The sequence below is a fragment of the Pedobacter sp. Bi27 genome (assembly GCF_918698255.1).
GTDB lineage: Bacteria > Bacteroidota > Bacteroidia > Sphingobacteriales > Sphingobacteriaceae > Pedobacter.
In genome coordinates this window covers 115,344-173,014 of the sequence record NZ_CAKKMW010000009.1, presented here as the reverse complement: position 1 = coordinate 173,014, position 57,671 = coordinate 115,344, and the positions used below count along the sequence as shown (strand labels likewise).

Sequence of the window (57,671 nt, the reverse complement as noted above, 5' to 3'; positions counted from 1 at the left end):
TTTAAAATCATATATTCTATAGCTATACAAATTGGGAATAAGCTCTTGAGATCCTGGAAATCCTCGTCTTAAATATTTTGCCATTGCCCCCTGAACTGTTTTCATAAAAACAGGACTATTATAAACATTGGTAGTTTTTTTTACCAAACTAAATGTGTTGGCAACATATTTATAATCTTCTTGCTCTAGTAATAGTCCTCTTTGCCAATCCCGGCTATCAGCGGGTGGATAGGGGAAATTATTTACAGGCCCAGCACTTCCTCCATAATAATCCGGATAATTTTCTGGTGATGTGTATCTAAATACACTTTTACCATTAACAGCAGCATTTTCAGGGTCTATACTTTTAACCGTTACCTCAGCATAACCAACATTACTACCTTGGGTTGTGCTTAAGGGATAATTTGTATCACTATTGATTACTTTGTAAATCAGCTCTTGTGGAAAAGAAGTAAGCTCTCCTTGAATAAGATATACCTCACCATAACTATAGACGTGTTTAACATCTGAAAGTAATGAGCCTGAACTAGCATCATCAGCAAATTTATATTCGTAATTTTTTTGTAGGTTTTTACCAGAAACGGGATCAAAATCCTTCATGGATTTTATTCTTAACCCACCTACATTTCTTACCGCCGGCCCGGGTTGAGCTGGAAAAATATTTGACCAGCCATATACCTTTGCATAGGGTAGTTCGTGAAAGGCATTAAAATAGCTGTTGTTATCAATAAAGCTAGCAACTGGTTTAAACACCAATCTATAATTTCCGGGCGCCAGGGGAAAAGTATAATTATATTCGACTGTGCCATTGGTCTGATTAATTGTTTTTTGGGCATTAGCGTCAATGTCAAACATAGAAACCACTACAGTTCCCGATGTGTTAAGAATTTCAAAACTCATTGATCCGGATCGAATAGGCTGAAAGGGATAGCCTTTGATCTGCATATTTATACTAGTGGTTGCAGCGGTTGTTATAACACTAAAATCCTTATAATATTTTTTTAGCCCACCTTCAACGTAGGAATTATAACCCAATGAGCTATATTGTAAATAATTTATGTTGAGATCGTGGGACTGCGGTTCTGAAGTAGGCGGTAATAAGGCTGTCGATTTAACCTGATGCAATTCATAATCGAATTGGGTATTTCCGCCTGTAGGGTAAGTTATTCTTTTTAGCGTGCCACTTTTACAATAGGCTAAATTTGGATCTTTCCCCAAAAGCACATAACTTTCATTAGCCAGGTAATTTCCCGCCAATTGGTATGGAAGATAATTATTAGCTTGGAAAGTATATCCATTATAGTATCCCCAGTGATCTCTCGATTTAGAGTCTCTTGGAGGTAATCCTGTTTCATATTCCATAACATAAGACTTTCCCATTAAATTGGAACTACTTAGTTCCCTAACATTTTCTAATACTAATCGTCTATATTTAGTTTGGTATTGATCATACTTTAAAAAATTATCTTCAACGCCCGTTCCGGTTCCATCAACATCTACCATTGAAGTCCCAATCATATATTTGTAGTCAAATCTGTATTCTTTTTTAACATGCCCATCCAGTTCTTTTATATTAATTGAGGTAAGCATCTTATCACCAATTAAATCCCGTCTATCTTTATCGTAGTTGAATTCAATATTACCGTTTGAAAACGATATCATTTTTAATCTTTTACTTTCGCTTGTCGTTCTATTTACATTTGAAACCAGTGGCTCTTTAACAAATTCAATTCCAGCTAGTATATCCGTATTTAATAATACATACCGCTGATCGGAGCTCGGCATGTCATAACTCAAAGGATAATTCTCATATGTAAAATTGATTTCATTTCCTACCACAGGAATTATTTTTGACATGTACCAACTATTTATTGAAGCTGGAAGAGTGCCTACGCCATGCGGATCAGGTTCAGAATTTGGATTACTCTGTTCATATCCCATATTCTTTGTTATCTCGTAATCGTTAAACTCATAAATAGTTCCGTCTTCAGTTGTAACCCTCCAGCCTCTCAAATCAGAACTCCCGTTTGCTCTTATTGGTACAATGCCAATTTTTTGGTAAGGAATGATGGTGACTTCATCATTGACCCCTAAAAAAAACTTACCTGATTTTCCAGAAAAATTAAAATAAAATACATCAGGCTGATAGTCTTTTTGACCTGAAGCTATTTCTTCGAGCTCCTGTGTAGTTGGGTTAGTAGGTATAGAGAAATTGAAATTTCTTAATTCGTCAGGGGTACCATACATACTGCGGTTAATGACTCCTCCAGCATTTAAATTCCAGCCCAACCCTACAAATGATGCATATTCGGTAACCTTAATACCGCCCGCATTATAATTAAGTTCAATCGGAAGCGTCACACCTGTTTCTTTAATCTCATAAAGCGGTATGTTAATTTTAGGTACTCCAGTATATAATCCAATATCTGCGTTCCCATACTGCCCAAGTGAAGAAGCATTTGGAGAGGCGGTGACCACTTTTTTTAAATCGTTATTCCCAGATGTGGTTTGTGCATCGCAAAAGGAGGCATAGAAACTCATCAAGAATAGTAATAAAATATTAATTTGTTTCATGGTTAATTCAAATTGTTTCTAAATAAATGATTGCTATAGTTTTTTTGTTTATTGTGATCGGTCTTAATTTAATCAATTTGGAAAAGCTCGCTACTTTGATGGATTTGATTGGATGTTCTTCTTTAACCGATAAAGACATTTTTTTTTATTTCTTTTGTTTTATCAGAAGTTCCTTTAACTCAAGGTACCCTTTTCTCAATTCCTCTATCTGCACTTGCTGCTTTCTAGTCATTGAGGCTTCATTTTGCAGCTGTTTATCCTTTTCGATCAGATGCAAGGTGAGTTCTTCCACCTTTTGCAACAGTTTAATGTTCAGCTCACCCAGATTTACACCATTTTCTACCATTTGCTTGGCGGTCGGGATCTCGGGCAGGTGTTTATTGGTTTTTACAAATTTTTCGAGTTCTGCCAACTCTGGGAGCTTATAAGCAGGCTCAAACACAAAATCGGCACCTGCATTGATGAAAACTTTAATTTCACGGGCACCGATGTTTCCCGCTACGGTAAGCTTTTCTTGCGGGTTAGTGGTGCCAATGCCTACATTACCTAGGGCAGACCCATCAGTTTTAGTGGCCAGTACGGTATTTCCGTTTAGTGATTTAATCACATCCAGATCCCCACCATCGGCATTGTTACCCACGCCAAAACCATGCTGATATACACCCCGAAGTGCCCAGTTTTGTGCCCCTGTAATTCCTGAAAAACCTAATGAGACAATACCAGCCACATTTTTATTGGGGAAATTAGCTTGATCCAGAATAGCCCTAATGTTTCCATTTACCACAAGCCTATCATTTGCGGCGGCTGTGCCAATACCCACATTGCCCATCAAAAAGCTGGCTCCGCCGAAATCTGCCGCAAGAGAAACATTAGGCGTTTGTGGAGTAGCCCATGCCGAAAAATTAAGGGAGGTACCGCTACCACTGATGCGGGTAGCACTATAGCTAGACCACCACATCATACTACCATCATGCCTCGTGCCCCCATCACCGTCGCTTCCGATTACTACATCAGCTGCATAAGGATTAGCTGCATCAATAAGATTGTTTCCTGTAGTTAGTACTTTAGTTTGCGCAGAAGCAACACTGGCTGAACACAGCAAGATTGAGAACATTAAAATTTTCATGTGATTTGATTGGTTTTGGGTTAAAATTTAAAAGGGTATTGGTTTTCAGACCTCTAACAGCTACAGCTAAATTATTTCGTCTTTTTATTCAGGGTTTTGACGTACACATCCTGAGTTTTAACTTTCTTACTTAAGCTAATCAGGCATGGGTTATCCAGCTTTGTGAAAATGCCGATAATAATTGAAAGTATGAGTAACCTGACGAGGGAGCATTGAATAATTCATGTTAGTTTAGATTTGGATGGAACAAGGGCATGTGGTCAATCAGTAAAATTGCACAAAAGCAAATTAATCCGCATTTATTGGACAAACCAAGCCATCTGTACTTTTATTGGCCGAACTGGTTGAGCAATTAATTAAAAAGATTCAGAAATATTACCCTGTTTAGAAGTTGCTGAGAGGAAATAAAACTGGAATGGGCAGAGAAAGTTCTGAGAGACATATCTATTCTTGTTTAATATTTTTAGATGGCACGAAATACCATTTTTGAAAAAACAAAAGCAAAAAAATTACACGAACATATCAGTTTTTGTGACCAAAATTATTATGCTTTATATTGAATGTTATCTAGAAAAAATGTCAGCATATATAACTTACCTAAAACAATGCCTTCACCGCACTATCTATAGTTTGCCTACTTATAAATGGAGATAAAATTTGTTGTCATATAAAAAAATTGATATGAACAGAATATGGTCAATTAATTAGTCCTTCCTTTAAAAGTCACTAAATGCAAAGTAATATAGAATTTTGCTGTGTCGTAAGTGCCATAGTAAGCAGAATCAGCTGTAAAAAGAGTTTATATTAGACACCCAGTAATTGGCTTCCCTTTACGTCAAGCTTGTAATATCGATCACACCCGCATCTTCACTTTATATCTTTAAATTTCCTTCTCCTCATAAATAGTATACTATCTTAACTAATTAAAAACATCCCTCAACCACTCAGCGGCTAAGAGGATACAATGAAAAAATTTCAGTTCCGTAAACTGAAAAAAATTCAGAAAAAATGAAAATTTTTCAGTTTGAGCGTCATAATCACTTTATTTTCACCGTTGGCATAGCGGTTGATTAATCAAAATTGGACCATCAGCGTCCAGAGAAAATTAATTGATTTATAGTCCATTTATTATTAAAAATTTTAAAGGAGAAAACACTATGACATTGGTTAAATTCAATCCAGAAAAAAAGAACAGTTCATTATTGCCAGGCTTTAATGACATCTTTGAATCAGTACTTGGCGACACTTTTTTTACCGACCGTCGTTTAAGCAACGTTCCGGCTGTAAACATCTCGGAGTCAGCCGATCACTATCACATTGAGCTTGCTGCACCCGGACTTAAAAAAGATGATTTCCGCGTTTCGGTAGAAAGGGATATGCTCACGATCTCAACTGAAACAAAAAACGAAAACCTCAGCGAAGGAAGAACTTATAACAGAAAAGAGTATAGTTATTCAGCCTTCACAAGATCTTTCACACTTCCGGAAAGTGCTGACATTGAAAAGATCAGTGCAAGCTATAACGATGGAATTCTGAAACTTGAACTTCCTAAAAAAGAGGAAGCCAAAGTGGTCGCTAAACAGATCGAAATCCAATAAAGAAATGCCGCATATAGCGGCATTTTTTTTACCATAACATCGAATCAATAAGTTTTTAAGAAAGAATACAATGCGCGAGAATGGAAGGTAAATCCACAGGCTTTCGCACTAAAAGCGCTTTGCAGGATTAATTAATGGCAAACTGAAATAAAAAACCGAGCCCTTTGTTAACTGGCTTTCTGCCCATATCTTTCCGCCATGTCTCTGGATAATCTCGGCCGATAGATAAAGTCCTATTCCAAAACCGGCAACAGTACTCATCCGATTGTTTTCTACCCGGTAAAACCGTTCGAATAGTTTTGGGATATCGTTTTCATCTATTCCCATCCCATGATCCATTATGCGGAATACCGCTGTACCGTTCTCCAGATAACTGTCAATAATTATTTCACTATCGGCCGGCGAATATTTCACCGCATTACTGATCAGATTATTGACCACATGCCCGAGTTTGTCCCTGTCTGCGTTCACAAAAAAACCAGGCTGGAATATGTACTTTATATTATGGTTGTTTACCGTTGCAATATATTCCTCTACCACTTCCTTAAGCAGGACAGACATTTCTATGGGCTGAAAATCCATCAGCATTTTTCCCGATTCCAAACGCGAGAGGTTGAGAAAACCATTGATCATACCAGTCATTTTATTGATCTGGCGCTCAGCGCCCTGGAGAGCTTTATCTGCAAAGCCGTTCATCGTACCCCTGGCTTTCAGCTGCATAACCTGAATATAACCTTTCATGGAAGTAAGCGGTGTCTTGAGTTCGTGACTAACCATTGCAATAAAATCGTTCTTCCGCTGTTCATCCCTTTTCTGATCTGTTACGTCCATCAAAACAGCGTAAAAGCTATCAAAATCGCCATAGCTGCCTTTTTTTAACTTGCCTACGATCCTCATCCAACGGTTCTCACCGGAAATAAGATGTCTGATCGGATAGGTATAATCCAGGGGCTTTCCAAGATTGATGCAGTCGTGAAGAACCCCTTGAAGCGCTGATAGGTATTCGGTACCCACACTGCTCAGCACCATTGTCCAGCTCACCTCCCCCTCCAAGGGCAGACCACAGAGTTTCCTGAACCGCTCTGATACTTCAACACGTCCTGTTTTGATATCCAGGTTACAACTGCCCAATTCAGCGGCATCGAAAGCAGACTGTAAGTTATCTTCACTCTCTCTCAGTGCATCGAGTGCATCTTTAAGCTGAGCATTCACTTCTTTCTGAAGATCATTGACTGCTGCAAGTTTTTCATTGATGGTCTCGAGCTCCTGTGTTCGTAGCCTGACTGTATTTTCAAGATTTTCATTGAGTTCATCTGCATTTTTTCTTGCCGCTTCAAGTTCCCTGTTCCTCGTTTCCAAAAGCAACTGGTTTTTCTTCAGCTCGCTCAGATCGGTAATAATGACGCTCAGTGAAGTGCCTTCATCAAGGTTAAGCGCCTTTAAAGAGAGTTGAACTGCCAAGGAAGTGCCTGAGCTGTTGATGATATCGACTTCTGCCCTGGTGTCTACTTCCCAGGCTCCATCGATTGTTTCTCGAACAAAGGCCTGATCTTCTGTTGAAAAAAATGCCAGAAAGTTCAGACCGATAACCTTTTCTAAAGGTAGCCCCAAAAGCCTGGCGAGTTGTGAGTTGCAATACAATACCCTGTATGATTCATCGAGCGTAAGTGCGCTTTCGGTCATCTGCTCGATAAAGATCCTGTAGGTATGATCAGCGCTCTTAAGCGTAAAAAGCTGATGACCATCCTGACCATTTACAATCAGGGCATCAACTTCTCCAGAGCGAATTGCATGGATAATGTCGTTGGCCTCCTCGAGCTGGATACGAAGTTCTTCATAGGCCCGCTCGAGCCTGATATGTTCACTTGACTTCTGCATAACTTAATAACTGATCCCCAAACCTTTCAATACTTTCGCACGGTCAGAGCAGTCCCCGATCAGCTTTCTGATCGGAACTGGCGATTTTTTGATCAACATCGGGATGGCTGTCACATCTTCTTGCTGCACTAACAAGGGCTGCTGATGTGCATCAATGATTTCCAGCTCATACCTGCCGGCAATAAATTCCTCGCATATTGTACGGATGTTGACAACTGCCCTTGCGGAAACTGGTGATGCACCTGCAATGAAAAGCCTAAGCGAAAAAAAATCGTCGCTTTGGGTACTGTCTGGATGATCGGGGTTTCCTATCGGCATAACTAATTATTAATCTTTGTACGTATGTCCAGTCCCACCAGAACCTTTTCCTCATTTGAAAGGTCACCTATAATTTTGCGGACCGGTTCAGGCACTTTTTTTACCAGAGTCGGAATGGCAAATATCTGATCACCTTCAGCCAGCTGTGGTTTTTCCAAAAGATCGATCACCTCAATGCTATATTTTCCTTTCAGGTGCTCCTCGCAGAGTTTTTTCAGGTTTTCCAGTGCAACTACCGATTTATTGGTTTTACCGGCCACATATAGCCGGAGTTCATATGCTTTCCCCACTATTTATTTGTTTTTGTTTACGTTTTTTTCTTTCCGACTATCATCTCCCCTGCGCAGATCGGCAATTTTGCTTATCGTTTCGCCCATGATCTGTTTTTTTAAAGCCTCCTCCACATAAACTTTATTGAGTTCCTCTTCTGCTGATTCATATTCTGATCTTAGACTTTCAATCTTTGATTCTAAAATTTTCCGTTTGCGTTCGAGTTCACGGTCCTTACGGCTGACAGCCTGGGCGTGGATGACCTCGCCGGTCTGCTCCATAAGCATTCTTGCCTCCCGCGCCGAGCCGGTTAGCACGCCATCCTCGGTCAGATATACATCCACCAGATCTAATCCCTTATCTGTAATCACAAATTCGCGTATCTGGTTTGAATGTTTCATTCCCCGGGATTTCATGATATACAATCCACGGTTCCGCTCACCATTACTCTCGATATCACGGATCAAAAGCCAGGCATCAACAAGCGAAGAAACTCCTTCATCGGTTTGTTCGTTAACTATATTATTAAGGGTAAGGGCTGTAAACATGACCGTGATCTGTTCAGCCTGCAGAAAATCGATCAGGCGTACAAGCATGGTTTTCACGTCGCTAACCGATCCTATTGTGATCAGGTTGGTAATCGGGTCGAGTATAACAACAGATGGCCTGGACTTTTTGATCGCCTTATGGATCGCCACCAGATGCATCTCCAGTCCGTACAAGGTAGGCCGTGAGGCGTAAAACTCAAGCGTTCCATCCTTAAGGTGTTTTTGAAGATCTATGCCTATAGAACGCATGTTTCTGATGATCTGTTTTGGGGATTCTTCGAAAGCAAAGAAAAGGCATTTCTCTCCCCTAAGGCAGGCCGCATTGGCGAAGGTTGCTGCTATACTGGTTTTGCCCGTACCGGCCGTCCCTGAAACCAGAATACTGCTCCCTTTATAAAAGCCAGAATTTCCCAGCATTTTATCCAGCGAAGCAATACCTGAGGGCAAGCTTTTTGTGGAAACCTCATGATTCAGCTGCAGAGAGGTAACAGGAAGCACTGAGATGCCCTCATCGTCGATCAGAAAGGGATATTCATTGGTTCCGTGGACCGATCCCCGGTACTTTACAACCCTGAGCCTCCTGGTGGAGATTTGGTTGATAATCCTGTGGTCAAGTAAAATAACACAGTCTGACACGTACTCTTCAAGGCCCTGACGGGTAAGTCCATTTCCTCCACGTTCACCTGTTATGACCGCCGTAACGCCCTTCGATTTTAGAAACTGAAAAAGTCTCCTGATCTCTGCCCGCAGCACTGCCGTATTATTTAGTCCCGAGAAAAGGTTCTCGATGGTATCAAGTGCTACTCTTTTTGCGCCTATACTGTCAATTGCGTATCCCAGTCGGATAAAAAGTCCCTCCAGATCGTACTCTCCGGTCTCCTCAATTTCTGCACGGTCAATGTGCACGTAATCCAACCTTATCTTTTTATCCTTTTCTAATTGTTCCAGATCAAATCCAAGTGATGCTACATTCGCTTTAAGTTCCTCGGCCTTTTCCTCAAAAGCCATAAATACGCCAGGTTCACCGTAATCCATGGCTCCTTTTACAATGAACTCTATGGAAAAAAGTGTTTTTCCAGAACCGGCCTCACCACAAACAAGTGTAGGTCTTCCCGAGGGCAGCCCGCCTAATGTAATCTCATCAAGTCCGGAAATACCGGTAAGTGTTTTAGGAATTGTACCAGCTGAGCGCGTTTCCTGTTGATTTTTTGATTTAGCCATTTATTTTTTAACGCTTAAATCTATTAGATAATAGTAATATTGATCAATTCTTTTCAAACAAACAGGGAATGTTAAAAAATGTTTGCAATAAGGAAATATATCGCCCACCGAAAATACTTTTTTTAACCTGGGCAACAGCCATGCATCCGTTATAAGCCAACAAAAAAACAGAGAAAATCTTACACTTGTCCGTTCATCCGACATCACAGGTTATTCCTCAGCTATACGGCAGAACATATAAAAAGCGGGCATGCCATACCGCTGCCCGCTTTTAAGGTGCTAGGCATTTCCGCCTGCATTCCCGGCAAGATCTCCGCCAACATCATCTTCATCATCAATTTCACCGGTAAGCCCCCGTTGAACCTCGTTATCATCGGCTTCTTTTTCTTCGTTGGGACTTATCCGCGACTGTTCATTGCCGTTTTCATCTTCGTTGTCTTCTTCTTTTGGATCGATGTAATTTTTCATAGTATCTGTTTTTATTGTAAAACAGATACTTTCTAACTATAGTTTCAAAAAAATTAGCAAAAGCGGCACCAAATATGTTTCCTGCTCAATTGCTGGTCGGGATAGGAAGATTCGAACTTCCGACCTCCAGCACCCCATGCTGGCGCGATACCTGGCTACGCTATATCCCGTTTGCTGAATTCCCTTTATGGGACACAAAAATTGATACAAAGATATATCACATTGCGCTTTTGGCAGAAAAATTTTAAAAAAATTTTGAAGGATTATTGATTTTTAAACGGAAAATGAGCAGCGCTTTCCCTTAAACTTTTTAACAATGCAGATGTTATATAAAAATGGAAAACATAGAAGAACTCATTATACCTGCTGCAAGAAAAGGCGATACCGAGGTTTTAAAAGAATTAATACGCAGAGGAGCGAATATAAATTTTCAGGACGATAAAGGTTATACCGCTTTGATTATTGCCTGCTACAACAACCAGCTGGAAGCGGCAGCATACCTGATTGCTTCGGGAGCAGACTTAAATCTTGGAGATCATGGAGGCAACACAGCTTTAATGGGTGCAGCATTTAAAGGCTATACCGATATTGCAAAACTATTGATTGAAAGTGGGGCAGACATTAATCTTCAGCATGGAAACGGCGGGACTGCATTGATGTTTGCCGCAATGTTTGGCCGCAATGAGGTTTTAAAACTACTTTTAGACCATGGCGCTGAAACCAGGCTCAAGGATATCAGGGGACAGCATGCATTAGATCTGGCCATTTTACAGGGGAACGAAGCTGGAGCAGAACTACTTGAATTATACAGTAAAAATGCTAATCTTGCAAAAGCGCCTTGACCAGCCCTTTCCACTGGGGATATGAAAAACCCAGTTTGGCCGCCATACCCACCATAAAATTCCTTCCCTTATCATAAAGGCTGCCATTATCCGTATTTGGAACTTCATTTCTAGCATGTTCTTCGGCACTAACAGATCGTCCGCTCTGTGTAACGATAAAGCTTGATGTAGCCTCACTTTTTAAAAAGTGGGCCGTTTCCTTTTTTCGTGACAAGGGGTGCGCGCAAGGCCTTACCCTCATGGATAATGTCTGCTTTTCACCGTCGCTTTCGGTAATAATCTCCTCGATTTGAACCCAATCATAGCCCATTCCAGCCTGGGTTCCAGGACCAGGAATATCGATTCTAATATAATCATTTAACTGCGCCTGCCTTTCTGCGCGGATGCCCTGAGGATCGATTAATTGGAATGCGGATATGCCTGCATAACGTCCCCATTCGTTTACAGACAATAATCTGGTACACGCCCGTTCAAAAACCTGTACCGCTTCTGCCAGGGTGCTACAGTCCCTGCGCTCTATTACATCCATCTTGCTGCCTGTATATTGGGCAGGTACGGCTTCTAAGTTGTTTTTATTTTCCATAGCGAATAAATTTGGTGAAGGCCAACAGCCTTCACCTGGTTTGTACCTTAAACTATGCTGGTATTTTTCTTTGAATTTCACGGTCCCAAAAGCGGTGCAGGGCAATCATTTCTGCAAAAGTCTTTGTAAGGGCATCAAGATCCTCAGTAATCAAAATACCTTCACTTAATGCCGTACCGTCTGCGTATTCTGCTGGTAGCTTTTTAGCGAAATAAGTAGATTCCAATACCTGGAGCGCCTGTTTGTCGGCAGCAATTGCCTTACAATGTTTGAAAGCCTCATTTAAGAAATGAATGGCATTGGCTTCTCCACTAAGTGCATTAACTGAATTAGCACCCCCAGGCACATATACTGCATCATAAAGAACGGATGCTGCTGTTAAAAGACTTTCATCCACTGCAATATTTTTACCACCTGCAGAAATAATTTCGCCCAACCTTGGCGCTATAATATGCACCACCGCTCCTTGTGCAACAAGGAAATCTTTAACTTTGCTAAGTGCCTGTTCATTTACTCCATCTGCCGCAAGTATTGCAATTTTTCTTGACCTGATGGTATCTTTGATCGTTGTGGCCATACTTAGCGCTACAGACCTTGCAAGGCTTCCTTTAGGGTTTACAGAAGCATAATCTTTCCTTTTGCCATCAGCTGGCAAGCTATTGTTAAGGTCTGCCAAAGGGATTTTTGGAATCTGCAAACCTAATGCCTGCGCAACTGCCCCAGCCAGGCCCTTATCTATCTGAATTAATACAGCCAGCATACGCTCCCTTACAGGAATGGCCTTTACTTTGCCGAGTTCAAAACTAAGGGCATCGATAAGGTGGTTCTTTTCGGCATTGCTCTGTGAATTGAAGAACAAGCGGGCCTGCGAAAAATGATCAAAAAAACTTCTGCTCCTTGCCCGGATCTTTCTGGCATCAATTGCTTCATTATGACTTACAAAGCCACCTTGTGCAGCCGGTACCTGCCTTGGGTCGTTTGCGGCGAGTCCGTTCGGACCATAACTGGTTTTACCCCTGTTGATTGTTTGGCGCATATGGCCATCGCGTTGGTTATTATGCACGGGAATTACAGGTCTGTTAATCGGGATTTCATGAAAATTTGGTCCTCCCAATCGGATTAGCTGGGTATCGGTATAAGAGAACAATCTGCCCTGCAATAGCGGGTCATTAGTAAAATCGATACCCGGTACTACATGGCCAACATGGAAAGCAACTTGCTCCGTTTCCGCGAAAAAGTTATCGGGATTTCTGTTCAGTGTCATCTTACCAATGCGCTGTACGGGAACAAGTTCTTCAGGAATCAATTTGGTAGGATCCAAAAGATCAAATTCAAACTTAAACTCATCAGCTTCAGGAACGATCTGCACGCCAAGTTCCCATTCTGGAAAAGCGCCGGCCTCAATGGCATCCCAAAGGTCCCTTCTATGAAAATCGGGGTCTTTGCCCGAAATATTCTGTGCCTCATCCCAGGCTACCGAATGAACACCCAAAAGTGGCTTCCAGTGGAATTTCACAAAATTGGCTTCACCGTTGGCATTCACAAATCTAAAAGTATGTACGCCAAAACCCTCCATCATGCGGTAGCTCCTTGGTATGGCACGATCACTCATCAGCCACATAATCATATGCGACGACTCTGGCATTTGAGAAATAAAATCCCAGAAAGTATCGTGAGCCGAAGCGGCCTGTGGCATTTCATTATCAGGCTCTGGTTTTACTGCATGGACAAGATCTGGAAATTTAACCGCATCCTGGATGAAAAACACTGGCATGTTATTGCCCACAAGATCAAAATTCCCTTCCTGGGTATAAAATTTTACAGCAAAACCCCTTACATCACGAGCCAGATCTGTCGATCCCCTGGAGCCTGCTACGGTTGAAAACCTAACAAACACCGGAGTTTCTGCTCCCGGATCGCATAAAAATGCAGCCCTGGTTAAGTTAGACATGTCTTCGTATACCTTAAAAACACCATGTGCAGCAGAACCCCTGGCATGCACTACCCTTTCGGGTATGCGTTCATGATCGAAATGTGTAATTTTTTCCCGGAGGATAAAATCCTCTAAAAGTGTTGCGCCTCTTTCTCCGGCTTTGAGCGAATTCTGATCATCGTTAATTTTGACCCCATGGTTAGTTGTTAGAAATTCGCCTGTCGAATCTGCAACAAATGATTCCAGTTTGGCCGTCTTACCATTTTCTGGCTGGGCAGGTTTATTTTTTCCTTTTGGTGTTTTCTTGTCCATAGTTTTTTTAGCTTAAGCCTCTTTTTGGGCTGTTAACATTTAATTTTTTTCTGCGATTAATGCATTACTGGTTGAGGGAAAAACTATCGGCCATGTGCCGTCTGCACGGACAAAGTTTATCTTTGCCAATGTATTTTCGTCAACAATCTCTATAATATGGTTCCGCAGTTGAGGAAAAAAGAAACAATAGCGAGCAAAATGAAGACCTGATTTTTCATAAGATATTTTTTACGGCACCGGATGTATTTTCGATAGCATATAGAGAACCTGCAAAAACAATAAATGGTTTTAACAATTTGCTCTAGCCTCTTCCGTATCAACTCGTTGGCCTCAAATCCCGATAAAGAATATCAAAAAACATTTTTTGGGCAGAATGGGTTGTACAATAATGATGAAGGAAAAAAGAACGGTTGTAATTACAGGCGCTTCGAGCGGTGCCGGCAAAGCAATGGCTACAGTATTTGCTCAGAATGGAGATAAATTGGTGATCTCTTCCCGCAATATGGACGAACTCACATCACTGGCCAAAGAATGTGAATTATTCGGTGTAGAAGTGTTAACAGTTGAAGCAGATGTATCCGATTATAAACAGGTCATTAATCTGGCAGCGGCGGCCGATAATTTTGGACCTGGAATAGATATCTGGATAAATAATGCCGGTGTACTTGCTATCGGCGAATTTGATGTTACACCAATGGAAGTTTCGGAGCAGGTGCTGCGCACTAATCTGCTTGGCTACATGAACGGAGCTCATGCTGTACTCCCATATTTTAAAAAACATGGATCAGGTATCATCATCAACAATATCTCTATTGGTGGCTTTCTTCCTGTACCTTACGGTGTGGCCTATTCTGCAAGCAAATTTGGTTTGAAGGGTTTTAGTGCAGCCCTTAAAACAGAATTATCCAGGTACCCCAATATTTATATCTGTGATGCCTTTCCGGCATTTTTAGATACACCAGGGATCCAGCATGCGGCAAATTATACCAGAAAAAGTTTAAAACCTGCACCTCCGGTATACGATCCGATGCGTGTTGCGCTAAGCATACTTAAACTTTCTAAGCAACCGAAACCACAAACGATGATTGGAAGTACTTCGATACTGCTCCGCCTATCTTATGCCATTTTTCCGGCAATTACAAGGGGTATAGCCGGAGCCGTGATACGTAGTTACTTAAAAAGTGCACCTGACATCGAAAAAACAAATGGCAATATTTTCTCTCCGCTTCCTTTTGGTAATGCCATACATGGCGGTTGGGGAATGCCTGGAAAACCTAAGGCGCACCGTAAATACCTGGCCGGCGGACTACTTCTCTTTGCGGGCGCAGTGCTTTTAACGGCCAAAAGTTTATCACAACTACCTAAGGGATAACCAGGTACTTTACAATTTAGCGGCCGTAAAGTTCGGTTTCTGATTTCAACCAGTTTATCGTTTTTTCGGTAATAAATCCTTCATCTACCCGCCATGCCCAGTTACCCGATGCTTTACCCGGCGTATTCATCTTAGCGGCATCACCCAACTGCATAATATCCTGCATGGGAATTATTGCAATTTCTGCAATTGAAGAATAGCAAAGCCTGATCATGGCCATATTAACATTCGTTTCATCAACCCTGGCACCAACATAGTTCGATAGCCGTTTTCGAAGCGCTTCATCTGTTTCATTTTTAAACCATCCCAAAGTTGTATTGTTGTCGTGCGTTCCGGTATAGACAATAAAATTCACTGAATCAAAATTGTGTGGAATATGGGGAGAAACGGCCAGGTCTTCGCCAAAGGCAAACTGTATTACTTTCATGCCGCGCAAGCCGAACTGTTTTCTTAAATGGACTACATCTTCGGTAATTTCGCCAAGATCTTCGGCAATAAAAGGAAGTTCGCCGAATTTTCCTTTCATAGATTTAAAAAATTTAGCGCCGGGCCCAGGTTGCCAGGTACCATTTACCGCATCATCAAGATCAGCTGCAACCTGCCAATAACTCGCAAAAGCCCTGAAATGATCCAGACGTACAAGGTCGTATATTTTACTGCTTTTTTTGAGCCGGTTCTTCCACCATTTAAATCCCTCATGCTCCATCCGCTCCCAATTGTATATCGGCATTCCCCACAACTGCCCTTTTTCATTAAAATAATCTGGTGGTACCGCCGCAACAACGGTTCTGTTTCCGTTTTTATCAAGGAGAAAATTTTGAGGTTCTGCCCATACTTCAACTGCATCGTAGTCCAGATAAAATGGAAGATCGCCAATCAATCTTATTCCCTTTTTATTTGCATAGGCCTTTAATTTGTACCATTGACGGTAAAAAATAAACTGGCTCCATTTTATTTCCTCAATCTCGGCAAGGTAGTTTTTTTCATATTCAGCAATTGCCTTTTTATTTTTAGACTTAAACTTTTCTGGCCAGTTAAACCATTCACTATTTTTATAAAACTGTTTTAAATGGGTATAAATAGAAAAATCAGTGAGCCAGCGCTCTTCAGCTTTACAAAACGCGTTGTAGCTTGCAATCAGTTTTTTGTTACCTATACCTTTAAAGCGCTGATAGGCCTTACTTAAAACACGCTGTTTCATTTCTGCTGTTTTTTCAAAATCAACTTGTGCTGTTATTGGTAATAGGAAAGCATCAAGGTCGCTTTTATTCAAAAGCCCATCTTCGAACAAAAATTCCGGACTAATGAGCATGGTATTTCCGGCCATAGCAGAACTGCTGGAATAAGGAGAATACCCGTTCTCCTTTTTTACCGGATTGAGCGGCAGAATCTGCCAATAGCTTTGCCGCGAAGCGTAAAGAAAATCTACAAATTTATAGGCATTGGGGCCCAGATCGCCGATACCAAAACTGGATGGTAAGGAACTGATGTGCATCAAAACCCCGGCAGAACGTTCGTTTTTTTTAGGGGTTAACCTGATTACCGCCAATTGAACTTCGTTGAACAGCTGGCTGATGAGTATACCCCTCTGTAACGGATCCTTAGCCCCTTTTTTCCCGGTAAGTAAATTTTCCCATGTTAAGGGTGCCTCTTGCGGTAAAATAATTGCAGTATCTTCCCAATCGAAATCGCTAACTGGTACATGCTGAATTTTACAGCATTTGGCAAAACCCAAGGGAACAACCGTTATTATCCAGTGGTGTTTGTACCTCCTTGCAAAAGCACAGATATGGTTACTATACTTACCTTCGACTGTTAAGGGTATATAGGTACCAAGTTCAAAAACATCAGCTTCGGATTTTCTGATCAATAGTAACGTTTTCGTTAACCACATTTTCAACTTTCCAGAAAACCTGTCTTCCCAAAGTTTTTTATAGTCAGCAGGTGTTTCTAGATCCTCCATCATTTTGGATCTGCTGCTATAATCAACAGGTCTTCTGTTATCAGGATCAACAAGGCTTAAATCCCATAATTCGGTTCCCTGATAAATATCCGGAACACCAGGGCAGGTAAATTTTAAAGTAAGCTGCGCTAAACTATTGATTATTGCAAAATCTGAAATCCGCTTCAAAAAGTCTTTGATCAATTTTCCACTTTCCAGCCTTTCGTTTAAAATAACCCGCGAAAACTTATTCAGTTTATGCTCGTAAACCTCATCCGGATTTGCCCAGTCTGATCGTTTTTTGGATTCCCGCAACGCTTTTACAATAAACTGTGCTAAACGGTTATCAATATCATGCTCATCATCTTTCAGAAAAGGCATGGCGCCGATAATGGTCTGCAGGAGCAGATAAACATCATTGTCGTGTAACTGTTTATAAGCTGGCACCTTATGCTGTAAACTGCTAAAAATACGCTTAAGTTGTTCAACCAGCAGGCTCCACTCCTCAGGAAGATCGCTAAGCACATTCAATCTGGCCCTTACATCCTCCCCTTTTTTGGTATCGTGGGTAGCACTCGCATTTATACTCAGTGGCCATTGCTGATGGCGATTCTGCATTTCATTATGAAACCAATCAACCGATACCCCGAATGCATCCGGAGCATCTCCAACTTCACTGTGACCTACAAAACGGTTGTAGGTAAACATCAGCGTATCTTCAACCCCCTTTGCCATTAACGGACCGGTAAACTGCATACAGCGTTGAAAAAACTGACCAACTTTTTGGCTATACGCAGGATCTGCATTTCGGGACTTTTCTAAAAATATGGTAGATAACAATTCACCTGCTTTACCCAGTTTTTTATCACCGACGAGCGGCATTAGCAGGCTGCTGATTTTCTTTTCATCGACTTCTGAAAGTGGGAAACTATAATTGTAATACCGATATACAGGCATGCGGATGAGGAGCCAGCCAAGCGCCTTTTTTAGTTCTGCGTTTTCTATAGAAAAAAAACCAGGCGGCTTAAGTGGCAAAAGCATTTCAAAAAGGTTATCCAATTCACCCTGCATATGTTTAAACAATATATTATGTTTTTTTTCATAGATCAGCTGAGATGGATCGAGTTTTTTTCCGGTTACCCGCTTATAAAGTCTGGTAAAAGGTTTCTCGGCCTGCCTATTGGTAAAAAGATTGTTTACCATTGCCATAAAATCATAACCGGTATTTCCCTGTACTTTCCAGTCACGCGGCATCTGTTCTCCCTGTTCCAGAATTTTTTCCACTACAATATAAATTTCCTTTCCAACTGACTTCCGGAGGTTTTGTAAATAACCTGCAGGATCATAAAGCCCATCTACATGGTCGATTCTCAATCCTTGAAAAACCCCTTTATCAATGAGTTCGAAAATATAGCGGTGATAAATATCGAATGTTTCCTGATGTTGCATGTTCAGGCAGATCAGACTATTGACTGTAAAAAACCTTCGGTAATTGATTTTATGATCGGTTTCCTGCCAATTACACAAGCGGTAATGTTGATCGTTGACAATCTGTTTTAAAACAGCTGTATTGCTGTTAACTTTCCTAAAATCGAGTAATGCCAGCATTTTATGCGTATCAGCATTAACGGGCCAATTGGTTTCACCATAACTGAGGTAATATTCGCCCTTAACTTTCTTGAGCTGTATTTTCTCCTGCATTATAGCTTCATCAAGCGCCTCACCTAAAAAAGGAACCATTAAGCGTCCATCGTCCTTTTCCAGGTCGATATCAAAAAACCTGGCAAAATCTGAGGTATTGCCTTTTTGAAGTACATCCATTAACCAGGTATTACCGGGATGAAAGGCCATGTGGTTGGGAACAATATCTTGAAGCCATCCAATTCCTGCTGCTTTAAGTTTTTTAGATACATTTAATAACTCTGCCTCAGTACCGATCTCAGGATTTATCTTTAATGGATTTATCACGTCATAACCGTGCATACTGCCCGGAACGGCTTCAAAAATGGGCGATGCGTACAATGTACTTATTCCCAATTCGGTTAGGTATGGGATAATACGATCAAGCGATTTCAGGTTAAAATCTTTGTGGAACTGAATGCGGTAAGTGGCGTTAGGTTTATACATCTTTTTTAGAAAGAATAAGAATTGATTCTGGAAATAGGGTAATTTGTTCACCAGGAGGTAAGCTGTTTATTTCGTCGTGTGGTTCATTCCAAACCAATGAGGAAGAGTTAAGCAACACGGCCCAATCTTGAATGGTTTCGCCAGTCGAAAGGTTTTGCTTTTGATCTGAAAAGTTAAACAGCATCATTATTTTTTGTGTGCCCTTCCACCGGTTTAACATTAAACATCTTTTTTCTGGGTAAGCTACTGCCTTAACGTTCTTTCGATCTAAATCTGCAAGCACCTCATTTTGCTTTCGGAGTGCAATCAATGTTTTGTAATAAGTCAACATTTTAAGGTTTAACGGCACTTGCAGTTTTTGCCAATCCAGTTTTGAATGCTGAAAAGTTGATTCGCTTTGTGGGTCGGGCACCCCATCATCTCCATGAAAAGCCGAAAACTCCGCTTTTCTGCCTTCTCTAACGGCTTCTACCAGATCGTGATCACTGTGACTTACAAAAAACTGGAAAGGATTTGTTTCCGCCCATTCCTCGCCCATAAATATCAGGGGTAAAAAAGGGCTGCAAAAAACGGCAGCAGCCATCACTTTTAACATTTCAAAGCTCAGCAATGTAGCAGTACGTTCGCCCAGCATGCGATTACCGACCTGATCATGATTTTGTGAGAAAACAACAAATTTATCACCTGGTACATCTCCTACGGGTTCGCCAAACTTTTTCTGCCTATGGGGTGAATATTGTCCATCGTACACATAAGCACTGTTAAAAGATTTAGCCAGATCAGCCACGTCGTTAAAATCTGAATAATAACCTTTTTGTTCCTGACCTGCACAAACCCTCAACGCATGATGAAATTCATCTATCCATTGGGCATCCATGCCATAGCCAAACTCCTTTTGCGGCCTGATAAAACGGCCGTCGTTCAGGTCAAGTTCAACAATCAGTTCATAAGTTCTGCCAGTTACCCGAGCAAGTTTTTCGGTATGCGATTTAATTTCTGCCAGAATATGAACAGGGCTAAAATCTTTAATTGCGTGTACCGCATCCAACCGAAGCGCATCGATGTGAAAATCCCTGAACCACATTAGCGCATTTTCGATATAGAAATCCCTTACCGCATCGCAGCCTGCATCATCAAAGTTAATGGCCTGCCCCCAGGGCGTATGGTATTTATCCGTAAAATATGGGCCGAAATCTGCAAAATAATTTCCTTCTGGTCCCACATGATTATAAACCACATCCAAGATTACGGCCAGTCCCTTCTCGTGGCAGGTGTTAACCAGGTGTTGTAATGCCAAAGGGCCACCATAGGTATTTTGTACGGCAAAAGGAAATACGCCATCATAACCCCAATTCCTGCCGCCCGAAAATTGTGCAACGGGCATAATCTCGATGGCGGTAATGCCGAGTTCAACAAGGTAATCGAGTTTTTTTTCGATGGCGGCAAAATCTCCTTCAGGTGTGAAAGTTCCGGTATGGAGTTCGTAAATGATGAAATCTTTCAGTGCAATTCCCTGCCAATTGTTATCCGTCCAAGGGAAACTTTTCAGATCAAAAGCTGTTGATACCCCCTGCGGTCCTTCGGCCTGGAGTAATGAGGCTGGATCTGAACGCACAAGTTCCTTCCCATCTTTACGGCTGCTGATTTTAAAGCTATAAGTTTCCAGTGGCTTGATCTGATCGGTTTGTAAATACCAATATCCATACTCCTCATTAAATAGATCAATAACCGCAGCGCTTTCTGTTATTAACACAGCAACCTGTTCTGCAAGCGGTGCCCAAACCCTTATTTCTGCCTGTCCGCTTTCGTTAAAATTTAATCCAATACTTCTTTTTTGTATATCTATTCCCATTAAAGCCCTTTTTTAGGAGAACAAAAAAAAACAGGCCAAAGTTTTGACGGATATTTATAAAAATATGCTATAATTTGCATAGGTCTTAAGGCAAGCTGTTATGGCGTATTGCGAGGCTTATCATCTACTGGCTCCTGCATTTTACCCATTTGTTCAGCTAATTTGCCATCAGGGGTAATATTGCCCACGGCTACCTGCAGTTTGTTTTTAAATCCTGATACGACCATGTCTTTTCCGTCCATCATCGCTTCATAACCATCTTTAGCTACCGCTGCAGGATCAGCTAATTCGCCTTCCTGTACTATTTTTGAATCCATCATATCAGCTTTTCTAAAAAAGTCGGTATCTGTGGGGCCAGGTAGTAGAGAGGTTATCGTAACTGGCGAATCTTTTATTTCTGCACGCACCGCTTCGTTAAAAGAGTGCACAAATGCTTTTGTACCATGGTAAACGGCCTGATAAGGCCCAGGCAATTTTCCTGCGATCGATGCAACATTCAAGATCTTCCCTGCTCCCCGTTTTACCATCTCCTTTAAATATAATTTGGTTAAGGTTACCAAAGAGGCAATGTTAAGCTGGATAATTTTTAATTCTTTACTTAGGTCGGTATCTATAAATTTGCCATAAACCCCTTGTCCGGCGTCATTTACCAATACATCGATCTGCACATTTTTTGTACGTATGTTTTCATACAGGTCAAAAGCCGCATCCCGTTCAGACAGGTCGGCGATCATGGTGATTACCTCAACTCCTTCCGCTTCAAAAATGGCTGCTGCACGTTTTAACCTTGCCTCTTCCCGGCCAACAATAATGAGGTTAAAACCATCTTTTGCAAAAAGTTTGGCCAGTTCATAGCCAATTCCGCTACTTGCACCGGTAATCAATGCAAAATGTTTTCTATTTTCCATGTTGTCGTATTTACTGTTTTAAAAAAATTAATTTTGATGAGGCGTTCCGCTATCTTCTGCGCGGTCTGTATCCGAATCCGATTTCGCTGCCTGTTTTGATAATTCCTTAGCAGAAGCCTCATCCTGATAAGCACTATCCGCATCACTTGCCTCAATCTGCGAATGTGGTACAATACAAACCCTATTTTCCTGCTGATCTGTTTTTTTGTTTTCCATAGTTTTAAGTTTAAACCTTCGAATTATTTTCTTCAAGAAGCACAACCTTCGTTTTAAAACTTGTGCTTCATTAAATAAACAAGGTAAAACTGCTACAGGTTTGATTTATTTAACAGTTAAGGTATGTGGTTACAATACTGCTTAACATCCGATTAAATGTTTCTAAGCAGGCACAGTATTATCATATTTTTAGCACCTTAAAAAAGGGATGGCCTGGGGATTTATGTCCCAAGGACAGCAAGAGAAAACAAAAAAGAAAACCATCTGAAATTTTCGCCTGTTTATATAAACAAAAACAAAGCCTTAGACTTAGTACTAAAGAATATGACAAACAAGCAAAACTTTTTTGAACGTATATCTGACAAGATTACCTATTGGACCGGAAGTGCAAGCGCCTTTACCATAGCTGTTGGCATTATTCTAATTTGGGGCATTAGCGGCCCTATTTTCGACTATTCGGATACCTGGCAACTGGTCATTAATACCGGAACAACAATTATTACTTTTTTAATGGTATTTCTGATCCAAAAAACCCAGAATAAAGATTCAAAGGCTATACAGTTAAAACTTAATGAGTTATTGGCGGCCAGCAGACATGCCAGTAACCGCATGGTCGATATTGAAGACCTCTCGGAGGCAGAACTTGATGTATTGCATAAATACTATGCGAAACTTTCTGATATGGCAGAAAAAGGAGAAGATATCCACCATTCCCATTCAATTGATTCTGCAAAAAAACTTTCAGAAGAAAAATTAACAGGTACGCCCAGGCTAGCTAAAAATAAAAAAAATGGTAAACCTTAGCCGTTTTTCCATATGTAATGATCTGAATTAACAATCGGGATGGGATTAAAAGCTCAGCTATTCTCAATAATAAGAGGCTAAAAGTTTGGTACTGCGCTTTGCATGCCCAAAAAGGTAAGTTACCTCATATTGGGAAGGGCTTATACTTTAGGTAGCTCAATATAAAACTTTGTTCCCTTGTTTTCTTCACTATCAAACCAGATTTTCCCTTTGTGCCATTCAACAATAGTTTTGATAATTGACATGCCAAGGCCTGTAGACTGTTCGCCGTTTAAACCGTTCCTGCGGGCATTGGTAAATTTCTCAAAAAGTGTAGCGTGATATTCTTTTGGAATTCCGATTCCGTTGTCGGCAACTGTAATTAGAATTTGTTTTTTGCTTTCTGTGAGATAGACGTCTATGTTGCCATTTTTGGGGGTAAATTTAAGTGAATTGGAAATCAGGTTATTGATCACCTGCATAAATTTATCTTCATCAATTTCAGCAAAAATACGCTCTTTACTTGAACGGCAGGAAAAAGTAATCTGCAAACCGTCCTGCATATCGAAATATTCCTGGGCAGCTAAGGAGATCTTGCTCACCAATTCTACCCTTTTTTTAACCAGTTGTACACCCGCCGTCTCAAGAAACTCCTGGTTCAGAAAGTCGCGAATTAATTTGAGGCTTTTTTTAGTGATCCTGTCTATCAACGCGATGTAACGATCAATAGACGGATCTTCAAATCTTCTGGCACCCTTTGCCAGCAGGTCTGAAATATTACCAATTGCACCTATAGGCCCAGCCAAATCATGTGCGAGAATATTAAGTATGGCATTTTTTTTACTATTGTGGTTATTGAGTACTTCGGCAATTTTCTTGTAATTGGTAACATCTTCAGCAATCCCAATCAAAAGATGTTGCCCGTTTTCACTGAGTAAATAAGGCGTTGTGCTCAACCAGCGCTCGTTATCAGAACGCTGTATCCTGCATTCAACATCGGTTACCGTATTCCCATCTGTACATTCTCTTAACTTGAAAAGTACATAACGCCGGTCTTCGGGATGTACCATATGCAATAAAAGCCTCGAACGTATGTCTATAGACGCTAAACCGAAGAAGGTCATGCAAGATGGGTTCATGTAGATAAATCTATCCTCGTTTAAATCGAATATAAAGAAAAGCCGGGGCGAACGCTCAGAAAGATATACAAGAAGATTTGAGATTTCCATTAAATTGATGAAACGTTATAATCCCATGGGGCGCTCCATTTACAATTTAATTATTTTTTTTAAGGTCTAAGTGTTAGGTGTATAATCGCAAATTATAGAAAAACAAAAAATGCCCACTATTGGCCAAATAACGCATAAAATGTGGTTTGCAACATTGTTTTTTCGCGTACTTAGCCCCTAAAAACAGGGATAAAATACAAAATCATAGCATACCTCAATAGGTAGCGAACTACGTAAGATACCGCAAAAACTACCCCTTTTTAGCTAAAAGCTATTAAAATAACCTTAAAAGCCGTAATTTAACCTTAAATCACAGCTATATGGAAAAGCACCCTTAAAATGCATTTAGACAAACCAGCGTTGCTGAACAACAACATTTAATTCCTGCGCTAAAGATCAGGGCCGGCAGTTTTTTTTGGATTTCATATTAAAATAAAACAATCATGTCAAAAATTCTTGTATTAGACGATGATCAGAGTAATGCCGATGTTATCCAAATGATATTGGAAGATCAGGCATTTATAGTTGTGAGTATTAACCATAGTGATGAGCTGCTGAGCACCATCAAAAATTTTCAGCCGGATTTGATCGTGATGGATATCCTGTTAGATAAAGGCGACGGTAGGGAGTTATGTAATGCCATAAAACGTAATATTGAAACCAGAAATATCCCCATTTTGTTAATAACGGCAATGCTTGAAGCGCAGGCCGAAAAGATTCCAAATATGGCTGATGGAATCATCTTTAAGCCATTCGACTATGTTAAACTTCACCGCAAGGTACGCCGGTTAATACATTGATTAATACCAACCATAAAAATCATGTGCAATAGCATAATAAAAGATAAGATAGATAAATCGCTATTGATTTAACGCAGCCGGATCTGTTGCAAGTAATCCAGTTTACCAGAGACAGATTACTAAAAATCGGCGTCATCTCGACTGGAGCAACGCGGAGTGGAGAGATCTTTAACTATGTTTAAAAGATCTCTCCACTGCGGTCGAGATGACGATTTATCTCAACCCCTCATCCGTGTTTACCTGTTTGCATCTGTGGTTAAAAGCGCTTAACTTAACGACATTGACGGAGACATGAACGGGCAGCGGCTCAAGTTATAAAGAGGAAAACCTGATGTAATAATTTCAAAAAAACCAAACCAACTAAAATCTGATCTGGTTATATATGAAGCAATTAAAACTTCATTATGGATAAGAAAAATAAAATCACCCGACGGGAGGCTATTGGCAGCCTCGGTATCGGACTGGCTGGTGTGGCCATATCTCCAAATTTAAATGCTGCGACTTTGATTCAGCAAAATGATGGCCCGAACAATGCTTTGGAAGATCCCACAACAAAATACCCACGCCCTCCTTTTAACCACCAAAACCAGCCCTGGCCGGCACTGGCCAGTAAAATGGTACCAAGGCCCGATCACGGCGAAAGCAGTTACAAAGGTTCAGGCAGGCTAGCTGGCAGAAAGGCTCTCATCACCGGTGGCGATTCGGGCATGGGTAGAGCGGCCGCAATTGCTTATGCCAGAGAAGGTGCCGATGTTGCTATAAACTATCTCCCACAAGAGGAACCTGATGCAAAAGAAGTAATTGAACTGATTAAAAAAGCTGGTCGTAAAGCTGTAGCCATTCCTGGTGATATCAGAAACGAAGCATTTTGTTCTAAACTGGTAGATACCGCTGTAAGCCAGCTTGGCGGCCTTGATATCCTCATTAGCAACGCTGCAAGGCAGCAAAGTACCCCATCACTGGCAGACTTAACCAGCGAACAGTTTGACTGGACGATCAAAACAAATATATACGCGCCATTTTGGATTATCAAAGCAGCATTGCCACATTTAAAACCGGGCTCATCAATCATTGGTACTACCTCTGTTCAGGCAACCGACCCCTCTCCTGATCTTTTTGATTACGCACAGACAAAGGCTGCTACTACAAATTTTGTGAAATCACTTGCCAAACAACTGGGTCCGAAGGGAATAAGGGTAAATGGAGTAGCACCCGGCCCCATTTGGACACCGTTACAGATGGGAGGAGGATCAACGCCCGAAAAACTTAAAGAATTTGGTAAAGATACACCTATGGGCAGGCCAGGCCAGCCAGCCGAACTGGCTTCCATTTATGTCCAGCTTGCCGCAAATGATGCCAGTTTTTCAACCGACCAGATTTATGGTGCTGCAGGCGGAAACGGACAACCTTAAAAAGGCAGGTTTATGAAACCGCTGGAAAAGCTGATCAAAAAGGATGAAAATCTGAATTTTCCAAAAGACGGATCGAGCAAACAGAATGGGTAATCGTTAACTGTGCCAGAAGCAGTATTAATAAGAATTGAAAAAGTAGATCATCGTTTAGCCAACCCCGTATTTCCCGCAAATCAATTACGCAAAATACGGATCTGACAACATCTTTAATACTATAAATCAGGTAGTTACCTCTGTACGATAATATCTAATTTTAATCTCAGTTCTCATATAACTGAGGTTATGCCCAAAAAGATTATCCTTATAGAAGATGACCCATCCAATCTTGATGCCTTAACGCTTGCCCTAACCTGCAACCATTATCAGGTCTTTGGTTTTTTAAATGGCCGGCAGATGATAGAAAACATCAGATCCATCATACCCGATATGATTATCATAGATATCATGCTCGGGTATGAAGACGGAAAAAAGTTATGCAGCATGATCAGGGAAACACCTGATATCAGCCATTTGCCTGTAATCCTTACCTCTGCCAACGGCAATATATCAGTAATAAGGGATTGTCAGGCAGATGCTTTTATTGAGAAACCGTTTGATATAAATGAAATGTATCGGCTAATCGAATCTCATATGCTGATCATGTAAGGGCAGAACAGGTATTCACGCTTCGCATACTTTCCAAAATCATCACATTCAACTGGCTAATAACAGGGTACTTTCCACTACCTGTGGTTTATACCCTCAAATTCAGGGCAGCCTAAAACCGCAGTGCCAAATGGTATATCCTTTGATGGATTTTATACACCTAAAAACATATACCTATGACACAGTACGAATTCTCACAAAACATCAGCCTCTATTCAGGGGCACTGCGCTCACACGCTTTGAAATTTACTAACGATCTTGATGATGCAAATGATCTGTTGCAGGATACTTTGGTAAAGGCTACACGTTTTGCTTCAAAATTTGATCAGGGTACCAATATAAAGGGTTGGCTATTTGTAATTATGCGCAATACCTTTATAAACACTTATCGCAAGCACCAAAGGCACCGCGACCATGTTGTACAGGTTGAAGAAATTTCATCGGTGCAGCTCGGTGGTAGTGCAACTTTAAACCAGGCGGAGAGCAAGTTTGCAATGGAAGACATTAAAAACGCTTTAAAAAGGTTACCCAAGGCCTATTCAGTACCCTTTATCAGATATTTTGAAGGTTATAAATACCAGGAAATCGCACTTGAGCTAGACATACCCGTTGGCACGGTAAAAACCCATATACACCAAGCCAGGCAACTGTTAAAAAAACAGCTCAAACAGTATAAAAAATAATTAACCAACGAGGCTGTATCGCAATGGCAACTTTCACCTCAAATGCTGTCATATTGTCCAAAGGACTCTTACGGAGCTTATCAAGATAATTTACAGGTCTTTCGACAAGCTACCATTTACAGATTCTAAACGAAAGGTCGTCATTGCGAGGAGGAACGACGAAGCAATCTTTCCTGCTAGTGATCTTTGCTATAAAGATTGCTTCGTCGGCTGAAAAAGCCTTCTCGCAATGACGATTTAACACGACCTAAAATGCGCTAAAAACCCTCATACCATTTATGTTGAATTTTATGCGATAAATTAGGCCTCAATATGACAATTATATTTATGATGCAACTGTTCCAAACACTGCACACCGTATTTCTCCGGCTTCCTGCGATTAATACCCAATTTTAAACAAATAATACCCAAAATCCCATCGGGTATAGGAGATAAATGGCAAGCGCTCTACAACAACACGCAACAACTTAAATATCAAATAATTAACACAAAAACAATTCGATTAGCACTAAAAATCCTTAAAAAAACATCTCTATTGATCCCCCAAATTTGAAAACAGAAAAATAGATCCCCTATCTATTCTTTTCATTTTCAGCAAGATCGGCATTTTAGATAATTCTAAGTTTTGTAAATCGTTTTAGGCTAAACTTTACAATTTTAGGCACAAACATGTGCAGGTTTTGACTGGCCCGAAATTTCGCTTATATTTATCCTTTAATCATCCTATGGGAGCTACACATGGACTTTCCAGCGTTTGATCTGACCCATAAACCCGGTGGCAAATAAAAATGCGGCATCAGGGCAGTATAGCAAGTATCAGTGTTCCCCTTATCCATTTCACAATGATAATTGAGATGCGAAAAAAATAAAAGAAATGCAAGAAAACCAAGATGGTGCTCAGTCACATCATCCAGCAGAGCTGAACAGGGAAACGCCTCAGCAGGCTGCTTCCTTCCCAATTATAGGTATGGGTGGAGCCAGCGGATCATTACCTGCCTATCAAAAATTCTTTACCCATATGCCTGTCAATGCCGGCATGGCTTTCGTAATTATTGTCCACCAGGATAAAGCCGAAGAACTGGATTATTCCGTCCTGCTCAAGGAATCGACCAGTATGCCGGTATTGACAGCAAAAGATGGTTTGGAAGTACGCGAAAACCACGTTTACATTATTCCTCCTGGCACTGATATGGGTATTCATAACGGCCATCTTTTACTTTTTAGCGCCTCGCGGCCAAAAGGTGCACACATGCCTATTGATTATTTTTTCCAGAGTTTAGCTGAAGATCAATGGAACAAGGCTGTTGCCATCATCTTTTCTGGTTTAGGAGCCGATGGAGAAACAGGTTTGAGAATGATCAAAGAAAAGCTCGGTATGGGTATGGTACAAGAGCCGGATACAGCCGAATTTTCGAGCATGCCTTATGCTGCGATTAAAACACACATGGCCGATTATGTTCTTCCCCCGGAAGAAATGCCCTTAAAACTGATTCAGTACCTTAATCATCCGGTCCTTGTAGGTGAAGCAAACGAAGAATTAACCTCACCCCTTACCAATAAGGTACACATACAAAAAATACTGATGTTATTGCGTTCGCAAACCGGACATGATTTCACTTTATATAAAAAAAACACCATTTCCCGCCGCATAGAACGCAGGATAGCCTTTCATCAGCTGCCAGATTATGAAAGCTATGTAAATTATTTAAGGGAAAATCCTGCAGAAATCGATACCCTGTTCAACGAACTTTTAATCGGGGTAACAAAATTCTTCAGAGACCGCCATGCCTTTGATAGTCTGAAAGAACATGTTTACCGTTTGCTTGAACAAAAAAGCCCGGAAGAGCCGATCAGGATCTGGATTGCAGGATGCTCAACAGGTGAAGAGGCCTACTCTATTGCCATTATCATTACCGAGTTTTTAGACAACCTTAAGTCGAAGCGGAAGCCCAAAGCGCAGATTTTCGCTACCGACCTCGATCCAAATGCGATAGACCATGCACGCGCAGGCTTTTATTTTTCAAATATCGTTGCAGAATTGTCTGCACAGCAGCTTGAGAGATTCTTTGTTAAAAAGCCGAACGGCTATACTGTAAAAAAGGAAATCAGAGAGATGATTGTTTTTGCACAACACAACCTGATCAAAGATGCCCCTTTTACGAGGCTCGATCTGCTATGTTGCCGTAATGTGATGATTTACCTTACTACAGAGCTGCAGAAAAAGATTATTCCGGTTTTTCATTACTCTTTGCAGCCAAACGGTCTCCTTTTTCTCGGGCCTGCCGAATCTGTGGATGCTTTTAACGATATTTTTAACAGTATAGATTCCAAATGGAAGATTTTTGAACGTAAGGAAGGTGTAAGCGCCATCGGAAAAATATTGGATTTTCCTTTCCACATCGCCAATCAGGATAAACTGGGTAAAATTGACAACACCACAAAAGCATTGGCCAAAAACCCAATTGCCGAAAGCTTTAATAAGGTACTGCTCGAAAATTATACCCCCGCTTCTTTATTATTAAATGAAAAAGGCGAAATCCTATACATCAATGGCAAAACAAACCGGTTTATCCAGCTTAATCCCGGAGAGGCGGTAATGAATATCCATAGAATGGTAAGGGAAGAACTCAAATACGTACTGGGAAATGCCATTCACCTGTGTCTGACCAACCATACAAAGGTTGAGATAAACGATATCCGGATCAAAGAAAACAACCGTACTTACCTGATGGGCTTTTCTGTCGATTACCTTAATGAGCCTGCGCTTCAAGGTCTTTTACTGGTTAATTTTTATGAAAAGGGGCTGGTTAGAAAATCTACGGCACAAAAATCTAAATCTGCATCCAATATCAGTGAAGGAGCGGTAGAAGAACTTGAAAAAGAACTTACCTATACCAAACAGCAGCTGCATACCACCATTGAGCAGATGGAAACCTCGCTGGAAGAACTAAAATCGACCAATGAAGAACTGCAGAGCACCAACGAGGAACTGCAGAGCACAAATGAAGAAGCATTAACCACCAAAGAGGAAATGCAATCGCTCAATGAAGAGCTAATGACGATTAACCTCCAATACCAGAACAAGGCAGAAGAGCTCACCCAGCTGAACAATGATATGAAAAACCTGCTGGACAATACCGAGATCGGCACCATATTTCTCGATAACCAGCTTAACATTTTACGTTTTACCCCTCAGGTAACCAGGCTGTTCAATGTAATTACCTCCGATATTGGCCGTTCCATTACCCATATTGTTTCAAATTTCGAATATCCTTCTATTGAACAGACCATTAATGAAGTAATTACAACCTTATCGGGTAAAGAACTTGAAATCAAAACCAAAAAAGGCGAATGGTATAACCTACGCATTATGCCCTACCGTACAATGGATAATTTCATCAATGGTGCTGTACTTACGTTTACTAAAATTACACCGATAAAATCGATGAACGCGAGGATGCTCGGCTTATTGCAATATGCACAATCAACAGCCGACCTACATCCTCAGGCCACTGTTGTATTGGATGCCGACCGAAAGGTATTGGTGTGCAATGAGAAGTTTCAGAACATGTTCCGTATACAAGAATATGAAATAAGAGAACTTTCTTTCACAGAAATTGTTATTAATAAGTGGCAGATGGATCTTCTCTCTGACAAGCTCTCCAATTCATCCCCGGCAAGTGAAGAAATATATGTACAGCACCATTTTAACGGACTGGGCCTAAAACACTTGGAAATTAAAATAGAAAGAATCATGGAAAAAGGAACAGGGAGTACTTTAATCATGATACTGAGTTTTAAGGAAAAATAAAAAAATGTGAGCAAAACATCAAAAGAAGTTATTCTTTCGGTACTCAGGGCTAAGGCAGAAGAACTCCTAGCCGAAAGGGATTTTGCTGGACAAAGAATACCTCCAGATAGCGAAATGGCTGTTTTAATTAACGAATTGGAGATCCACGAAATTGAAGTGGATATGCAAAACGATGAACTCCGTGAATCGTACAGGGCAATCGATATGGAGCGCTCAAGGTTCACCGGTTTTTTCGATGCTGCACCCATTGGTTATTTTATTCTCGATGCGTTGGGCACGGTTAGCGAGGTGAATAATACAGGCATAAACCTGCTCCACACACACAGAGATGCAATTTTAGGCAAACATTTCTCTTTCTGGATTTTACCTGAAGTAAAGGAACATTTTTATGCTTTTATTTTAGGACTGGACAATTTAGATAAAACCAGAAGTTATGAAACACTCATCCGGCTTTCGGATGGAAAGATAATGCAAGCACAGTTGGGAGGAATAGCCATGAAAAACCCGCAAACCGATGCAGCTGAGTATTACATTACCTTAACAGATATTACAGAATCAAAAAATGCTGCACAAGTACTTAAAGAAACTACCGAACGGCTCAACCAGACGTTAAAAGCCTCTTTTACGGGCACATGGAGCATATGGCCCGATAAAAAAAAGGTATATTTTGATGAATTTAGTAAAAACATCCTTGCACTTAATGCCAATGATTTCGATGATACTTTAGATGGTTTACTTAAGTTGGTGATCAGTGAAGACCGTGAAAAAATAAGAGCAGTATGCGAAAAAAGCAACACGCTGAGAGAAATAGACATGGAGTTCCGTTTAAAATCAGACCAAGGGCTGCCAAAAACAATTCTGGCTAAAGGAAGAGAAATTTCAAAACCTGGCGAAGAATGTTATTTTACCGGGATTTTATTCGATATTTCTGAACGTAAACGTGCGCACGAAATTGAAGAGGCGAATAAACGGGCTCAACAGCGTTTGTTAACACAGGCCGTGCTTGATGCACAGGAAAAAGAGCGAAGTAAAATCAGTGCGGCCCTTCACGATAGTATCTGTCAGCTGTTATATGGCATCAGGTTCAACATCAACCACCTTAAAAAAGCAGATGAAGCTCAACTTAAGGCAGAAATGGGAAATGTGACCAAACTGCTCGATCAGGCCATACGCGAAATCAGGGATATCTCTTACGAACTTACCCCTTCTGTACTTAAAGATTTCGGATTTACAGCCGGAATAAAAGAGATGAGCCAACGCCTGAGCAATAGCGTTTTTAAAATCAACAATCAGATACACCGGAATGCCGATAAGTTGCCGGGCGAAGTACAGTTATATGCTTTTCGCATCATCCAGGAACTGATCAACAACAGCATCAAGTATTCGGGTGCAACACAGGCCTCCATATCGGTATGTACAGAAGATGGAAAAGTAAACATCACGGTATGCGATAACGGAAAAGGAATTGATCTGAAAAACGAAAAACACTTACGCACGGGTTCTGGATTAAGGGGAATTAAAAACAGGGTAGCCATGTTAAATGGTACATTTAGTGCCTATAACAACAATGGCGCATGTTTTAGCATCTCTTTCGATCCGGCGGAATTTAAAGAAGAGTGATCATGTCAAAAAATATCAGAAATATTATTACCATAGGTGCATCTGCAGGAGGACTATCAGCGGTGTCTAAGCTGCTTTCTAAACTTCCAGCCGATCTGGATGCTGCTATATTTATTGTAATCCATTTAGGTAAGGCAGCCCTTGTAGATGTTGTACTTAACATGCTTGGCAAAAATTCGCCACTTCCGATCAGCATACCGGAAGATGGTACCCCGATAAGCAACGGACAGGTTTACCTTGCACCAGCTGATGCCCATATGATGCTCCAGAAAGGACATATTTTAATTAAACGGGGCGCTAAAGAAAACCATTGGCGCCCATCTATTGATGTACTGTTCCGCACGGCTGCTGCTGCCTACGATTCGTGTGTAACGGGCATTATACTAACTGGCCTTTTAGATGATGGAACATCAGGGATGGCTGCAATAAAAAAATGCGGCGGCCGCTGTATTGTACAAGAGCCTGATGGTGCCGAATTTCCTGACATGCCCAACAACGTGATCAGCAACATGGAGGTTGATTACCGGGTACAGATTGAAGAAATGGGCTATATCCTTAGCGACCTGTATTCCAGAAATGAATGCGAAGCCGGCGCCGTTCCTGAAGAAGTGAAACTGGAATCGGAAATTACCATCAGAATGTCTACCAGCCTCCCGGCTACCGCCCAACTGGGGCAGCTTACGCCTTTTACCTGCCCGGATTGCGGAGGGATTCTTACCCAGATTGACGATCTGAATGGAGAAAAACACTACCGCTGTTTTACCGGCCATGTTTTCAGCGAAAGTTTTTTGGATAATGAGTATGCCGACAAAACAGAAGAAACCCTTTGGGTGGCCATCCGCATGATGGAAGAACGCAGAAATTTTAACAATACCATGCGCAAAGACAATGGCATAAACGAACCGGAGAGGGAAGCCAAAGACAAGGAGCTCCAGGCACACATAGAAAGGCTCAAACTGGTAATGCAAGGGTTGGCAAAAGAACGTCAAAAAATTAAATAATTAAACAATAGAAGCCTTGAAAGTAATACTCGCAGAAGATCATAACATTGTTCGAAACGGCATTAAAATGCTTTTAGAATCGCAGGGAGAGGTAAGGGTTGTAGCCGAAGCTAACAATGGCCTCGAAGTACTCAGCTATTTTGCTGAAGGTGGGCATGCAGATATTGTAATTGCCGACATTAATATGCCCGAAATGGATGGAATCAGCCTGATCGGGCAGCTCAGAACACTGAGCCCTTCTACTCATGTTGTGATGCTCTCTATGCTTGATAATGAAAAATACGTTGCCCAGGCATTTATTGAAGGTGCCAGAGGGTACCTTCTCAAAAATGTAGGCGAGGACGAACTAAATTTTGCACTACGCTACGTAGCTGGCGGAGGCAAATACCTTTGTGCCGAACTGGCCGAAAAGTTACTCGATAAACTCACCCAAACGACCATACAACACCCCGAAACAAACGGACAGCATATCGATTTTTCACTAAGGGAAATGGAAGTATTACATTTAATCGCCGAAGGATATACGAATACCGAAATGGCCGATAAACTATTTTTAAGTAAACGCACCATTGAGGGGCACCGCCAGGCACTGATCGATAAAACAGGTGCTAAAAATACCGCTGCACTTATCCGCTTTGCGGTAGTCAACGGCTTCATCAGTTAGGCCGAAACCTGCAGTAACCAGTCATAAATAACCTGGCAATCTACCCATAACAAAATCTGTTAAATATCCATTTGCGTATATCCTAGTGATTAAAGCAATGGTAGATAAAAGAGAAAAATTAGCGGTACTTCTTAAAATACGTGCAATTTATTTGAGTGATTTTGGTGGCTTACTTAAAAATGGCAGAATAGTAGACCGGAGAGAATTCCCACAGGCGATGCCTATTGGCGAATATGCCAAGTTTGGCGTTCCTAAGCCAGAAAATTACAGATATCTAACTTAAATGACGGTTGGTATTTAATTAAGCGTTCTATTAAAAACCTGAGTTCGATAATTATTTGCTAAAAATCATATCTTATATATGCCTAATCCCGCTTTATCGTCATGCTGAATTTATTTCAGCATCTTTTTTGTGTGAAAGACCCTGAAATAAATTCAGGGTGACGACCGCCTTAACAGAAAACTTGATTAAAACGTCACAAAATGAGATTTGATAATCGAACTCATGTTAAAAGATTGGAAGGTTAGTTAAATTTTACACGCCAGGGCTTAAAATACATGAGCATAGCGTTACTGTTTAACTTCTTCGGTTTTTTTTTAAGCAATAAACGTTTTACAGGCTTCAATATCTCTTCAATACTAAAAGGTTTCTCAATAAAACAATCAAATGTACTTCCCTCCAACTGGAGTAAAATACTGCTATAGGCAGAAATGATTACCACCGGAATTTTAGATAAATGCTCATTTTCTTTAAGTGCTGTGCAAATCTCTCCACCATTTACCTTCGGCAAATGGTAGTCAATAATGATGAGGTCTGGCCTGAATGCCTCTATTACACCCATTTCAGGCGCGTCTGTCTCTATACGGCAGTAAAATCCCATATCGGTAAAAAGATTTCCGAGCACTTCAGAAAGTGCGGGATCATCCTCAATAATCATTAGCCGCTGCGGCAAATGCACCTGTTTTTCAACTGCAATGAACTTTACCCGTTTTTCCATAATTATTTTGACAATTCTTTTAAGCAATTTACCAAAACACAGTTCCTTATACAATGTGGTTAATACTGTTTTAAAAAAGTAAAATACCTGAAATACAAACACTTAAACACAACATATCAATCAAATAAGCTAAACTCATATTTGAACCACAAAAAGTAAAAACAACCCGAACCAACATCGCTTTTTTATTGTTTATTAATAAATGCAGCTTTAAGCAATCAACTTAAAATAATGATAAAAAAACGATGAGAGACCTACCCTTAAACCATAACCAAGAAGATTTGAATACATTAAAGAAAAAATTTGATGATGGATTAATTGAATCATTATGGAGCGAAAACGGAGAATTGACCTATATTATTAACGATGGGTTGGATTTAAATGAATATGCTAACCTGGCCAAACAAATTTTGGAAAGCGAAGGCGATATTGCCCATGATTTTATTGGCAAGGTTACCAATAAATCGAAAACTTCATCAGCAAGATTCGAATACAGGTCTGGCTGGTTTTTAGATGGCATGGCTGATGGAGAAATTGAATAACAGGTAGCAGCAAAATGCAAACAAACTGATAACGAAATATGAAATTAGGAAAAGCATACATCGGCACATCGGGATGGAAATACCGCCATTGGGAGGGCAATTTTTATCCTGATGACCTTAAAAAGAAAGATCAGTTTAAATATTTTACCGAACATTTCGATACTGTAGAGCTGAATAATTCATTTTACCGCCAACCCAGCATCGATAATTTTAAGCAATGGGAATTGCAAAGTCCGAAAAATTTCATTTATGCTGTTAAAGCCAATAGATATTTTACCCACCTCAAAAAATTGAATGTGGAAAAGGCCGAAATCCTCGATTTTTTAAATGCCAGTGAAGGGCTGGAAAACAAACTGGGACCTATTCTTTTTCAGCTCCCGCCTAAATGGCAATTAAATACAGAAAGGCTGCAGCGGTTTTTAGAAATGCTCCCTAAAAAGCACCGATATACTTTCGAATTCAGAAATCCAAGTTGGTATCATGATGATGTATTTACGCTGCTCGCCAAATATAACTGTGCTTTTTGCATTTATGAGCTGGCCGGGCATCAATCTCCCATTTTGAGCACAGCAGATTTTGTGTATATCAGATTACATGGCCCTGGAGGAAAATATCAGGGAAGTTACAGCGAGCATAGCTTAACAAAGTGGAACAACATGTTGATTTCGTGGATGAAAGAAGGAAAAGATGTGTACCTCTATTTCGATAATGACCAGGCAGGTTATGCTGCTTTTAACGCGCTAGAAATAAAAAAAATGATCGGCCCGGCATAACAAAAATAATTTAGCAAAAAAATAAGCGAAAGTACCCAAGCTTATGTTGGTTAATTTTCGCTTTGCTTAAAACTTTTAATCAGATGGTTCTGTTATTTTAACAAAGTAAATCGCATTATGGCAAATACCAAAAACGACAGAAAAGACCTTGAGAAAGGCAATCAACGGAAAAACCAGGAAGAGCTAAATCAAATCGCTTTGGGTAATACTGACATAAAAAACACGCCCTTAGCCAATAACAACGATCTTTTAAGTTTGCCCAAAACCGATGGCACAGGTGCGAACCCTGCCGCGGCCACCCCCCATTCGCTTATTGTACACGAAGATGAAAAGGATAAAGACAGGTATGAAGAAGGCAACAATAAAGATCAAAAAAATGCCCCTACAGCATAACGTAAAAACGCAAATACCATTTTTAATGAACAAATTTTAGTGTACAAACTATTTCTTTATGAGTAAACTGATCTGTATACTTGAGGATGACGCAGGGATAAGAGATATATTACAGTTCCTGCTTTTGGAAGAAGGCTACCAGGTAGCATGTTATACTACCGTTAATGAGTTTTTGAGCAGAAAGCATATCAATCCCGACCTTTATTTATTGGATGTAATGCTGCCTGATGGCAACGGCATGGCGGTATGTAAACTGCTTAAGGCTGATCCTAAAACCGCTGCGACACCGATAATAATGATGAGTGCCCATGCCGACATACAACAAATGACCAGCGGATGTAATGCCGAAGAATTTGTGGTAAAACCCTTTGATATCTTTGTATTATTAAAAAAGATTGTCGATCTGTTAAATTTAAAAGGTGCTGCAAAGGATACATAATTGGTTAATTAACTTAAACCAATCAGGTTAGCTTAAAACTTTATATCATTATACAGTGAACACCAGAACGATAAAAACGGGGGTGGAAATTTGAGCTTTGCTTATTTTTTTAAGCCTTGGATTTCATTCAAGTCTGCCGTCCAATGGGCAATTTTTGTTTCAGCCCAGGCCCTCAAATCAGGGTTCAGCAATCCTATAGAACCAGTAGCTTTTACATGAAAACCAATCATTTTTTGATCTGAATCGATGAGGAGTGAATGCAACTGTTCAAATTGTACCGGATGATGTTGACGCAATAGCGTTAGTTTTTGCAAGTGTTCTTCTTTGAGCGAAGCTTGTGGAAATTGATCCTGCGTATTTGTATTTGCAGCTAATTGCTGAATATAGGCTTGATTTTCTTCCGCTCTCCTGATACCTACATTCTTAATTTCTGGCGCATCAGCCATCTTCTGCAGTTCAAGGTTCAACTGCTGCTGATATTGCATTTCAGGATACACCGAGTCGGTAAATTCGCGATCGTGCATGGCAAATTCGGTCTGATCATGTTTGCAGCCAAGCAAAAACAGCGAAATAATAAAAAATAGACAAAACTGAGGGTGTTTCATGATTTTAACGCTTTTACAAAATATTAATTTACCAGTCGATAAACCAGCACAAAATTGTTCCGTTTATTTATTTGGTTTTCACCCATAAAACAAAGTAAAAACAGAGATGGTTTTATAAAATTAATTGGTTGATGAAGAAACAGTGCAAAAAAATATACCACTGGCTATGCGTTGAAAAAATTGCACAGACTAAAAAGAAAAATTCGTAAAACTTTCACAAAAGCACAATTGTTTTATTGCTAGTATTTTAACAATAATTCTATTCTTATGAAAAAACTTATGATGATGATGCTGGCCTGCTCAATCTGCCTGGCATCGGTTGCACAAACACGGCAAGACACCACCAAAAAAAAGACAGAAAAAACAAAACCTGCAAAGAAAAGCAAAGAATGGCCGTCTAAAAAAGACACCACCAAACGTGACACGCTCAAACGTGACACCATGCAAAAAACCAATCCAGTGCATTAAGCAAGGGCCCTCACGGGCCTTTTTTAATGCATCAACAATTTTTCCGAAAAATTTAAGCTATTTAGACATCAGGTGACTTACAAGCTCAACCTCATTGGTTAGATCTAACCGCAATGGCGTAATAGAAACATAACCATGATCAACGGCCCAACGGTCGGTGTCTTCTTCGGCTGGCTCAAGCGGAGTTACCGTAATCCAAAAATGTTTCCGCCCCATCGGGTCTTCTCCTGGAACAACATTTCCATCATAAAGGCGCACAGACTGCCGTGTCCACTTAATACCCTTAGGTTCTGGCGGAAAATTAACATTATACAGGGCAAGCTCGTTGTTTATAAATAATTCCTCGAGCGAACTTACCACAAAGGGTTTCAGTTTTTCGAAATCAGGTTCGGTACGGCCAACAGGCGTACTTAAAGCAATGCCTTTTACGCCCAAAAGAACAGCTTGTTTTGCCGCAGCTAATGTACCCGAATGCCACATTGAATTGCCTAAATTAGGGCCCATATTAATCCCCGAAAGCACCACATTGGTATCAGGATAGAGGTGCAGGCCAAGTGCAACACAATCGGCCGGTGTACCGTTTACGCGAAAAGCATCTATACCCTCAAAAGCAATCGGCGATTTCTTGTAGCTTAAAGGCCGTGAATGTGTTATGGCATGGCCCATAGATGACTGTTCTACATCAGGGGCAACAATTCTTACTGTGCCAAAAGCTTTGGCAATGTTGGCAAGTGCTGCTATTCCGGGGCTGTAAATGCCGTCGTCATTGGTGATTAAGATATTCATGTCTATTTTTTTACTGTTTATACCTCTTAATAAAACTAAGTCTGGCCTATATTGTTCAAATAAAGATGAAAAAGCCAGCGCCTTTAGTTCACGTAATCCATAATCCTGGAGCAGGACAACAAAAACTTTCAGAAAAAGAACTTGCGTCTGCCATCGAGCGCCACGGCTTTTCGGTAGATTATGCATCTTCTGAAAAACGTTCATTAAAAGATATCCGCCCCGAAACTTCATTTATTGCCATTGCCGGTGGCGATGGAACCATAAAAAAAACGATTATCAAACTCCTTGATAAAAAACTGCGTTACAAACGGCCCGTAGCCCTTCTTCCTTTTGGTACAGCAAATAATATTGCAACCTCTCTTGGTATTTCTGACGATCTGGACCGTAATATAGCTTCCTGGTCTAATTACAATCTGCGGAAATTTGATATTGGACAGGTTACCGGAACGACAGAACCACTGTTTTTCATCGAATCTTTTGGCTTTGGTATTTTCCCTAAACTGATGCAAAAGCTTGAAGGTATGGATACAACAGCAATCAAAACGGCTGAGGATGAATTCGAAATTGCACTGGATACGCTATTGGCAATCTCCGAAACCTATGCTGCTCACACTTGTAGCATAGAAGTAGAGGATAAAAAAATAAGAAAAAAATGTATCATGGTCGAAATCATGAATATTTCGCGCCTTGGCCCCAATTTGAGGTTAAGTGAACATGCTGATCCCAGCGATGGTTTTTTCGATGTGGTAATTGTAGAAGAAAACCAAAGGGAAATCCTAAAAAACTATATTGCAGAGGTTGCAAAAGGAAAAGATGTGGTGTTTCCAGTACCGCCGATAAGAACAAAACACTTAAAGATAAAATGGGACGGAAAAGATGCGCACGTAGATGACCAGCTGATAAATGACATCAAAAAGAGCCGTTTAAAAGTAAACCTGATGCACAGCCTTGTAGAAATAATGGTTGAAAATGAAAAACTTAAATAAATAAGAGCCTGTTTAAATTTTATTATGAATTATTAGTATGTGAGTCTAAGGGGTTAATTTATTTCATAAAAACCAATATAAGTGACATACATAATTGATTATTTTTTGCCAAAGCTTATCCTTGCCTCGGCTCGCCGCCGCCGAAGGGCTCTTTCTTTTTGGCATCAAAAAGAAACAAAAAATGCCGGCTGAAAATTTTTCTTTTGAAGGCAGGTGTGCGGCTAGAACAGTGCAGCCCGAAAAATTTGTTAGGCCGGATTTAAGTAGAACGAGGATACAGTGCTATGGCCTAGCTGGACGAAAATGCGAAAGTCGTTAAGATATTGATTAATAATGATTTACAAAATAACGTCAATGGTAGCGTAGTCGAAGACCTATTTTTCGATATATTAAAAGCAATCGACTCCCCTCAGTGTGACAAAAATATTAGATAAGTAAAATAATTGTATCAAATTTAGACAGTTTCTTTGTACTTGAAATATAGCTGATTTACACAAGTGGTCGTCACCCTGACCTGTTGCGCAGCGGAAAACTACGCAGTAAACCGAGCCTTAAGCGAGCTCACCGAAGGTAATTTATTTCAGGGTCTTAAACTTTAGATGCTGCTATCTCAAGTATACTTTAAGCTTATTTCCGAAAAGAGTGCTTGTTGACTAAATTTTTTTATATTAAAAAAGTAATTTTGCATGGCATAATAAAAATCAGCCTTTCAATCTAAACTCGATTGAAGCGGCATCCCCCAATCCTTCATTGGGGATACAGCGCAAAGCGAGACTGCATGACCCGAAGAACTACTGCACACTCATTTTCAAAAAACAATAAAAAAAAAAGGCATGAAAGATGCTGAACTAAATTCAGCATGACGATAAGAAAATAAAAAACAGTTGGCAATTTCTAGATGGCAGTTTTTATATGTTTTGCGCCATTTAAAACCACCGTTACCAATCATCTTACTCATCAAAGATTTGTAGAAATAACCGGCCTTTTTTATCCAAAAAGAACAACTTTCTGTTCAAGGTAAAAAGATAAGCTCCGGAAAAACGCGTACAATTCAAAAACCTTTGCGCTTTACCTCCTGTTTTAATATAAAAACAGCTTATGAAAAACCGTACCGACCTTACGTCCGCCAGGGACGGAGAAAATGAAAGTCTATGGCAGGTTTCGCATCCCCGCCTGGAAATCAAACCGCTCAAAGAAAATACAATTTACGATGTAGTAATCGTTGGTGGAGGAATTACAGGTGTAACTACTGCACTTGAACTACAGCGAAAAGGTAAAAAATGTCTTTTGATGGAAGCGCAAAATCTGGGCTTCGGTACAACAGGTGGTACAAGCGCACACCTAAATACCTTTTTGGATGCCACCTATCCGGAGATCGATAGCGATTTTGGAAAAGAAGCCTCTGCCCAACTTGCGCGTGCTACAAAAGAAACAATCGAAATGATCGGCAGTAATATCAAATCGCTCGAAATCGATGCAGACTTTGAATACAAAGATGCCTTCCTCTTTTCTCAGAACGAGGAAGAGACCGAGCAGCTTAAATCCATCCTTTCCTCTTCACAGCAGGCTGGTGTTAAGGTAAGTGAAGCATTTGAAAATGGCATTGCAATCGATTTCCAACACGTATTACTATTTAAAGAGCAAGCACAATTCCATCCCATAAAATATATACTTGGCCTCGCCAGAGAATTCCTTAAACTGGGTGGAGATATCCTGGAGCATACCTTTGTTGAAAACAGTGCGTATAAAAACGATATTCACTATATTAATGCAGGAAATGTAACCGTTCAAGGCAGGAATTTGGTATGGGCTACACACATTCCGCCTGGAATTAATATCCTGTCGCTCAGAAATGCACCTTACCGAAGTTATGTACTTGCGGCTAAACTTAAAAACGGAGATTACCCCAACTGCCTGGCTTATGATATGCAAGAGCCTTACCACTACTTCCGAAGTCATGAAATAGATGGAGATCAATACCTGTTAATTGGTGGCGCTGACCATAAGACGGGGCACGATGATCCGGAAAAGGCCTTTTCGGCGCTAGAGAAATATGCACTGGAAAACTTTGACATCAGCTCAATCGATTATCGGTGGTCATCACAGTATTATGTTCCCGTAGATGGCCTGCCTTATATTGGCCAGTTTCCGGGTGGTGATGCGAACAGATTTGTAGCAACAGGTTTTAACGGGAACGGGATGGTCTTCGGCAGTCTTTCGGCAATGATCTTAACCGATTTGATATTGGGTATTGAAAACGATCTTGCGAAACTGCTCAGCCCGTCGCGATTGAAACCCGTTTCTGGTTTTATGGATTTTGTGCAGGAAAATGCAGATGTGGCCTATCATTTCGTTGCTGACCGGTTTGGAACAGAAATTATCCAGTCTACAAAAGAATTAAACAACGATGAAGGCAAAATAGTAGAATTAGATGGCAAAAAGCTCGCTTTATATAAAGATACAAACGGCAAGGCTATCGCTTTAAGCCCTGTGTGCACACATGCCGGTTGCATTGTTAACTGGAACGCCAGTGAAAAGAGCTGGGACTGCCCTTGTCATGGAGGAAGATATGCTACTGATGGTAAAGTTCTTACCGGGCCACCAAGGAAAGCGTTGGAGAGAATAGAAATCCATAAGACTTAACAAGCCTGATAAAATAAGCTCAGGTATAAATCAAGATTTGGACCGTTACAAAGGGCCACTAAAAAAGATCAATGCCTAAACAAATCCATCAACATTAGGGTTGTAATTTTATGGTTCCATTTAATATTCAGATCGATCATGGTGATGATAAAATAACCCTGACCATTATTCCAAAGGAAGATTATTATATAATCGTTTATTTTGGCGGTATCCTTGGTGCCATCAGAAAAATGGAGCTGGACTGGATACTGCTCCAACAGGAAGAGATTGATCCTGGAATGCTAGCATATTTCGACCATAAACTGAATTCAGAAGTGGCACAGGTGTCATTAGGTATTCATGAAATTAACCTCATTGCGGGCGAAATTGAAAATCACCTTGTAAATCAGTGATAATAGAAGCTTTGGCCAGATCCTCATTTTGTTTATCACAAAAGCTCCGTTCTAACCCCAGGCTACTCAAAACCATTTATCCATAAGGGTTGTTATTTAGGCCAAGAGACCTCCGCACTACCAGCACCAAGATTTGCAAACACCTGCAAACGGGTCTGTTAATGTAGCGGCCAAATAAGATTTTTATAATGGACAACAAGATGAAAAATGTAGGCAAAATGCTTATTGCCAGAAACCTTACAATTGCTTTTGCTGAAAGTGCAACCGCAGGCCGGCTTTCAGCGGATTTTTCGATGATAGAAGATGCGGGTAAATTCCTTAAAGGAGGTATTACCTGTTATGATGCCTGTTTAAAAGAAGATCTTTTACAGGTTGACGCCTCGCTGATCAAGACCTATACCCCTGAATCAATGGAGGTTACGAAGGCCATAACCCTGGGACTCTCGAAATTGATAGCTGCAGACATCCATATCGGCATCACCGGACTTGCAGCTCCCGGGGGAAGTGAAACCGAGGAAAAACCGGTAGGCACCATGTTTATTTACGCTACGCACCATAACGAACTGGCTTTTTCAGAAAGGCTTAACTTTACCGGCAGTCGTGAGGAAATTGTTGCAGCAACAGTACTGACTTGCGCAACCATGTTAGAAGATTACCTCACTTCAGCGGATAACTAACAAATAGATATGAAAGCAAAGAAAGTATTTCCAAAAAAGACCTGGTTGTACCGAAATGGGCTCTCCATAACCTTTATCAGCCTATTTGTTTTTACACTCCTGGCACAGGCGATTACCGGCTGGAAAGAACACAATAGTGAACTCAGCGACGAGGGAGCTTCGCCGATCTCTTTTAATAATTACCTTCATACCGGGCATTTTATTTCTGCCACTTTCGAAAATTTTGAAAGCGAATTTCTGCAAATGGTTCTTTATGTGCTGCTAACCGTAAAATTGCGTCAGATCGGTTCGGCTGAGTCTAAAAAACTTGATGAAGAAGAAGAGGTAGACCGCGAGCCTGTTGCCTCGGAGCGTGCCCCATGGCCTGTACGCCAGGGCGGGCTGATCTTGAAGCTGTACTCCAACTCGCTTTCTATTGCTTTTAGCATACTTTTTCTGTTAAGCTGGTACCTCCATTTTTATGGTAGCTGGCGAGATCACAACGCTGAGCAAATATTAAAAGGTAAAGCAACAGATACCATGACCGCCTATCTTGGCCAGGCCAACTTTTGGTTCGAGACCTTTCAAAACTGGCAAAGTGAGTTCCTTTCAGTAGCTGCTATTGTGGTATTTACCATTTTCTTAAGACAGAAAGGCTCTCCAGAATCTAAACCGGTAGATGCGCCGCATATGGAAACGGGAAAATAAAAAGATCAGAAATATTAAAATTGACCATGATGGATAGATTGGTACAGGCCATTATTGAAAGCCCAAAAGGCAGTCGCCAGAAATTTGATTATGAACCCAAGAGCAATATTTTTATCCTGAGCAAATTATTGCCTGCGGGGATGGTGTTTCCTTTTGATTTTGGCTTTTTACCCGGAACTGTAGGAGAAGACGGTGATCCCCTTGATATCGTGGTCATCTCCGAACTCAAAAATTTTACAGGCTGTGCGGTAGAATGCAGGATAATTGGAGGGATAAAGGCTCAACAGCGCGAGCGGAATGGAAAAACAATACGTAACGATCGTTTTATCGCGATAGCTAACATAAGTACAGCATACGCAAAAATAAATTCATTAAAGGATCTCCCATCGGGGTTATTGACGGCTATAGAAGAATTTTTTGTAAACTACGATAAACAAGCTGAAAAGTCTTTTGATATACTCGGGCATATCCAAACTGATCAGGCCTTCAAACTGATCGAGAAAAGCTATGGAAAAAATCCTGATAAACAGAAACTCATCCAATTGTTTCTGCCCTTTACAGACCTTCCTTCTGCTGATACAAGACTAAAAACACTCGAGCAGCTCCTGATAAAAAAATTCGGTGGGCTTAGTATCTATGCACACCAACCCGTGTTAGGTAAATGGCAGGACCAGACAAGGCTGGAAAAAGATAAAATGATTGTGTTTGAAGTTATGGTAGCATTATTTGATAAAGAATTTTGGAAAGCCATCAAAAGTAAACTCGAAAAACAGTTTCATCAAAAAGAAATACTGATCAGAGTATTTGATATTGCGGTTATCTGAAGTACTGAATACATCAGGGCGCGCTTAAAATGAAATACATAAAACCATTTGAAATTCCAACCTGTTCTATAGACATCAAAAACCTATTAAAATATTAATTATGGCAACTACAAAAACAGCGGGCAACAAAGCCTCAAAGTCTACATCTAAAACAGGAAAAATAGAAAATTCTGAATTCCATGATTTTTTTATTGATGAATTAAAGGATATTTATTGGGCAGAAAAACACCTTGCTAAAGCGCTTCCAAAAATGCAGAAAGCGGCCACCAGCCCTGAGCTTGCAGCTGCTTTTGAAAAGCACACAACTGAAACCCAACAACATGTGACTACACTGGAAGAAGTTTTTGGACTTTTAGGTGAAAAACCAGCGGCTAAAAAGTGTGATGCAATGGCAGGTTTACTGGAAGAGGCCGATGGAATTATCGCTGATACCGACAAAGGTACGATGATAAGAGATGCAGGACTTATCCTGGCGGCTCAAAAAGTGGAACATTATGAAATTGCAACCTATGGTACCCTTAGGGTGTTTGCCGAAAATATCGGACACACGGACATTGCCGAACTGCTTTCTCAGACCCTTGAAAATGAAAAGGCAACCGATGTAGCACTCACCGAGATTGCTGTCAATGCGGTTAATGAAGAGGCCGTTGCAGAATAAAAAGAGTGTGTATCATAAACGTAATTTCACCTCAGATGCTGTCATGTTGTCTAAAGGACTCCTATGAATGGCCTGCTTAAACACCTTTAAGGGTATTTAAACAGGCCTTTCGACAGGCTATCAATGACAGACTCCAATAGAGTAGTCGTCATTGCGAGGAACGAAGATAACCGAACGATTGAGCTCATGAATGCCTTTAAAAACAACGGCACAAATGAATAATCTTAATGCGCACGCTGGTAGCGATCGTTGTAAGATTGCTTCGTCGGCTGAAAAGCCTTCTCGCAATGACGATCCTTGGAAGCTTATCCACTGCGAAAGAAATCTATCAGATCACATCCATCCAACAATAACGGACATATAAGCGTTATTTATTATGCAAATGATATGATCAACACAGGAAATCCAATATTCAGCCACAAATTTACTTCTGATCCAACCGTTTTGTTATACGATCAGAAAGTATATTTATACACAGGGCACGATGAAGCACCGCCAGGTGTACAAAGCTACATCATGCGCAACTGGCTCTGCTTTTCTTCTGCTGACCTGATCAACTGGGAAGAACATCTGATACCATTACAGGCACAGGATTTTAGTTGGGCTAGCGGGGATGCATTTGCATCCTGTGTAATTTTTAACAAACAGCAATTTTATTGGTTTGCTGCAGTATCCCATCGCGACATACCAGGCAAAGCAATTGCACTTGGAATATCAGAAACACCTACGGGTCCTTTCCGTGATGCAATCGGATCGGCACTCATCACGGGGAATGATATTCCTTCCGACAAAAATCCGATGGCAAACCTTGATCCTTCCGTAATCATTGACACAGACGGGCAGGCTTATATCTTCTGGGGTAACCAACAGTGTTATTTCGCTAAATTAAGTGACGATATGCTCGGCCTGCAGGGCAAAATCGAAACGATTGAGCTACCTGGTTTCTCTGAAGGTGCTCATGTTTTTAAACGCAACAACTGGTATTACCTAACTTACGGTTATGGCAATCCGGAAAAGGTAGCCTATGCCATGAGCCCCAGCATACATGGGCCGTGGATATTTAAAGGAATATTGAATGAGCTGGCTGGAAACTGCGAAACAAACCGTCCTGCCACTGTCGAATTCAAAGGAAAAAACTACTTTTTTTATCATAACGGTGCATTAAAAGGCGGAGGCAGTCACAGGCGTTCGGTCTGCGTGGATTATCTTTATTATAATCCAGATGGGACAATCAAGCGGGTGCTAATGACCAGCGAAGGATTGCGCTAGCGCGCTCTGACCAAAGAAAGCTAGACCGCTTGCAATTTGAACTAATTTTCACCGAAATATCTCCCGCATAAATTTCACATTAACGCCTTGTGGATTAGATCCCAGATCTGACCAACAAAAAACACCGTCCTAACACACTCCAGCAATGATTTAATGGTTCTAATCCAGATTGTTGCATTTGCACTTACCAGGCAAGCATAAACAAACAAGTGCTACAAAAAAACACCCGATTATTCAAATGTACTAGTAAAAATGACGAAATAAACTATTCCCATAGCCACAATCCGAATAATTTAGCCTACTGATCATCAAACCAGATTATGAGCCGAAAGCCGAATAAATTATTAGCGATTTTGCTATTCCTTTTCTTAGGAATTCTAACCTTAAGTGCGTATAAAAGAGCCAGCGGGCTTAAAGATTACTATAAAAATTATTTCCCCATAGGTGTTGCCGTTAAGCCGAGCGACCTCCATAATCAAGAAAAGGCCCTGATCTTAACACATTTTAATAGCATCACGGCAGAAAATGCTATGAAAATGGGGCCAATACACCCTTTTGAAAATAGGTTTTTCTGGAAAATTGCAGATTCAATTGTTCAATTTGGATTACAGAATAAAATAAAAGTAAGAGGCCACTGTTTAGTCTGGTATGCCCAAACACCAAGATGGCTATTTAAAGACTCTACAGGAAACCAGGTAACGAAAGAACTATTACTTTCCAGGATCAAAAACCATATCAACACCGTTGTATCACGCTATCGTGGGAAAATTTATGCCTGGGATGTAGTGAATGAGGTGATTGCAGATGACACCAGCACTTTCCGAAAATCTCAGCTGTATAACATTGCAGGAGAGGAATTCATTGAACAAGCATTTAGGGATGCACATGCGGCAGATCCAAAAGCGCTGTTGTTTTATAACGATTATAATACGGAAAATCCTATAAAACGGGAAAAGATATATCAGATGCTTAAAAAGCTGTTAGCCAAAGGAGTTCCCATCCATGGCGTTGGATTACAGGCGCATTGGTCGATCAGCACCCCTACCCGCTCCGAACTTGAAAAATCTATTGAATTGTTTTCATCTCTTGGTCTTCAGATCCAATTTACCGAGCTGGATATTTCCGTGTATTCGGGAAGACAGGGCGGCCAGATGATTACAGGCGAAAAAAGCACTAATGCAGCTGTTTTTACACCAGAAATGGAACAACAGCAATTGGAAAAATACAAGATGGTTTTTGAGGTCTTCAGAAAATATAAAAAAAACATTACTGGTGTCACCTTTTGGAACCTCTCCGACCGGTATAGCTGGCTCGATGCCAGAGGTAGGAAAAACTTTCCATTACTATTTGATGCCGATTTAAAACCCAAAAAAGCATACTACGAGGTTACAAAGTTTTAAACAAACAAGCATTTGATGATTAAAGGCAAGATGTACTGCTAAATCATCAGCTATTAAGCGTAACAATACATATATCAATTGCGATCAACTATAACCAAATATGACTAAACTCCGTGCCATCTTTACTTGCGCAGCTTTATTGCTGATCAGCATTCCTTCATTTTCACAAGATTCGAATTTTTATATATTTCTATGTTTCGGGCAATCGAACATGGAAGGTGCCGCCAAATTTGAAACACAAGATACTACAGCAGTTGACCAACGGTTTCGCGTGTTGGAAGCCGTTAATTGCGACAACTTAAACCGTACAAAAGGCAACTGGTACACTGCTGCTCCACCGCTAACACGATGTAAAACCGGACTGGGGCCAGTAGATTATTTCGGTCGGACACTTGTTGCCAACCTGCCCAAAAATATTAAAATCGGTGTAATTAATGTCGCCGTAGGCGGATGTAAAATTGAACTGTTCGACAAAGAAAATTACCAATCCTACACGGCAACAGCGCCAGATTGGATGAAAGGTATGTTAGCTGAATACGAGGGGAACCCCTATGCCCGGATGGTAGAGATGGCTAAAATTGCACAGCAAAGTGGCATAATCAAAGGAATATTGTTGCATCAGGGAGAATCAAACACCGGCGACAAAGCCTGGCCGGAAAAAGTAAAGGGCGTGTATGAAAACTTATTAAAAGACCTAAAATTAGAAGCTAAAAATACGCCGCTATTGGCCGGAGAAGTGGTAAACGCCGACCAGGGCGGAGTTTGTGCCAGCATGAACGCTATTATTGCAACTTTACCGCAAACCATCCCCAATGCACATGTTATTTCTTCTGCAGGCTGCCCTGATGGACCAGACAATCTACATTTTTCTGCCGAAGGCTACCGCATGTTAGGCAAAAGATATGGAGAAAAGATGCTGAGCTTACTTGGCAAAAAATAATCAAATAGCCTATACTTTTCCAAATTAATCAAGATACAATGAGTGTCAAAAATATATTTTCAAGTTATATCCTATTTCTATTCTTCGTACTGGCCTTCGGAGGATGTAAAACGGGGCAATCGCTTTCCAGTAATCAAACAGATGGCAGGGGTTTAAAAGATTTTTACAAAAATTACTTCCCGATCGGTGTTGCCGTTGGCAAAAGAAATCTGAGCGGAGCGGAAAGCGCGTTGATTAAAAAACATTTTAACAGCATTACAGCAGAAAACGACATGAAAATGGAGTCGATGCAGCCTATAGAGGGGAAATTTAATTGGCGGGAAGCCGATTCGATTATCAGCTTCGCAACGCAAAATAACATCAAAGTACGTGGCCATAATTTATGCTGGCACGAACAGGCACCCTCATGGTTTTTCACCGATAAAGAGGGAAAGGAAGTAAGTAAAATAGTATTGTTACAACGGTTGAAGGCTCATATTGATGCCGTAGTTGGGCGATATAAGGGAAAAATATATGCATGGGATGTGGTGAACGAGGCCATTGACGATGATTCTACAAAATACTTAAGAAATTCGAAATGGTACCAGATCTGTGGTGAAGACTTTATCATCAAAGCCTTTGAATATGCACACGCCGCCGATCCCGATGCAAAGCTTTATTACAATGATTACAATACCGAAAGGCCAGAGAAAAGAGAACGCGTATACAAGTTGCTCAAAAGCCTGAAAGACAAAGGTGTACCTATAGATGGGGTTGGCCTTCAAGCGCATTGGTCTATCTATGAACCTAGTGAAAGTGAACTCGTTACAGCAATTGAACGCTATTCATCTTTAGGCCTTAAAATACAGTTTACCGAGTTAGATCTTTCCATTTATCCATGGGAGAAAAATAAACGCGCCAAACGTGCGGATGAAAGCGATGCTTACACCGCCGAACTTGAAGCCAGGCAGGTTGCAAAGTACAAAATGGTGTTCAATGTGTTCAGAAAGTATAAAAATGTAATCACCAACGTTACATTCTGGAACATTTCTGATCGCCGTACCTGGCTGGATGGTTATCCGGTACCTGGCCGCAAAAATTACCCCTTACTTTTCGACACGCAATTAAAACCTAAAAAAGCCTATTGGAGCGTTATTAAATTTTAAGTAATGAAGAAAATATTTCCGTTAATCTTACTCCTTTTCAACGTCCTCATTGCACAAGCCGCTGGGCTCGGTCCAATTACGGTAAATACTTATTTGCCTGGAAGTTTTGCTGTGGTGAGCAAAGGTAAGGTCCCATCTATTTTAGTAAGTGCCAATGAATGGCCAGGCGCTATACGTGCTGCCCAAAATCTTCAAAACGATATTAAAAAGGTAAGTGGACTTGAACCCGAATTTTTAACGGATAAAATAACCAGCATGCCTATCATCATCGGCACTATCGGCAACAGCAAAATCATCGACGAAATGATCAGGAACCATAGTCTAAATATCTCCGAAATTGCCGGAAAATGGGAAGCCACATTAATTCAGGTAATTAAAAACCCAATTAAGGGCGTAGATTCTGCTTTAGTAATTGCCGGAAGCGATAAAAGGGGAACAATATATGGAATATACGAGCTTTCTGCTCAAATTGGTGTTTCGCCATGGTATTATTGGGCTGATGTTCCGGTAAAAAAAAGCAATTCACTCTATGTTGTTGCCGGGCGCCATGTAATTTCTTCACCTGCAGTAAAATACCGGGGGATATTTTTAAATGACGAAGCGCCCGCACTTTCGGAATGGAGCAGAAAAGAATTTGGAGGTTTTAACCATAAATTTTATGAGAAGGTATTCGAATTGATTCTTCGCTTAAAAGGAAATTATTTATGGCCCGCCATGTGGGGAAGTGCATTTAACGACGACGATAAACTCAACCCTGTTTTAGCCGACGAATATGGCGTAGTGATTGGAACTTCTCATCACGAACCCTTAACACGGGCCCATGATGAATGGAAAAGATATAAAGGCGGCAAATGGAACTATGATCAAAATCCAGAACAGTTACGTGCATTTTGGGAAAGCGGTCTGCAACGTGTAGCCGATAAAGAACAGATCATTACTGTTGGCATGCGTGGCGATGGCGACGAGCCTATGTCTACAGGTACAGCTACCGCACTATTGGAAAGAATTGTAAAAGATCAACGTGAAATAATTGAAAAAGTAACCAAAAAACCCGCAGCGCAAACGCCACAGCTATGGGCCTTGTATAAGGAAGTTCAGGATTATTACGATAAAGGAATGCGGGTTCCCGATGATGTAACTTTGCTTTTATGCGATGATAATTGGGGCAACATTAGAAAATTGCCAGGTTTAGGTGAAGCACCCAGAAAAGGTGGTTATGGGATTTATTATCATTTCGACTACGTGGGTGGTCCCAGAAACTACAAATGGGTAAACACCAACCCTATCCAAAAAATTTGGGAACAGATGCGATTGGCTTACGAACATGATGCCAATCAGATCTGGATCGTAAACGTTGGCGATTTAAAGCCAATGGAGTTCCCCATCCAATTCTTTTTAGATTATGCCTGGAATCCTGACGCCATCCCGGCCAATAAATTAATGGATTACACAACTAATTGGTCGGCCAACCAGTTTGGTAATGAACACGCCACAGCAATTGCCAGCCATATAGATACTTACCTAAAATACGCAGGTAGAATTAAGCCAGAACTACTTCATGCAAATACCTATAGTTTAAGCAACTATAATGAGTTCGAACAAGTTACCGCTGATTTTAGAAAACTTAAAGAACAAGCTAAAAGCACCAGTAACCAGCTAGCTGACAATCAAAAAGATGCCTATTACCAACTGGTTCTTCACCCCATTGAGGCTGTGGCTAATTTGTATGAAATGTATCTCGCGGTAGCCAAAAACAAACTATATGCCAAACAGGGCAGATTTTCTACCAATAGTTTGGCCGTTAAAGTCGATTCTCTTTTTAAGCGGGATGCCGAAATCAGCACTTACTACAATAAAACAATGGCTGGAGGAAAATGGGACCATATGATGGATCAAACGCATATCGGTTATACTTCCTGGCAACAGCCCGATAGCAATATTATCCCTAAAACTACGCTGATTAACAATACTACGACCACCCTTGGTGTTTCACTGGAAAACTCTGAGCTCCATTTTACTGGAAAAACAAAGGTAGCGCAGGGCTTCACTTTTTCAGCGCTTGCAAATACATCGCATACGCTCGAAATTTTTAGAACAGGTGCGGGTGAAATGAAATACGACATCAAAGCGCCTGATTTTGTTATGTTAAGCAGCAAAAAGGGAACACTTAACGATGATCAGAAAATTCAGATCAGCATCGATTGGAATAAAGCGCCAAAAAACACCAAAACAAGTGAAATTCTCGTTTCTGGCAGTGATAAATCGAGCATCACCATCCCCATTAAAACCGAAAACATTATACCAACTGACTTACCTGCTAATTTATTCCTCCCTGATAAGGGCTACATTTCGATGGAAGCGACAAGTTATAGCAGAGCGGTAAACAGCAGACCTATTTTTTGGAAAACCATCCCCAATTACGGAAAAACCAGAGGTGGAGTAATCGCAACACCCGTAACTTCACCAATTCAGCAACCTGGCGAAGGCTCACCACATTTGGCTTACGATATTTTTGTAACTGAAACGGGCAATTTTACCTTAAATACCTTTATCTCCCCTACTATTGATTTCACCGGGAAAGATGGACTAAAGTTCGCCGTGTCAGTAGACGGGCAAGCTCCCATAATAGTTAATATCAGCAAGGATTATACCTCCGATTATGCCTGGGGACAATCGGTAGCCAACAACATCAAAATTTTTAAAACGCCCCTTGCCTTTAACAAAACCGGAAAACACACCATCAACTATTGGATGATTAATCCAGGCGTGGTACTGCAAAAATTAGTACTAGATCTTGGAGCATTAAAACCAAGTTACCTAGGACCACCGGAAAGCATTAAAAGCACAGAAAATTAAATTACCAAAACCATGAGCAACATGATTAACGAATTAAAAAAAATCACCCTCTTTACATCCATTATGGGAATGGCTATCGCCAGCTCCTGCCAGCAAGCAAACCAAAAAAAGGAGAAGGAAACGGCAAACACGCCTAAAAAAACCAGCTATTTATCGCAGCCTATAATCTCCAAAATTTATACGGCCGATCCATCTGCGCACGTTTTTAATGGGAAAATTTATGTTTATCCTTCACATGATATCGAGGCTGGCACTCCTGAAAATGATAATGGTGATCATTTTGACATGAGGGATTACCACATTTTGAGCATGGACAGTGTTAACGGTAAAGTTACTGATCACGGTGTGGCACTAAGCATAAAAGATATATCATGGGCCGGCAGACAACTTTGGGCTCCGGATGCTGCCTTTAAAAACGGAACCTATTACCTGTATTTCCCGGTTAAAGATAAATCTGATGTATTTAGAATAGGTGTTGCTACATCAAAAAATCCGGCAGGACCATTTAAGGCTGAACCTGAACCTATTAAAGGAAGTTATAGTATCGATCCGGCGGTGTTTACAGATACTGATGGTGCCAGTTACATGTACTTTGGTGGAATTTGGGGAGGGCAGTTGCAGCGTTGGAACAACGGAAAATACGATGCAAATGGATCTAAAACCGACTCACAGAAAGAAAATGAACCCGCATTGAGCGCTAAGGTAGCGAAATTGAGCAGCGATATGTTATCGTTTGATGGTGAAGTGAAAGATGTTCGGCTGGTAGATAAACAAGGAAAAGCATTACTTACTAATGACCATGACAGACGTTTCTTTGAAGGTGCCTGGATGCACAAATTTAATGGTAAATATTATTTCACTTATTCAACAGGCGATACCCATTATTTAGCTTATGCGATTGGCGACAAACCTTATGGGCCATTTATTTACGAAGGCACTTTTATGAAGCCCGTTCAAGGCTGGACTACCCACCATTCCATTTTAGAGATAAAAGGCAAATGGTATATCTTTTACCACGACACCCAGCTTTCGGGCAAAACACACCTTAGAAATGTGAAAGTGACCGAATTAAAGCACAATGCCGATGGAACTATCGAAATGATTGAACCATGGGTTGAATAAGTATAAGTTGAAAATAAGGTTGTTATGGGGAATTGAAGCGATTGATGAAGTTAATCCCGGTAGTGCTATTATCCCCAGGTTTCAAGAATTGGCAAATGAGAAATCTGGGGACAAAAACACGCAATACAGCGATAATGCCCTTCGACTAGGGTGTCAATAACGGATCCAAAAGAAAGGTCGTCATTGCGAGGAGGAACGACGAAGCAATCTTAATGCGCGCGCTAGTAGCGATCGTTGTAAGATTGCTTCGTTCCTCGCAATGACGATAATCTGAGGAGATTAATCTTTAAAATTCTCCTGTCGTTTATATTGATTTTATACAAAAATTACCCCTCAGGGTAACATCTTTTTACGATTTATCCCTTGGATAAGATTAGGCAGGAAGCTATTCTATTTTGCTTCAATCCTAAAATAGTCGAAGTCAACATATCCTCCAGCATTTTCAGTTGCGTAATTAAACAATCCGAAACGGTAGCCTATAAAATGGGGAAGCGTATACGACATTTGCAGCGGCTCTCCTATTGGTTTCCAGGTTTTGCCATCAAAGCTGTAAAAAAAATAGCCTTTATCTGTTCGGTTCTCAAAATCACACCTTGCTTTGAGATAAATGGTTTGCTGTCCGGCTGGAACATCTTCGCCATTTACAGTGCCACTTTGGGCGCTTACCGTTACCACCGTTTTCTTTGACCCTGTATGTTTTATGCCAACCCAACCAAATTTGCGTTGGAGCAACATCAGTCCAGCCTGGTCTCCGGCTTTCATATTGGAAATATCAATTGAAGTGATTGCGGTTGATACGGGCCCGATGGTACGCTGGGTTAATGTATTGCGGGCCAGAAGAATATTGGTATCCAATCTGGAGGTGGTAATCCGTAAAAATCCTGGGCGTTTGGTTATCGACCAAAATGCATGTTCTGGATTGTGGTTCCATTGCCATACCAGTGGAAGCGCGGGCTCGCCTTTTTTGCGGATAAACTCATCTGATGCCACAATGCCGGGAATTAGGCCCTTACTAACCGGAAGTTCCAGTGTTTCTGGGACTTTACCATCAACACCCAACACCGGCCAGCCATCTTCCCAGGTAACCGGGACTAAATATGGAATGCGGCCAACGGATCCAAAATCTCTAAAAAGATAAGAAAACCATTTTCCTTCTGGCGTACTGATTAAACCGCCCTGCGCAACACCCTTATCTTTAAGTGCTACCCGCCCTTCATATGGCCCCATAAGTTTGTCGGAACGGTGAACCACAACCGTACGCATCCCATTTCGTGGCCAGGTAATGTTAAAAAGATAATATTTGCCATTAATTTTAAACAGTTGGGAGCCTTCAGCTGGTAATCCGACACCCGTACCTGTGGGAAGACTTGCGTTTTCGATAATTGTTATCGGTTTCGTGTCAGGTTTTATTCCAGATAAATCTTCTTTTAATTCCACCAAAGTAATTTTGCCTGTACCATATACCATGTAAACTTTTCCATCCTCAAAAAACAGGGAGTGATCATGGAGCGAAGGTTTAAAAGACGTAACTTTCCACGGGCCTTTTTCGATATCTTTTGTACTGTAGATATACGTTTTGCCAGTGGTACCAGAAAAAGTACTCACATAATAAATGCCTTGATGAAAACGAAGGCTACTTGCCCACGATCCCCGCCCATAATCCCATTTTCCATTGGATAAAGTTAATTCGTCAGCATTTCCGAGGGTATCATAAGCGTAACTTACAATTTTCCAGTTTGCCAGATCGGTTGATTTCATGATGGGCACACCAGGATTCATGTGCATCGTGGTGCTGCTCATGTAATATACCTTCCCTACTCTGATCATCGAAAGGTCGGGTACATCGGCAAAAATGAGCGGATTTGTTGCTTTTTGCGCATCAACATTAACTGCATTTAGCACAAAAAAGAGCAATAATGTAAATAATTTAAGGTTCTTCATACAGGTTAGTCAGCTTTTCAACTTGCGCTGCGTTTATATTTGGTATTCAAAGCTATTCAGAAATGTGCAGATCAACGAACCGCTTTGTTCAAATCTATGTTACAAATGTTTTTAATTCAATCAATCCCGTTACAGAAAAACAAGCAGACTAACCAAATGTGCTAGTAAAATTGACGAAATAAAGTAGTTGCTGACTGGGGTTCTCAATAATTTAGCGGCATTGATTGAAATTAACCAAATTTATCTTTTTATGAACTTTAAATCCATCCTAGCCTTCTGCGCTTTTCTCTTTTTTCTTACAACCGCTCAAATCAGCGCCGCCGACGATGTTATAGTCGGCTACCGCCATTTGGCAGATCCTGGCACCCTTGTTTACAACGGAAGAGTTTAT

General features: G+C 40.7%; 50 protein-coding genes and 1 tRNA gene (2 of these 51 cut by a window edge). 32 read left to right on the top strand and 19 right to left on the bottom strand.

What is annotated here, in order from left to right; genetic code table 11:
• Both LQ227_RS23565 and LQ227_RS23560 read right to left on the bottom strand, forming a co-directional pair.
• Positions 1 to 2,574, bottom strand: partial view of a hypothetical protein gene (locus LQ227_RS23565; RefSeq protein WP_230145340.1) — the 5' portion only. It extends 996 nt beyond the left edge of the window; 2,574 of the gene's 3,570 nt are visible here — the first part of the coding sequence; the start codon lies at positions 2,572 to 2,574; its stop codon lies beyond the left edge, outside the window.
• A gap of 145 nt (positions 2,575 to 2,719) precedes the next feature.
• A complete protein-coding gene (locus LQ227_RS23560) occupies positions 2,720 to 3,700 on the bottom strand; it encodes a hypothetical protein (RefSeq protein ID WP_230151414.1) in 981 nt (326 codons plus the stop codon).
• Positions 3,701 to 4,857: 1,157 nt separating this feature from the next.
• Between LQ227_RS23560 and LQ227_RS23555 the strand changes: the two genes are divergently transcribed.
• Positions 4,858 to 5,298, top strand: a complete 441-nt coding sequence (locus LQ227_RS23555) for an Hsp20/alpha crystallin family protein (protein ID WP_230145338.1) — start codon at positions 4,858 to 4,860, stop codon at positions 5,296 to 5,298.
• 108 nt (positions 5,299 to 5,406) lie between these two features.
• On the opposite strand, the gene LQ227_RS23550 is transcribed toward LQ227_RS23555, so the two are convergent.
• From LQ227_RS23550 to LQ227_RS23525, 6 genes are all read right to left on the bottom strand, one after another.
• Positions 5,407 to 7,176 carry an ATP-binding protein gene (locus LQ227_RS23550; RefSeq protein ID WP_230145337.1) on the bottom strand — a complete coding sequence of 590 codons (1,770 nt, stop codon included), beginning with the start codon at positions 7,174 to 7,176 and terminating at the stop codon, positions 5,407 to 5,409.
• Between the two features lie 3 nt (positions 7,177 to 7,179).
• Positions 7,180 to 7,494, bottom strand: coding sequence for a circadian clock KaiB family protein (locus LQ227_RS23545; protein WP_230145336.1), 315 nt, complete (start codon positions 7,492 to 7,494; stop codon positions 7,180 to 7,182).
• A gap of 2 nt (positions 7,495 to 7,496) precedes the next feature.
• The gene (gene kaiB, locus LQ227_RS23540) at positions 7,497 to 7,784 is read right to left on the bottom strand and encodes a circadian clock protein KaiB (protein ID WP_230145335.1); all 288 of its coding nucleotides are present in this window, start codon (positions 7,782 to 7,784) and stop codon (positions 7,497 to 7,499) included.
• Positions 7,785 to 7,787: 3 nt separating this feature from the next.
• Positions 7,788 to 9,533 carry a circadian clock protein KaiC gene (gene kaiC / locus LQ227_RS23535; protein WP_230151411.1) on the bottom strand — a complete coding sequence of 582 codons (1,746 nt, stop codon included), beginning with the start codon at positions 9,531 to 9,533 and terminating at the stop codon, positions 7,788 to 7,790.
• A 279-nt stretch (positions 9,534 to 9,812) separates the two neighbouring features.
• Positions 9,813 to 10,001: a hypothetical protein gene (locus tag LQ227_RS23530; RefSeq protein ID WP_230151409.1), complete on the bottom strand. Its 189-nt coding sequence runs from the start codon at positions 9,999 to 10,001 to the stop codon at positions 9,813 to 9,815.
• Positions 10,002 to 10,094: 93 nt separating this feature from the next.
• Positions 10,095 to 10,171, bottom strand: a tRNA-Pro gene (locus LQ227_RS23525).
• A gap of 165 nt (positions 10,172 to 10,336) precedes the next feature.
• Between LQ227_RS23525 and LQ227_RS23520 the strand changes: the two genes are divergently transcribed.
• Positions 10,337 to 10,843, top strand: a complete 507-nt coding sequence (locus tag LQ227_RS23520) for an ankyrin repeat domain-containing protein (protein WP_230151407.1) — start codon at positions 10,337 to 10,339, stop codon at positions 10,841 to 10,843.
• On the opposite strand, the gene LQ227_RS23515 is transcribed toward LQ227_RS23520, so the two are convergent.
• Both LQ227_RS23515 and LQ227_RS23510 read right to left on the bottom strand, forming a co-directional pair.
• Positions 10,821 to 11,426 (bottom strand): hypothetical protein, encoded by a 606-nt coding sequence (locus LQ227_RS23515; protein WP_230151404.1) that lies wholly within the window; start codon positions 11,424 to 11,426, stop codon positions 10,821 to 10,823. The genes LQ227_RS23520 and LQ227_RS23515 overlap by 23 nt on opposite strands.
• A gap of 52 nt (positions 11,427 to 11,478) precedes the next feature.
• Positions 11,479 to 13,671 carry a catalase gene (locus LQ227_RS23510; protein ID WP_230151401.1) on the bottom strand — a complete coding sequence of 731 codons (2,193 nt, stop codon included), beginning with the start codon at positions 13,669 to 13,671 and terminating at the stop codon, positions 11,479 to 11,481.
• A 388-nt stretch (positions 13,672 to 14,059) separates the two neighbouring features.
• Here LQ227_RS23510 and LQ227_RS23505 point away from each other — a divergent pair, with 388 nt between their 5' ends.
• Positions 14,060 to 15,043 carry an SDR family oxidoreductase gene (locus LQ227_RS23505; protein ID WP_230151398.1) on the top strand — a complete coding sequence of 328 codons (984 nt, stop codon included), beginning with the start codon at positions 14,060 to 14,062 and terminating at the stop codon, positions 15,041 to 15,043.
• A gap of 16 nt (positions 15,044 to 15,059) precedes the next feature.
• On the opposite strand, the gene treY is transcribed toward LQ227_RS23505, so the two are convergent.
• From treY to LQ227_RS23485, 4 genes are all read right to left on the bottom strand, one after another.
• Positions 15,060 to 19,112 (bottom strand): malto-oligosyltrehalose synthase, encoded by a 4,053-nt coding sequence (gene treY / locus LQ227_RS23500; RefSeq protein ID WP_230151396.1) that lies wholly within the window; start codon positions 19,110 to 19,112, stop codon positions 15,060 to 15,062.
• Positions 19,105 to 20,964, bottom strand: coding sequence for a malto-oligosyltrehalose trehalohydrolase (treZ, locus tag LQ227_RS23495; protein ID WP_230151393.1), 1,860 nt, complete (start codon positions 20,962 to 20,964; stop codon positions 19,105 to 19,107). Before treZ ends, treY begins: the two co-directional genes overlap by 8 nt.
• A gap of 98 nt (positions 20,965 to 21,062) precedes the next feature.
• Positions 21,063 to 21,872 (bottom strand): SDR family oxidoreductase, encoded by an 810-nt coding sequence (locus LQ227_RS23490; RefSeq protein WP_230151391.1) that lies wholly within the window; start codon positions 21,870 to 21,872, stop codon positions 21,063 to 21,065.
• A 27-nt stretch (positions 21,873 to 21,899) separates the two neighbouring features.
• Positions 21,900 to 22,088 carry a hypothetical protein gene (locus tag LQ227_RS23485; protein ID WP_230151387.1) on the bottom strand — a complete coding sequence of 63 codons (189 nt, stop codon included), beginning with the start codon at positions 22,086 to 22,088 and terminating at the stop codon, positions 21,900 to 21,902.
• A 324-nt stretch (positions 22,089 to 22,412) separates the two neighbouring features.
• Here LQ227_RS23485 and LQ227_RS23480 point away from each other — a divergent pair, with 324 nt between their 5' ends.
• The gene (locus tag LQ227_RS23480) at positions 22,413 to 22,892 is read left to right on the top strand and encodes a low affinity iron permease family protein (RefSeq protein ID WP_230145324.1); all 480 of its coding nucleotides are present in this window, start codon (positions 22,413 to 22,415) and stop codon (positions 22,890 to 22,892) included.
• Positions 22,893 to 23,032: 140 nt separating this feature from the next.
• Here LQ227_RS23480 and LQ227_RS23475 read toward each other — a convergent pair whose 3' ends face one another.
• Complete coding sequence (locus LQ227_RS23475) at positions 23,033 to 24,100, bottom strand: PAS domain-containing sensor histidine kinase (RefSeq protein ID WP_230151385.1); 1,068 nt, start codon at positions 24,098 to 24,100, stop codon at positions 23,033 to 23,035.
• 443 nt (positions 24,101 to 24,543) lie between these two features.
• Between LQ227_RS23475 and LQ227_RS23470 the strand changes: the two genes are divergently transcribed.
• The 9 genes from LQ227_RS23470 (at position 24,544) to LQ227_RS23430 (ending at position 35,019) form a co-directional block, all read left to right on the top strand.
• On the top strand, positions 24,544 to 24,900 hold the full coding sequence (locus LQ227_RS23470) for a PleD family two-component system response regulator (RefSeq protein ID WP_230145321.1): 357 nt from the start codon (positions 24,544 to 24,546) through the stop codon (positions 24,898 to 24,900).
• Between the two features lie 404 nt (positions 24,901 to 25,304).
• On the top strand, positions 25,305 to 26,312 hold the full coding sequence (locus tag LQ227_RS23465; protein WP_230145320.1) for an SDR family oxidoreductase: 1,008 nt from the start codon (positions 25,305 to 25,307) through the stop codon (positions 26,310 to 26,312).
• A 282-nt stretch (positions 26,313 to 26,594) separates the two neighbouring features.
• Entirely contained in the window at positions 26,595 to 26,957 is a 363-nt protein-coding gene (locus LQ227_RS23460) for a response regulator (protein ID WP_230145319.1), read from the top strand.
• Positions 26,958 to 27,133: 176 nt separating this feature from the next.
• On the top strand, positions 27,134 to 27,640 hold the full coding sequence (locus tag LQ227_RS23455) for an RNA polymerase sigma factor (protein ID WP_230145318.1): 507 nt from the start codon (positions 27,134 to 27,136) through the stop codon (positions 27,638 to 27,640).
• Between the two features lie 874 nt (positions 27,641 to 28,514).
• Positions 28,515 to 31,451 carry a CheR family methyltransferase gene (locus LQ227_RS23450; protein WP_230151383.1) on the top strand — a complete coding sequence of 979 codons (2,937 nt, stop codon included), beginning with the start codon at positions 28,515 to 28,517 and terminating at the stop codon, positions 31,449 to 31,451.
• Between the two features lie 6 nt (positions 31,452 to 31,457).
• Entirely contained in the window at positions 31,458 to 33,071 is a 1,614-nt protein-coding gene (locus tag LQ227_RS23445) for a PAS domain S-box protein (protein ID WP_230151380.1), read from the top strand.
• A gap of 2 nt (positions 33,072 to 33,073) precedes the next feature.
• Positions 33,074 to 34,072, top strand: a complete 999-nt coding sequence (locus tag LQ227_RS23440; protein ID WP_230145315.1) for a chemotaxis protein CheB — start codon at positions 33,074 to 33,076, stop codon at positions 34,070 to 34,072.
• Between the two features lie 16 nt (positions 34,073 to 34,088).
• Positions 34,089 to 34,736 (top strand): response regulator transcription factor, encoded by a 648-nt coding sequence (locus LQ227_RS23435; RefSeq protein ID WP_230151378.1) that lies wholly within the window; start codon positions 34,089 to 34,091, stop codon positions 34,734 to 34,736.
• Between the two features lie 97 nt (positions 34,737 to 34,833).
• A complete protein-coding gene (locus LQ227_RS23430; protein ID WP_230151376.1) occupies positions 34,834 to 35,019 on the top strand; it encodes a hypothetical protein in 186 nt (61 codons plus the stop codon).
• 241 nt (positions 35,020 to 35,260) lie between these two features.
• Here LQ227_RS23430 and LQ227_RS23425 read toward each other — a convergent pair whose 3' ends face one another.
• Positions 35,261 to 35,734: a PleD family two-component system response regulator gene (locus tag LQ227_RS23425; RefSeq protein ID WP_230151374.1), complete on the bottom strand. Its 474-nt coding sequence runs from the start codon at positions 35,732 to 35,734 to the stop codon at positions 35,261 to 35,263.
• A 245-nt stretch (positions 35,735 to 35,979) separates the two neighbouring features.
• Between LQ227_RS23425 and LQ227_RS23420 the strand changes: the two genes are divergently transcribed.
• The 4 genes from LQ227_RS23420 (at position 35,980) to LQ227_RS23405 (ending at position 37,881) form a co-directional block, all read left to right on the top strand.
• The gene (locus LQ227_RS23420; protein WP_230146682.1) at positions 35,980 to 36,276 is read left to right on the top strand and encodes a hypothetical protein; all 297 of its coding nucleotides are present in this window, start codon (positions 35,980 to 35,982) and stop codon (positions 36,274 to 36,276) included.
• 38 nt (positions 36,277 to 36,314) lie between these two features.
• Positions 36,315 to 37,049 carry a DUF72 domain-containing protein gene (locus LQ227_RS23415; RefSeq protein ID WP_230151372.1) on the top strand — a complete coding sequence of 245 codons (735 nt, stop codon included), beginning with the start codon at positions 36,315 to 36,317 and terminating at the stop codon, positions 37,047 to 37,049.
• Positions 37,050 to 37,166: 117 nt separating this feature from the next.
• A complete protein-coding gene (locus LQ227_RS23410; RefSeq protein WP_230151369.1) occupies positions 37,167 to 37,442 on the top strand; it encodes a hypothetical protein in 276 nt (91 codons plus the stop codon).
• Between the two features lie 58 nt (positions 37,443 to 37,500).
• The gene (locus LQ227_RS23405) at positions 37,501 to 37,881 is read left to right on the top strand and encodes a response regulator transcription factor (protein ID WP_230151367.1); all 381 of its coding nucleotides are present in this window, start codon (positions 37,501 to 37,503) and stop codon (positions 37,879 to 37,881) included.
• A 101-nt stretch (positions 37,882 to 37,982) separates the two neighbouring features.
• Here LQ227_RS23405 and LQ227_RS23400 read toward each other — a convergent pair whose 3' ends face one another.
• Positions 37,983 to 38,486, bottom strand: a complete 504-nt coding sequence (locus LQ227_RS23400; RefSeq protein WP_230151364.1) for a hypothetical protein — start codon at positions 38,484 to 38,486, stop codon at positions 37,983 to 37,985.
• A 267-nt stretch (positions 38,487 to 38,753) separates the two neighbouring features.
• Here LQ227_RS23400 and LQ227_RS23395 point away from each other — a divergent pair, with 267 nt between their 5' ends.
• Positions 38,754 to 38,954, top strand: a complete 201-nt coding sequence (locus LQ227_RS23395) for a hypothetical protein (RefSeq protein WP_230145306.1) — start codon at positions 38,754 to 38,756, stop codon at positions 38,952 to 38,954.
• A gap of 57 nt (positions 38,955 to 39,011) precedes the next feature.
• Here LQ227_RS23395 and surE read toward each other — a convergent pair whose 3' ends face one another.
• Positions 39,012 to 39,740: a 5'/3'-nucleotidase SurE gene (surE, locus tag LQ227_RS23390; protein WP_230145305.1), complete on the bottom strand. Its 729-nt coding sequence runs from the start codon at positions 39,738 to 39,740 to the stop codon at positions 39,012 to 39,014.
• A 65-nt stretch (positions 39,741 to 39,805) separates the two neighbouring features.
• Here surE and LQ227_RS23385 point away from each other — a divergent pair, with 65 nt between their 5' ends.
• The 13 genes from LQ227_RS23385 (at position 39,806) to LQ227_RS23325 (ending at position 55,339) form a co-directional block, all read left to right on the top strand.
• Entirely contained in the window at positions 39,806 to 40,726 is a 921-nt protein-coding gene (locus LQ227_RS23385) for a diacylglycerol kinase family protein (protein ID WP_230145304.1), read from the top strand.
• Between the two features lie 1,098 nt (positions 40,727 to 41,824).
• Positions 41,825 to 43,369, top strand: coding sequence for an FAD-dependent oxidoreductase (locus LQ227_RS23380; RefSeq protein ID WP_230151361.1), 1,545 nt, complete (start codon positions 41,825 to 41,827; stop codon positions 43,367 to 43,369).
• 110 nt (positions 43,370 to 43,479) lie between these two features.
• Positions 43,480 to 43,761 carry a hypothetical protein gene (locus tag LQ227_RS23375; protein ID WP_230145302.1) on the top strand — a complete coding sequence of 94 codons (282 nt, stop codon included), beginning with the start codon at positions 43,480 to 43,482 and terminating at the stop codon, positions 43,759 to 43,761.
• 200 nt (positions 43,762 to 43,961) lie between these two features.
• Complete coding sequence (locus LQ227_RS23370; protein ID WP_230151360.1) at positions 43,962 to 44,438, top strand: CinA family protein; 477 nt, start codon at positions 43,962 to 43,964, stop codon at positions 44,436 to 44,438.
• Positions 44,439 to 44,447: 9 nt separating this feature from the next.
• On the top strand, positions 44,448 to 45,125 hold the full coding sequence (locus LQ227_RS23365; protein ID WP_230145300.1) for a DUF6766 family protein: 678 nt from the start codon (positions 44,448 to 44,450) through the stop codon (positions 45,123 to 45,125).
• Positions 45,126 to 45,151: 26 nt separating this feature from the next.
• The gene (locus LQ227_RS23360; RefSeq protein WP_230151357.1) at positions 45,152 to 45,949 is read left to right on the top strand and encodes an inorganic diphosphatase; all 798 of its coding nucleotides are present in this window, start codon (positions 45,152 to 45,154) and stop codon (positions 45,947 to 45,949) included.
• 100 nt (positions 45,950 to 46,049) lie between these two features.
• Positions 46,050 to 46,607, top strand: coding sequence for a ferritin-like domain-containing protein (locus LQ227_RS23355; RefSeq protein WP_230145298.1), 558 nt, complete (start codon positions 46,050 to 46,052; stop codon positions 46,605 to 46,607).
• A 387-nt stretch (positions 46,608 to 46,994) separates the two neighbouring features.
• Complete coding sequence (locus LQ227_RS23350; RefSeq protein ID WP_230151355.1) at positions 46,995 to 47,876, top strand: glycoside hydrolase family 43 protein; 882 nt, start codon at positions 46,995 to 46,997, stop codon at positions 47,874 to 47,876.
• A gap of 320 nt (positions 47,877 to 48,196) precedes the next feature.
• The gene (locus tag LQ227_RS23345) at positions 48,197 to 49,276 is read left to right on the top strand and encodes an endo-1,4-beta-xylanase (RefSeq protein WP_230151353.1); all 1,080 of its coding nucleotides are present in this window, start codon (positions 48,197 to 48,199) and stop codon (positions 49,274 to 49,276) included.
• Positions 49,277 to 49,376: 100 nt separating this feature from the next.
• Positions 49,377 to 50,216, top strand: a complete 840-nt coding sequence (locus LQ227_RS23340; protein WP_230151351.1) for a sialate O-acetylesterase — start codon at positions 49,377 to 49,379, stop codon at positions 50,214 to 50,216.
• A gap of 38 nt (positions 50,217 to 50,254) precedes the next feature.
• Positions 50,255 to 51,361, top strand: a complete 1,107-nt coding sequence (locus LQ227_RS23335) for an endo-1,4-beta-xylanase (RefSeq protein WP_230151349.1) — start codon at positions 50,255 to 50,257, stop codon at positions 51,359 to 51,361.
• A 3-nt stretch (positions 51,362 to 51,364) separates the two neighbouring features.
• Positions 51,365 to 54,217, top strand: a complete 2,853-nt coding sequence (locus tag LQ227_RS23330; RefSeq protein WP_230151347.1) for a glycosyl hydrolase 115 family protein — start codon at positions 51,365 to 51,367, stop codon at positions 54,215 to 54,217.
• Positions 54,218 to 54,238: 21 nt separating this feature from the next.
• A complete protein-coding gene (locus LQ227_RS23325) occupies positions 54,239 to 55,339 on the top strand; it encodes a glycoside hydrolase family 43 protein (RefSeq protein ID WP_230146683.1) in 1,101 nt (366 codons plus the stop codon).
• Positions 55,340 to 55,729: 390 nt separating this feature from the next.
• Here the strand turns inward: LQ227_RS23325 and LQ227_RS23320 are convergent, their stop codons facing one another.
• Positions 55,730 to 57,280 (bottom strand): glycoside hydrolase 43 family protein, encoded by a 1,551-nt coding sequence (locus tag LQ227_RS23320; protein ID WP_230151344.1) that lies wholly within the window; start codon positions 57,278 to 57,280, stop codon positions 55,730 to 55,732.
• A 250-nt stretch (positions 57,281 to 57,530) separates the two neighbouring features.
• Here LQ227_RS23320 and LQ227_RS23315 point away from each other — a divergent pair, with 250 nt between their 5' ends.
• A protein-coding gene (locus tag LQ227_RS23315; RefSeq protein WP_230151342.1) for a glycoside hydrolase family 43 protein crosses the window boundary here: on the top strand, positions 57,531 to 57,671 show its beginning. The gene runs 1,227 nt beyond the window's last position; the window shows 141 of its 1,368 coding nt (coding positions 1–141); the start codon lies at positions 57,531 to 57,533; its stop codon lies beyond the right edge, outside the window.

Bases quoted from the DNA above. Each gene is read 5' to 3' on its own strand.
- LQ227_RS23455 (WP_230145318.1), top strand. From the start codon at position 27,134: ATGACACAGTACGAATTCTCACAAAACATCAGCCTCTATTCAGGGGCA.
- LQ227_RS23325 (WP_230146683.1), top strand. From the start codon at position 54,239: ATGATTAACGAATTAAAAAAAATCACCCTCTTTACATCCATTATGGGA.
- treZ (WP_230151393.1), bottom strand. From the start codon at position 20,964: ATGGGAATAGATATACAAAAAAGAAGTATTGGATTAAATTTTAACGAA.
- LQ227_RS23385 (WP_230145304.1), top strand. From the start codon at position 39,806: ATGAAAAAGCCAGCGCCTTTAGTTCACGTAATCCATAATCCTGGAGCA.
- LQ227_RS23450 (WP_230151383.1), top strand. From the start codon at position 28,515: ATGCAAGAAAACCAAGATGGTGCTCAGTCACATCATCCAGCAGAGCTG.
- LQ227_RS23330 (WP_230151347.1), top strand. From the start codon at position 51,365: ATGAAGAAAATATTTCCGTTAATCTTACTCCTTTTCAACGTCCTCATT.
- LQ227_RS23460 (WP_230145319.1), top strand. From the start codon at position 26,595: ATGCCCAAAAAGATTATCCTTATAGAAGATGACCCATCCAATCTTGAT.
- LQ227_RS23370 (WP_230151360.1), top strand. From the start codon at position 43,962: ATGAAAAATGTAGGCAAAATGCTTATTGCCAGAAACCTTACAATTGCT.
- LQ227_RS23420 (WP_230146682.1), top strand. From the start codon at position 35,980: ATGAGAGACCTACCCTTAAACCATAACCAAGAAGATTTGAATACATTA.
- LQ227_RS23490 (WP_230151391.1), bottom strand. From the start codon at position 21,872: ATGGAAAATAGAAAACATTTTGCATTGATTACCGGTGCAAGTAGCGGA.
- LQ227_RS23405 (WP_230151367.1), top strand. From the start codon at position 37,501: ATGAGTAAACTGATCTGTATACTTGAGGATGACGCAGGGATAAGAGAT.
- LQ227_RS23550 (WP_230145337.1), bottom strand. From the start codon at position 7,176: ATGCAGAAGTCAAGTGAACATATCAGGCTCGAGCGGGCCTATGAAGAA.
- LQ227_RS23425 (WP_230151374.1), bottom strand. From the start codon at position 35,734: ATGGAAAAACGGGTAAAGTTCATTGCAGTTGAAAAACAGGTGCATTTG.
- LQ227_RS23320 (WP_230151344.1), bottom strand. From the start codon at position 57,280: ATGAAGAACCTTAAATTATTTACATTATTGCTCTTTTTTGTGCTAAAT.
- LQ227_RS23360 (WP_230151357.1), top strand. From the start codon at position 45,152: ATGATGGATAGATTGGTACAGGCCATTATTGAAAGCCCAAAAGGCAGT.
- LQ227_RS23340 (WP_230151351.1), top strand. From the start codon at position 49,377: ATGACTAAACTCCGTGCCATCTTTACTTGCGCAGCTTTATTGCTGATC.
- LQ227_RS23520 (WP_230151407.1), top strand. From the start codon at position 10,337: ATGGAAAACATAGAAGAACTCATTATACCTGCTGCAAGAAAAGGCGAT.
- LQ227_RS23365 (WP_230145300.1), top strand. From the start codon at position 44,448: ATGAAAGCAAAGAAAGTATTTCCAAAAAAGACCTGGTTGTACCGAAAT.
- LQ227_RS23560 (WP_230151414.1), bottom strand. From the start codon at position 3,700: ATGAAAATTTTAATGTTCTCAATCTTGCTGTGTTCAGCCAGTGTTGCT.
- LQ227_RS23530 (WP_230151409.1), bottom strand. From the start codon at position 10,001: ATGAAAAATTACATCGATCCAAAAGAAGAAGACAACGAAGATGAAAAC.
- LQ227_RS23335 (WP_230151349.1), top strand. From the start codon at position 50,255: ATGAGTGTCAAAAATATATTTTCAAGTTATATCCTATTTCTATTCTTC.
- LQ227_RS23400 (WP_230151364.1), bottom strand. From the start codon at position 38,486: ATGAAACACCCTCAGTTTTGTCTATTTTTTATTATTTCGCTGTTTTTG.
- LQ227_RS23345 (WP_230151353.1), top strand. From the start codon at position 48,197: ATGAGCCGAAAGCCGAATAAATTATTAGCGATTTTGCTATTCCTTTTC.
- LQ227_RS23465 (WP_230145320.1), top strand. From the start codon at position 25,305: ATGGATAAGAAAAATAAAATCACCCGACGGGAGGCTATTGGCAGCCTC.
- LQ227_RS23440 (WP_230145315.1), top strand. From the start codon at position 33,074: ATGTCAAAAAATATCAGAAATATTATTACCATAGGTGCATCTGCAGGA.
- LQ227_RS23350 (WP_230151355.1), top strand. From the start codon at position 46,995: ATGATCAACACAGGAAATCCAATATTCAGCCACAAATTTACTTCTGAT.
- treY (WP_230151396.1), bottom strand. From the start codon at position 19,112: ATGTATAAACCTAACGCCACTTACCGCATTCAGTTCCACAAAGATTTT.
- LQ227_RS23510 (WP_230151401.1), bottom strand. From the start codon at position 13,671: ATGGACAAGAAAACACCAAAAGGAAAAAATAAACCTGCCCAGCCAGAA.
- LQ227_RS23480 (WP_230145324.1), top strand. From the start codon at position 22,413: ATGACAAACAAGCAAAACTTTTTTGAACGTATATCTGACAAGATTACC.
- surE (WP_230145305.1), bottom strand. From the start codon at position 39,740: ATGAATATCTTAATCACCAATGACGACGGCATTTACAGCCCCGGAATA.
- LQ227_RS23355 (WP_230145298.1), top strand. From the start codon at position 46,050: ATGGCAACTACAAAAACAGCGGGCAACAAAGCCTCAAAGTCTACATCT.
- LQ227_RS23410 (WP_230151369.1), top strand. From the start codon at position 37,167: ATGGCAAATACCAAAAACGACAGAAAAGACCTTGAGAAAGGCAATCAA.
- kaiC (WP_230151411.1), bottom strand. From the start codon at position 9,533: ATGGCTAAATCAAAAAATCAACAGGAAACGCGCTCAGCTGGTACAATT.
- LQ227_RS23505 (WP_230151398.1), top strand. From the start codon at position 14,060: ATGATGAAGGAAAAAAGAACGGTTGTAATTACAGGCGCTTCGAGCGGT.
- LQ227_RS23545 (WP_230145336.1), bottom strand. From the start codon at position 7,494: ATGCCGATAGGAAACCCCGATCATCCAGACAGTACCCAAAGCGACGAT.
- LQ227_RS23555 (WP_230145338.1), top strand. From the start codon at position 4,858: ATGACATTGGTTAAATTCAATCCAGAAAAAAAGAACAGTTCATTATTG.
- LQ227_RS23475 (WP_230151385.1), bottom strand. From the start codon at position 24,100: ATGGAAATCTCAAATCTTCTTGTATATCTTTCTGAGCGTTCGCCCCGG.
- LQ227_RS23470 (WP_230145321.1), top strand. From the start codon at position 24,544: ATGTCAAAAATTCTTGTATTAGACGATGATCAGAGTAATGCCGATGTT.
- LQ227_RS23485 (WP_230151387.1), bottom strand. From the start codon at position 22,088: ATGGAAAACAAAAAAACAGATCAGCAGGAAAATAGGGTTTGTATTGTA.
- LQ227_RS23380 (WP_230151361.1), top strand. From the start codon at position 41,825: ATGAAAAACCGTACCGACCTTACGTCCGCCAGGGACGGAGAAAATGAA.
- LQ227_RS23415 (WP_230151372.1), top strand. From the start codon at position 36,315: ATGAAATTAGGAAAAGCATACATCGGCACATCGGGATGGAAATACCGC.
- LQ227_RS23515 (WP_230151404.1), bottom strand. From the start codon at position 11,426: ATGGAAAATAAAAACAACTTAGAAGCCGTACCTGCCCAATATACAGGC.
- LQ227_RS23430 (WP_230151376.1), top strand. From the start codon at position 34,834: ATGGTAGATAAAAGAGAAAAATTAGCGGTACTTCTTAAAATACGTGCA.
- LQ227_RS23395 (WP_230145306.1), top strand. From the start codon at position 38,754: ATGAAAAAACTTATGATGATGATGCTGGCCTGCTCAATCTGCCTGGCA.
- LQ227_RS23375 (WP_230145302.1), top strand. From the start codon at position 43,480: ATGGTTCCATTTAATATTCAGATCGATCATGGTGATGATAAAATAACC.